General features: G+C 62.7%; 53 protein-coding genes and 2 pseudogenes (1 of these 55 only partly in view). 35 read left to right on the top strand and 20 right to left on the bottom strand.

Annotation, left to right across the window (positions count from 1 at the left end):
• Nucleotides 1-375 precede the first annotated feature (375 nt).
• The 3 genes from N2605_RS20045 (at nucleotide 376) to N2605_RS20035 (ending at nucleotide 3,215) form a co-directional block, all read left to right on the top strand.
• Nucleotides 376-1,464: a glycosyltransferase family 2 protein gene (locus N2605_RS20045; RefSeq protein WP_225147614.1), complete on the top strand. Its 1,089-nt coding sequence runs from the start codon at nucleotides 376-378 to the stop codon at nucleotides 1,462-1,464.
• A gap of 6 nt (nucleotides 1,465-1,470) precedes the next feature.
• Nucleotides 1,471-2,385, top strand: a complete 915-nt coding sequence (locus tag N2605_RS20040; RefSeq protein ID WP_057029391.1) for a polysaccharide deacetylase family protein — start codon at nucleotides 1,471-1,473, stop codon at nucleotides 2,383-2,385.
• Nucleotides 2,386-2,546: 161 nt separating this feature from the next.
• A complete protein-coding gene (locus N2605_RS20035; protein ID WP_158284387.1) occupies nucleotides 2,547-3,215 on the top strand; it encodes a formyl transferase in 669 nt (222 codons plus the stop codon).
• A gap of 92 nt (nucleotides 3,216-3,307) precedes the next feature.
• Here the strand turns inward: N2605_RS20035 and N2605_RS20030 are convergent, their stop codons facing one another.
• From N2605_RS20030 to N2605_RS20020, 3 genes are all read right to left on the bottom strand, one after another.
• A complete protein-coding gene (locus tag N2605_RS20030; protein WP_260342296.1) occupies nucleotides 3,308-8,530 on the bottom strand; it encodes a DUF4082 domain-containing protein in 5,223 nt (1,740 codons plus the stop codon).
• Between the two features lie 282 nt (nucleotides 8,531-8,812).
• Complete coding sequence (locus tag N2605_RS20025; RefSeq protein ID WP_260342294.1) at nucleotides 8,813-9,055, bottom strand: acyl carrier protein; 243 nt, start codon at nucleotides 9,053-9,055, stop codon at nucleotides 8,813-8,815.
• On the bottom strand, nucleotides 9,042-10,871 hold the full coding sequence (locus N2605_RS20020; protein WP_260342293.1) for an HAD-IIIC family phosphatase: 1,830 nt from the start codon (nucleotides 10,869-10,871) through the stop codon (nucleotides 9,042-9,044). Before N2605_RS20020 ends, N2605_RS20025 begins: the two co-directional genes overlap by 14 nt.
• A gap of 175 nt (nucleotides 10,872-11,046) precedes the next feature.
• Here N2605_RS20020 and N2605_RS20015 point away from each other — a divergent pair, with 175 nt between their 5' ends.
• Both N2605_RS20015 and N2605_RS20010 read left to right on the top strand, forming a co-directional pair.
• The gene (locus N2605_RS20015) at nucleotides 11,047-11,670 is read left to right on the top strand and encodes a GNAT family N-acetyltransferase (protein ID WP_245315537.1); all 624 of its coding nucleotides are present in this window, start codon (nucleotides 11,047-11,049) and stop codon (nucleotides 11,668-11,670) included.
• A gap of 76 nt (nucleotides 11,671-11,746) precedes the next feature.
• On the top strand, nucleotides 11,747-12,145 hold the full coding sequence (locus N2605_RS20010) for a VOC family protein (RefSeq protein WP_157784094.1): 399 nt from the start codon (nucleotides 11,747-11,749) through the stop codon (nucleotides 12,143-12,145).
• Here the strand turns inward: N2605_RS20010 and N2605_RS20005 are convergent.
• Entirely contained in the window at nucleotides 12,126-13,223 is a 1,098-nt protein-coding gene (locus tag N2605_RS20005; protein WP_260342280.1) for a hypothetical protein, read from the bottom strand. The two genes, N2605_RS20010 and N2605_RS20005, sit on opposite strands and share 20 nt — an antisense overlap.
• 348 nt (nucleotides 13,224-13,571) lie before the next feature.
• Here N2605_RS20005 and N2605_RS20000 point away from each other — a divergent pair, with 348 nt between their 5' ends.
• Nucleotides 13,572-13,793, top strand: coding sequence for a hypothetical protein (locus N2605_RS20000; RefSeq protein WP_081493985.1), 222 nt, complete (start codon nucleotides 13,572-13,574; stop codon nucleotides 13,791-13,793).
• 53 nt (nucleotides 13,794-13,846) lie between these two features.
• On the opposite strand, the gene N2605_RS19995 is transcribed toward N2605_RS20000, so the two are convergent.
• A complete protein-coding gene (locus N2605_RS19995; protein WP_036013661.1) occupies nucleotides 13,847-14,188 on the bottom strand; it encodes an H-NS histone family protein in 342 nt (113 codons plus the stop codon).
• 917 nt (nucleotides 14,189-15,105) lie between these two features.
• Between N2605_RS19995 and N2605_RS19990 the strand changes: the two genes are divergently transcribed.
• The 3 genes and pseudogenes from N2605_RS19990 (at nucleotide 15,106) to N2605_RS19980 (ending at nucleotide 17,315) form a co-directional block, all read left to right on the top strand.
• Entirely contained in the window at nucleotides 15,106-15,795 is a 690-nt protein-coding gene (locus N2605_RS19990; protein ID WP_051057152.1) for a response regulator transcription factor, read from the top strand.
• A gap of 537 nt (nucleotides 15,796-16,332) precedes the next feature.
• A pseudogene (locus N2605_RS36460) lies at nucleotides 16,333-16,628 on the top strand (hypothetical protein); the annotation flags it as partial.
• Nucleotides 16,629-17,042: 414 nt separating this feature from the next.
• Nucleotides 17,043-17,315 carry a hypothetical protein gene (locus N2605_RS19980; RefSeq protein ID WP_036013665.1) on the top strand — a complete coding sequence of 91 codons (273 nt, stop codon included), beginning with the start codon at nucleotides 17,043-17,045 and terminating at the stop codon, nucleotides 17,313-17,315.
• 153 nt (nucleotides 17,316-17,468) lie between these two features.
• Here N2605_RS19980 and N2605_RS19975 read toward each other — a convergent pair whose 3' ends face one another.
• Nucleotides 17,469-18,260, bottom strand: a complete 792-nt coding sequence (locus tag N2605_RS19975; protein ID WP_036013668.1) for a Crp/Fnr family transcriptional regulator — start codon at nucleotides 18,258-18,260, stop codon at nucleotides 17,469-17,471.
• 612 nt (nucleotides 18,261-18,872) lie between these two features.
• On the opposite strand from N2605_RS19975, the gene N2605_RS19970 reads away from it, so the two are divergent.
• Nucleotides 18,873-22,997 (top strand): LuxR C-terminal-related transcriptional regulator, encoded by a 4,125-nt coding sequence (locus N2605_RS19970; protein WP_425248860.1) that lies wholly within the window; start codon nucleotides 18,873-18,875, stop codon nucleotides 22,995-22,997.
• Between the two features lie 392 nt (nucleotides 22,998-23,389).
• Nucleotides 23,390-23,998 carry a cysteine hydrolase family protein gene (locus tag N2605_RS19965; protein ID WP_036013669.1) on the top strand — a complete coding sequence of 203 codons (609 nt, stop codon included), beginning with the start codon at nucleotides 23,390-23,392 and terminating at the stop codon, nucleotides 23,996-23,998.
• A gap of 48 nt (nucleotides 23,999-24,046) precedes the next feature.
• Here the strand turns inward: N2605_RS19965 and N2605_RS19960 are convergent, their stop codons facing one another.
• The 6 genes from N2605_RS19960 to N2605_RS19935 form a co-directional block, all read right to left on the bottom strand.
• Nucleotides 24,047-24,829 carry a Crp/Fnr family transcriptional regulator gene (locus N2605_RS19960; RefSeq protein ID WP_036013671.1) on the bottom strand — a complete coding sequence of 261 codons (783 nt, stop codon included), beginning with the start codon at nucleotides 24,827-24,829 and terminating at the stop codon, nucleotides 24,047-24,049.
• A gap of 128 nt (nucleotides 24,830-24,957) precedes the next feature.
• The gene (locus N2605_RS19955; RefSeq protein ID WP_225157001.1) at nucleotides 24,958-26,112 is read right to left on the bottom strand and encodes a DUF305 domain-containing protein; all 1,155 of its coding nucleotides are present in this window, start codon (nucleotides 26,110-26,112) and stop codon (nucleotides 24,958-24,960) included.
• Nucleotides 26,109-26,288, bottom strand: a complete 180-nt coding sequence (locus N2605_RS19950; protein WP_027575113.1) for a hypothetical protein — start codon at nucleotides 26,286-26,288, stop codon at nucleotides 26,109-26,111. The genes N2605_RS19955 and N2605_RS19950 overlap by 4 nt, the downstream gene beginning before the upstream one ends.
• A 162-nt stretch (nucleotides 26,289-26,450) precedes the next feature.
• Nucleotides 26,451-28,055, bottom strand: coding sequence for an alpha-amylase family glycosyl hydrolase (locus N2605_RS19945; RefSeq protein ID WP_260342277.1), 1,605 nt, complete (start codon nucleotides 28,053-28,055; stop codon nucleotides 26,451-26,453).
• On the bottom strand, nucleotides 28,036-28,620 hold the full coding sequence (locus N2605_RS19940; RefSeq protein WP_225140147.1) for a hypothetical protein: 585 nt from the start codon (nucleotides 28,618-28,620) through the stop codon (nucleotides 28,036-28,038). The genes N2605_RS19945 and N2605_RS19940 overlap by 20 nt, the downstream gene beginning before the upstream one ends.
• Nucleotides 28,621-28,631: 11 nt before the next feature.
• Entirely contained in the window at nucleotides 28,632-29,807 is a 1,176-nt protein-coding gene (locus tag N2605_RS19935) for a zinc-dependent alcohol dehydrogenase (protein WP_036045784.1), read from the bottom strand.
• 166 nt (nucleotides 29,808-29,973) lie between these two features.
• Here N2605_RS19935 and N2605_RS19930 point away from each other — a divergent pair, with 166 nt between their 5' ends.
• Nucleotides 29,974-30,756, top strand: a complete 783-nt coding sequence (locus N2605_RS19930) for an SDR family NAD(P)-dependent oxidoreductase (protein ID WP_109143431.1) — start codon at nucleotides 29,974-29,976, stop codon at nucleotides 30,754-30,756.
• Between the two features lie 365 nt (nucleotides 30,757-31,121).
• Here N2605_RS19930 and N2605_RS19925 read toward each other — a convergent pair whose 3' ends face one another.
• On the bottom strand, nucleotides 31,122-31,517 hold the full coding sequence (locus N2605_RS19925; RefSeq protein ID WP_225140145.1) for a response regulator: 396 nt from the start codon (nucleotides 31,515-31,517) through the stop codon (nucleotides 31,122-31,124).
• 87 nt (nucleotides 31,518-31,604) lie between these two features.
• Here N2605_RS19925 and N2605_RS19920 point away from each other — a divergent pair, with 87 nt between their 5' ends.
• The 4 genes from N2605_RS19920 to N2605_RS19905 all read left to right on the top strand — a co-directional run bounded on the left by N2605_RS19920 (nucleotide 31,605) and on the right by N2605_RS19905 (nucleotide 37,027).
• A complete protein-coding gene (locus N2605_RS19920) occupies nucleotides 31,605-32,612 on the top strand; it encodes a chemotaxis protein CheB (RefSeq protein ID WP_225114951.1) in 1,008 nt (335 codons plus the stop codon).
• A gap of 10 nt (nucleotides 32,613-32,622) precedes the next feature.
• Nucleotides 32,623-32,892: a hypothetical protein gene (locus N2605_RS19915; RefSeq protein WP_225114950.1), complete on the top strand. Its 270-nt coding sequence runs from the start codon at nucleotides 32,623-32,625 to the stop codon at nucleotides 32,890-32,892.
• A 209-nt stretch (nucleotides 32,893-33,101) separates the two neighbouring features.
• Entirely contained in the window at nucleotides 33,102-36,269 is a 3,168-nt protein-coding gene (locus tag N2605_RS19910) for a CheR family methyltransferase (protein WP_260342272.1), read from the top strand.
• Nucleotides 36,269-37,027 carry a Crp/Fnr family transcriptional regulator gene (locus tag N2605_RS19905; protein ID WP_260342270.1) on the top strand — a complete coding sequence of 253 codons (759 nt, stop codon included), beginning with the start codon at nucleotides 36,269-36,271 and terminating at the stop codon, nucleotides 37,025-37,027. Before N2605_RS19910 ends, N2605_RS19905 begins: the two co-directional genes overlap by 1 nt.
• A gap of 71 nt (nucleotides 37,028-37,098) precedes the next feature.
• Here the strand turns inward: N2605_RS19905 and N2605_RS19900 are convergent, their stop codons facing one another.
• Complete coding sequence (locus N2605_RS19900; RefSeq protein WP_260342268.1) at nucleotides 37,099-37,293, bottom strand: hypothetical protein; 195 nt, start codon at nucleotides 37,291-37,293, stop codon at nucleotides 37,099-37,101.
• A 297-nt stretch (nucleotides 37,294-37,590) separates the two neighbouring features.
• Between N2605_RS19900 and N2605_RS19895 the strand changes: the two genes are divergently transcribed.
• Complete coding sequence (locus N2605_RS19895; protein WP_260342266.1) at nucleotides 37,591-37,773, top strand: hypothetical protein; 183 nt, start codon at nucleotides 37,591-37,593, stop codon at nucleotides 37,771-37,773.
• A gap of 134 nt (nucleotides 37,774-37,907) precedes the next feature.
• Nucleotides 37,908-38,108 (top strand): hypothetical protein, encoded by a 201-nt coding sequence (locus tag N2605_RS19890; RefSeq protein ID WP_036025636.1) that lies wholly within the window; start codon nucleotides 37,908-37,910, stop codon nucleotides 38,106-38,108.
• Nucleotides 38,109-38,127: 19 nt separating this feature from the next.
• On the opposite strand, the gene N2605_RS19885 is transcribed toward N2605_RS19890, so the two are convergent.
• On the bottom strand, nucleotides 38,128-38,412 hold the full coding sequence (locus N2605_RS19885; RefSeq protein WP_260342264.1) for a hypothetical protein: 285 nt from the start codon (nucleotides 38,410-38,412) through the stop codon (nucleotides 38,128-38,130).
• A gap of 286 nt (nucleotides 38,413-38,698) precedes the next feature.
• On the opposite strand from N2605_RS19885, the gene N2605_RS19880 reads away from it, so the two are divergent.
• From N2605_RS19880 to N2605_RS19855, 6 genes are all read left to right on the top strand, one after another.
• Nucleotides 38,699-38,908: a hypothetical protein gene (locus tag N2605_RS19880; protein WP_036025634.1), complete on the top strand. Its 210-nt coding sequence runs from the start codon at nucleotides 38,699-38,701 to the stop codon at nucleotides 38,906-38,908.
• On the top strand, nucleotides 38,908-39,108 hold the full coding sequence (locus tag N2605_RS19875) for a hypothetical protein (protein WP_036013732.1): 201 nt from the start codon (nucleotides 38,908-38,910) through the stop codon (nucleotides 39,106-39,108). The genes N2605_RS19880 and N2605_RS19875 overlap by 1 nt, the downstream gene beginning before the upstream one ends.
• Nucleotides 39,109-39,173: 65 nt before the next feature.
• Nucleotides 39,174-40,250 carry a flavodoxin family protein gene (locus N2605_RS19870; protein WP_225156995.1) on the top strand — a complete coding sequence of 359 codons (1,077 nt, stop codon included), beginning with the start codon at nucleotides 39,174-39,176 and terminating at the stop codon, nucleotides 40,248-40,250.
• Nucleotides 40,247-41,149 (top strand): NAD(P)/FAD-dependent oxidoreductase, encoded by a 903-nt coding sequence (locus tag N2605_RS19865; protein WP_260342258.1) that lies wholly within the window; start codon nucleotides 40,247-40,249, stop codon nucleotides 41,147-41,149. Before N2605_RS19870 ends, N2605_RS19865 begins: the two co-directional genes overlap by 4 nt.
• A gap of 98 nt (nucleotides 41,150-41,247) precedes the next feature.
• A complete protein-coding gene (locus N2605_RS19860; RefSeq protein WP_197947764.1) occupies nucleotides 41,248-41,577 on the top strand; it encodes a four-helix bundle copper-binding protein in 330 nt (109 codons plus the stop codon).
• 10 nt (nucleotides 41,578-41,587) lie between these two features.
• Complete coding sequence (locus tag N2605_RS19855; protein ID WP_225114944.1) at nucleotides 41,588-41,776, top strand: hypothetical protein; 189 nt, start codon at nucleotides 41,588-41,590, stop codon at nucleotides 41,774-41,776.
• 22 nt (nucleotides 41,777-41,798) lie between these two features.
• On the opposite strand, the gene N2605_RS19850 is transcribed toward N2605_RS19855, so the two are convergent.
• Nucleotides 41,799-42,056 carry a hypothetical protein gene (locus N2605_RS19850; protein WP_036013744.1) on the bottom strand — a complete coding sequence of 86 codons (258 nt, stop codon included), beginning with the start codon at nucleotides 42,054-42,056 and terminating at the stop codon, nucleotides 41,799-41,801.
• Between the two features lie 284 nt (nucleotides 42,057-42,340).
• Here N2605_RS19850 and N2605_RS19845 point away from each other — a divergent pair, with 284 nt between their 5' ends.
• Nucleotides 42,341-42,715: a hypothetical protein gene (locus N2605_RS19845; RefSeq protein WP_036013747.1), complete on the top strand. Its 375-nt coding sequence runs from the start codon at nucleotides 42,341-42,343 to the stop codon at nucleotides 42,713-42,715.
• A gap of 104 nt (nucleotides 42,716-42,819) precedes the next feature.
• Here N2605_RS19845 and N2605_RS19840 read toward each other — a convergent pair whose 3' ends face one another.
• The gene (locus tag N2605_RS19840; RefSeq protein ID WP_225148391.1) at nucleotides 42,820-44,160 is read right to left on the bottom strand and encodes a polysaccharide deacetylase family protein; all 1,341 of its coding nucleotides are present in this window, start codon (nucleotides 44,158-44,160) and stop codon (nucleotides 42,820-42,822) included.
• Between the two features lie 157 nt (nucleotides 44,161-44,317).
• Nucleotides 44,318-45,109, bottom strand: coding sequence for a polysaccharide deacetylase family protein (locus tag N2605_RS19835; RefSeq protein WP_036013750.1), 792 nt, complete (start codon nucleotides 45,107-45,109; stop codon nucleotides 44,318-44,320).
• Nucleotides 45,110-45,228: 119 nt separating this feature from the next.
• On the opposite strand from N2605_RS19835, the gene mgtE reads away from it, so the two are divergent.
• The 4 genes from mgtE (at nucleotide 45,229) to N2605_RS19815 (ending at nucleotide 49,021) form a co-directional block, all read left to right on the top strand.
• Complete coding sequence (mgtE, locus tag N2605_RS19830) at nucleotides 45,229-46,650, top strand: magnesium transporter (RefSeq protein WP_036025625.1); 1,422 nt, start codon at nucleotides 45,229-45,231, stop codon at nucleotides 46,648-46,650.
• Nucleotides 46,651-46,826: 176 nt separating this feature from the next.
• Entirely contained in the window at nucleotides 46,827-47,144 is a 318-nt protein-coding gene (locus N2605_RS19825; RefSeq protein ID WP_225148393.1) for a helix-turn-helix domain-containing protein, read from the top strand.
• A 175-nt stretch (nucleotides 47,145-47,319) separates the two neighbouring features.
• On the top strand, nucleotides 47,320-48,138 hold the full coding sequence (locus tag N2605_RS19820; RefSeq protein WP_036013757.1) for an aldo/keto reductase: 819 nt from the start codon (nucleotides 47,320-47,322) through the stop codon (nucleotides 48,136-48,138).
• A gap of 49 nt (nucleotides 48,139-48,187) precedes the next feature.
• Nucleotides 48,188-49,021, top strand: coding sequence for a hypothetical protein (locus N2605_RS19815; protein ID WP_225148394.1), 834 nt, complete (start codon nucleotides 48,188-48,190; stop codon nucleotides 49,019-49,021).
• Between the two features lie 945 nt (nucleotides 49,022-49,966).
• Here the strand turns inward: N2605_RS19815 and N2605_RS19810 are convergent.
• Nucleotides 49,967-50,364: pseudogene (locus N2605_RS19810) on the bottom strand (DUF599 domain-containing protein); the annotation flags it as partial.
• 72 nt (nucleotides 50,365-50,436) lie between these two features.
• Between N2605_RS19810 and N2605_RS19805 the strand changes: the two are divergent.
• The 4 genes from N2605_RS19805 (at nucleotide 50,437) to N2605_RS19790 (ending at nucleotide 53,219) form a co-directional block, all read left to right on the top strand.
• Nucleotides 50,437-51,099, top strand: a complete 663-nt coding sequence (locus N2605_RS19805; protein ID WP_036025622.1) for a glutathione S-transferase family protein — start codon at nucleotides 50,437-50,439, stop codon at nucleotides 51,097-51,099.
• Nucleotides 51,100-51,374: 275 nt separating this feature from the next.
• Nucleotides 51,375-51,578 (top strand): hypothetical protein, encoded by a 204-nt coding sequence (locus N2605_RS19800; RefSeq protein WP_085969273.1) that lies wholly within the window; start codon nucleotides 51,375-51,377, stop codon nucleotides 51,576-51,578.
• A gap of 156 nt (nucleotides 51,579-51,734) precedes the next feature.
• Nucleotides 51,735-52,736 carry a hypothetical protein gene (locus N2605_RS19795; protein ID WP_036025621.1) on the top strand — a complete coding sequence of 334 codons (1,002 nt, stop codon included), beginning with the start codon at nucleotides 51,735-51,737 and terminating at the stop codon, nucleotides 52,734-52,736.
• Nucleotides 52,737-52,778: 42 nt separating this feature from the next.
• A complete protein-coding gene (locus N2605_RS19790) occupies nucleotides 52,779-53,219 on the top strand; it encodes a DUF1489 family protein (RefSeq protein ID WP_260342227.1) in 441 nt (146 codons plus the stop codon).
• On the opposite strand, the gene panC is transcribed toward N2605_RS19790, so the two are convergent.
• Nucleotides 53,216-54,067, bottom strand: a complete 852-nt coding sequence (panC, locus tag N2605_RS19785) for a pantoate--beta-alanine ligase (protein ID WP_260342226.1) — start codon at nucleotides 54,065-54,067, stop codon at nucleotides 53,216-53,218. The two genes, N2605_RS19790 and panC, sit on opposite strands and share 4 nt — an antisense overlap.
• Nucleotides 54,068-54,349: 282 nt before the next feature.
• On the opposite strand from panC, the gene N2605_RS19780 reads away from it, so the two are divergent.
• Nucleotides 54,350-55,273, top strand: a complete 924-nt coding sequence (locus N2605_RS19780; RefSeq protein ID WP_036015216.1) for a division plane positioning ATPase MipZ — start codon at nucleotides 54,350-54,352, stop codon at nucleotides 55,271-55,273.
• A 343-nt stretch (nucleotides 55,274-55,616) separates the two neighbouring features.
• Nucleotides 55,617-55,845, top strand: partial view of an alpha/beta fold hydrolase gene (locus N2605_RS19775; protein WP_036015213.1) — the start only. It continues 632 nt past the right edge of the window; only the first 229 of its 861 coding nucleotides appear in the window; it begins with the start codon at nucleotides 55,617-55,619; its stop codon lies off the right edge, out of view.

Raw genomic sequence — 55,845 nt, 5'->3', positions numbered from 1 at the left:
AATTAAACCAATTTAATAATATAAATGTTTAATAGTGGGTTCCAGCCGGTTATGCCATACAGAAGACGAGGAAGGCTGTCGTTTCCATTTGGGCTTGGGATTCGCAGTGGATGTGGGTGGTAAAATGGTGGCCGGCCCGGGCCGCACGCAGCGACCGGGCGGTGCAGTTGCGAAGGAACCGGGAAAAGCTCGTGTTTACAGGAGCGCGCACTTAGCATGGCCGACCTGGGTCGCCAGGCACTCACCACATTGATGAGCCAATTCCGGATGGTTTGGCGACCATCAGGAAGGACGGGCCTGACAAATCGCGTTCGAGCGAGATGGTTGTCGAAGATGGGTTCGGTCGAACATTGAAGGGGGGGCCGGACGTATCGCATGAGGCTGAATCCCATGTCGGATGCAATTTATGGGGCCGCTGAGCCCGACATTTCGATCATCATCGTGAGCTACAACACGCGCACCATGACGCTCGAATGTATTCGATCTGTCTTGGCACAAACAACGACAGTACTCTACGAAGTCATCGTTTTCGATAACGCTTCAACAGACGGATCTCCGGAAGCCATTCGCGCAAACTTCCCTCAACTCGAGCTCATCGCGTCGCAAGAAAATCTTGGGTTTGCCGGCGCCAACAACATCGCCGCGATGCGGGCGCGGGGGCGCCGGTTTCTGTTGCTCAACCCGGACACCCTGATCTTGAATCACGCAATCGATCATCTGCACGAGTTCGCCGATGCGAATCCGCGCTTTGGGATCTGGGGCGGGCGCACCGTGCTGTCTGACGGCCGCTTGAATCCTGGCTCCTGTTGGGGAGATGCCACCTTATGGAGCATCTTCTGTTTTGCTACTGGTCTGACCAGCTTGAAGCGCAGCAGCTCGGTTTTCAATCCCGAAGGATACGGCGGTTGGAAGCGTGACAGCATTCGTGCAGTCGACATTGTCACGGGCTGCTTTCTTCTCATAGACCGCGAACTTTGGAAGCGACTTGACGGCTTTGATCCCGAGTTTTTCATGTACGGTGAAGAAGCGGACTTGTGCCGCCGGGCGCGCAAGCTTGGTGCATCCCCAACCATCACGCCTGCAGCTACCATCATTCATTACGGCCAGTCTTCCGAGCCCGATCAAGCAGAGCAACGCATCAAGGTCCTTGCCGGCCGGATCACGCTGTTGCGGCGTCACAATTCTGCTGCGACGATTCTCGCAGGCAAGACACTTTACATGCTTCTCCCCCTCCTTCGCTTGCTTGCGTACGGAACGGCCGGCCTGATCTCCGGCAGAAGTGATTTGCGTGAAAAGGCGCGAAACTGGCGCTATGTCTGGCAGCATCGTCAACGTTGGGTGAATGGCTGGAGCAATGTCGGCGTGAGGAGAGCGCGCGGTAATCCGCGCAACAACCTGCCAGAGGAGGTAGCTGCTGTGGAACGTCCGTTAGGGGACGCGTTATCCCGCTCGCGCCAGGGATAGCCACTGATGCGGCGCGACGTTACCATTGTGGTCTATCATCATATCGCGGACCATGAAGACCCGTTAACCGGCAAGCTTGGAGTTGTTACAAGGCCAGAGGTTTTTGAGAAGCACGTCAAGTATTTCGCGCGTCATTTTGACGTGGTGAGCGGATCGGACCTTGTAAGTGGCACTCTGCCGCGTAAACCTTTGCTGATCACCTTCGATGACGCATATCGCTCAGTTCTCGATACCGCAAGTACTGTCCTTAAAGCGGCAAATGCACCTTCGCTGTTCTTCGTCAATCCGACAACGCTGCTCGGAAGCAGATTGCCAGTGGATAATATCCTATCGTTGGCAGCGGTGGTGCTCGGTAAACAGCAACTGATAGCTCTCCTGAACATCAACGAAACCGGACCAACATCAGTCCCTAGGCTCATCGCCAACGTGATTTCAAAATGGACTCAGGCGCAAATTGCGGAGGCGAAGCAGCAGCTGTGTACCGCAATGGGCACCAATGAATTGGAGCTCCGGCGTACATCGAAGCTTTTTCTTAATATCACCGATATCAAGCGGTTTGCGAGCTTAGGGATTGAAGTAGGAAACCACTCGATGAGCCACACGTTCTTTCGTTCGCTTTCATCGAGCGAGTTGGAGACCGAGATCGTGCAAAGCCGAGAGCTTCTGGAGAAGTTATCGGGACAAACGGTTCAATGCCTGAGTATTCCTTATGGGAATGCATTGGACGCGACCGAAGGTGCGCTGCGCGCCGCACGGCGTAATCACAAGGCGATCTTTCTAGTGCATGCGAAAAGCAACCGCTTTAAACCAGCGGCTGACATTTTCTATCGGATTAGCCTGGGGAACGCCGCGCCAGAAGAGATTCCGTTCAAGCTCCGGATTATGCCTGTACTACGGTGTGCGAGAGATTGGCTATGGTAGCTGGGCAGCCCGAACCAAAGAGAATAGTGATTCTGACGCGGGATGGCCCAGAACATCGTTATGTCGCAAACATGCTTTGCGCTGGACTCTCCATTGACCGCATCATTGTGGACCGGTCAGCACGGAGAACAAGACTGCGGCGCGCCGTACGGAAGGGGTTGGTGCATTTCTTAGGAAAGGCAACCCGTGCTGTCTTTCTCAAGATGACTCGAGACGATGAGGCCCGGACTCGGTCACTTGAAAGTCTGTTGGGGCAAAAGGCTCAAACATTCTATGCATCTGATCGAATCGACTATGTCGAGGGCATAAACGGCACCGCAAGCTTGGAAGTCCTGCGGCAGAGACGCCCCGATGCGATTCTTATTTACGGCACGTCGGTCGTGAAGAATGCGGTCCTCGACTCTGCAACCGATATCTGCATCAATCTGCATACAGGTATTAGCCCGCAGTATCGCGGAACCGCGTGCAGCTTTTGGCCTGTAGTCAACGACGAGTTGGACATGCTCGGTGCGACCATTCACGAATGCACGTCCGGCGTCGACAGCGGGCCGATCTTTGAGACAGTGCATTCGAGATACGAACCAGGGGACGATTTGCATAGGATTTTTGGCCGAGCCGTGATGGTCGGTGCCGAAGCGTATGTACGAGTGGTTCAACGCTATGTGGCGGGCACCTTGAGCGGAGTTTCGCAAGATCTCAGCCTTGGGCGCGAGTACCGTGGAGCCGATTTGACCATTGGTCCGGAATTGGTGGCGCGACGCCGGCTCGCCCGTCTGAGGTCCATCGCCGAAATCTCGATCATTGGTCAAAACGACAGGGTAGTTCGCTGACGCGCAATCGTGCAAAAGCTCGCCTTATCGGCCGAAATCGTAAGCCGCCCCAGCAGATCGTCATCGATGGGGAAAGCCGTGACCGGCGCCTGCTAGGACGACGCTGCGAGCCCCAGCGCCGTAACCGCTGAGGGGTCGACCCAACGTCGGATAGTGCCGTCAATCAGATTGGCCCCATACATCCAGCCATCAGGGCCCTTCTGCATGTCGACGATGCCTTGTACGTTGTCCACCAACTGGACGCTGGTGACCTGCCGGCTTGCGTTCAGGGTCGCAGCGAAGATCGTTCCGTTTTGGACATCGTCGAAAAAAATGGTGTTCTGATTGTAGAAATCTCCCGCGGTAATCACGTGGGCATTGTCGGGGGCCCCGTGGCTTAGAGACAGGATCGGAAATACGGCGGGCGGGTCTGACGTATTGTTCCGATTGCCATTGTTATAGAAGGTGATTGCCTGCGCGAGATTTTGGTAGCTGCCGGTCCTGTCGGGGCCTTCGAGATAGGGCCATCCAAAGTTCGAGCCGGCTGGCCCCGTATTCAGCTCTTCCCAGCTGTTCCAGCCCACATCTCCGAGCACAGGAAGATTAGTAACTGGATCGAAGCTGAAGCGGTACGCGTTGCGAACACCGTAGTAGAACACCTTCGACGCATTACTGTTTGGATCGCTTGCCTGATAGAACGGATTGCCGGGCACTCCCTCACCTGTAACGGGATCGATCCGCAACAACTTGCCCGATAGATTGTGGATGTCTTGGACGCGCACTCCCCGGGGGTCGACGAAGTTGTACGACACGCCATCGCCGACGGTGAGGTAGAGATAGCCGTCCGGGCCGAAATGAACAGCGCCTACGCCGTGCGAATCGCTATCAGTCGCCAGATAGTCACGAATGTTTTGGTTCTGGATGCCGGTCCGATCCGGATCGTTGTCCTGCGATCCACTCTCGATCTGGCTCGCCGGAGCTGTGATCGTGGTGCCGTTGACGATGCCGGAAGGAGCGATGCTCGGATCGCCTGTGCTGTTTACGTCGGGACGGCTCGTATAGGCCCAGATGCTGTTCTTTCCGACCAGCACTACCTCGCTCGCCGGATCGGCAATCATTGTGGTTGGGTCAACGGTGACCCTCACCAGGCGAGCAGGTCGGTTGCCGGCCTGATCGGGGCCGGCAAGGCCGGGCTGGCCCGCCGTTTCGGGTGGATCGTAGGTATAGAGCAGGTAGACATAGGGGTTCGTTGCGAAATTCGGGTTCACCGCGATACCCAGCAGTCCGCGATCATTGACGTCATTTACCTCGCTCGAAATGTCGATCAGCGGAGTTGATCGAAGTTCTCCGTTGTCCACCACACGCACCACGCCGTCCTTTTGGGCAATCAGCATGTAGCGGCCGTCTGGAGTCCAATCGATCGCCGTTGGCCCGCCGGCATACCCCTGGCCCAGTCCCGTCACGTACGTCTCACCCGCCAGATTGCCGAGATTGGGGTTGTCATTATCCAGGATTTTCACAGTCGTCGTTGTCTCGGCGCCGAGAGTGGCACCGGTCGGGTTGCTCAACGTGACCGTGAAGGTCTCATCATTCTCCGGTGTCGCATCGTTGATGATCGGTACCGTGATCGTCTGGGTCACCTGGCCAGCAGCGAAAGTCACCGTGCCTGACGAGGCGGTGTAGTCGGAACCCGCGAGGGCGCTGCCGTTGCTTGTCGTGAAGCCGACAGTAGCTGTTTGACTGGTGTTGCCGCTGCGCAGCAGCGTAATCGTTGCCGTCTGTGTATTCTCGGTAACGCTTATCGCCGCGTCCGCCATTGAGATCGCGACGGGCGAGTCGTTGTCGATGATGGTCACGAGCACTGTGCGCGGGGTCCCGAGGGAGCCGGAACCGGGATTCTGAAGCCCGACCGCGAACGTCTCGTTACCCTCGGTGAGCTGATCGTTCACAATTGAGATGGTGAAGCTCTTGGTGCTCTCTCCCGGGTTGAAGACGACCTGACCGGTGTTCGACCGGCCATTAAACGTGGGCTGGATGAAGTCCTGGCCTGCCGTAGCTGTGCCGCCGGTGCCGATTTCGTTCGTCGTGTACTCCACGGTTGCTTGAGATTGGAGGTCGCCGGAGCGTACGACGGTGATGGTAGCCATCCCTCCCGTCTCACTGACATAGACTGTGGAACTGCTAAGTAGTGAGATGACGTTGCCCGCAGCGAACACGACGTCGCGGAAATAGTTTGCATTCTGATAGACATTGGTGGGGAAGGCGCCCTTGGACAGGTCGAAGACGCCGGCACCCACTGGAGCGTTCAGGCCACCATTGCTGATGGCTGAGGCGAAGCCCTGCGTGGTGGAGACGTAGTTGCTGTTGATGTTGACGGAGACGATGTAGGTCGTGCCGGCCTGGATGGTCAGCGGCGTGGCGAGCGCCTGCTGCTGCCAGCCCGATGCGCCTTCGTTGGTAAACGTGACCGTCGCCAGCTCCTGGCCGGTAGCCGACCAGATGTGGCCGATATGCGTGCCCGTCTCGCCCGGAGCCTTGTAGTACCGGATTGCCTGGATCGAGCCGGAGGTGTCGCTGGTGAAGCGCATCCCCAACTCATAACCTACTCCGTCGTTGGCATTGGTGATGACAGGCGTCTGGGTGGTGAACAGCGTAGTGGTGGCACTCGCAGCGGCAACCGTCGCCGTGGCCGCGCTGGTCACATCCTCGCTGGCGCCGAACAGGTCGGTGTAGGTGGCATTCACGCGGATCCGCTTGCCGACCAGGCTGCTATCGAGGGTGAGGCTCGAGGTCGTGGCGGTCAGGTTCGTCCAAGTGGTGCCGTCGGGGCTGCTCTGCCAGTGATAGGTGATGCTGGCGGGCGCGCCGTCGGGGTCCGTGACGCTGGTCGTCAGGGTCTGGTTCTGGGTCGCGGTGCCGTTGATCGTGACAGCGCCGGGGTCGTTGACGTTGGCCACTGTCGTGGCGGTCGCGGTGCTCACCGGGGCCTCGGTGCTGCCCGAGAGGTCCGTGTAGCTGGCGGTGACCCGTATGAAGCTGCCGACCTGAGCCTGCCCGAGCACCAGCGTGCTCGCGGTCGCGCCACTGATGTTGCTCCACGAATTGCCGTTCGCACTCTGCTGCCACTGATAGGAGACGGTGCCCGGCACTCCGTCCGCATCGCTCACGGTCGCGGTCAAGGTCTGGTTCTGCGTCGGCGTCCCGCTGACGCTTACCTCACCGGGGCGGTTATTGGGCTGTGACGAGCCCGCAGCGAACACGACGTCGCGGAAATAGTTTGCATTCTGATAGACATTGGTGGGGAAGGCGCCCTTGGACAGGTCGAAGACGCCGGCACCCACTGGAGCGTTCAGGCCACCATTGCTGATGGCTGAGGCGAAGCCCTGCGTGGTGGAGACGTAGTTGCTGTTGATGTTGACGGAGACGATGTAGGTCGTGCCGGCCTGGATGGTCAGCGGCGTGGCGAGCGCCTGCTGCTGCCAGCCCGATGCGCCTTCGTTGGTAAACGTGACCGTCGCCAGCTCCTGGCCGGTAGCCGACCAGATGTGGCCGATATGCGTGCCCGTCTCGCCCGGAGCCTTGTAGTACCGGATTGCCTGGATCGAGCCGGAGGTGTCGCTGGTGAAGCGCATCCCCAACTCATAACCTACTCCGTCGCTGGCATTGGTGATGACAGGCGTCTGGGTGGTGAACAGCGTAGTGGTGGCACTCGCAGCGGCAACCGTCGCCGTGGCCGCGCTGGTCACATCCTCGCTGGCGCCGAACAGGTCGGTGTAGGTGGCATTCACGCGGATCCGCTTGCCGACCAGGCTGCTATCGAGGGTGAGGCTCGAGGTCGTGGCGGTCAGGTTCGTCCAAGTGGTGCCGTCGGGGCTGCTCTGCCAGTGATAGGTGATGCTGGCGGGCGCGCCGTCGGGGTCCGTGACGCTGGTCGTCAGGGTCTGGTTCTGGGTCGCGGTGCCGTTGATCGTGACAGCGCCGGGGTCGTTGACGTTGGCCACTGTCGTGGCGGTCGCGGTGCTCACCGGGGCCTCGGTGCTGCCCGAGAGGTCCGTGTAGCTGGCGGTGACCCGTATGAAGCTGCCGACCTGAGCCTGCCCGAGGACCAGCGTGCTCGCGGTCGCGCCACTGATGTTGCTCCACGAATTGCCGTTCGCACTCTGCTGCCACTGATAGGAGACGGTGCCCGGCACTCCGTCCGCATCGCTCACGGTCGCGGTCAAGGTCTGGTTCTGCGTCGGCGTCCCGCTGACGCTTACCTCACCGGGGCGGTTATTGGGCTGTGACGAGCCCGCAGCGAACACGACGTCGCGGAAATAGTTTGCATTCTGATAGACATTGGTGGGGAAGGCGCCCTTGGACAGGTCGAAGACGCCGGCACCCACTGGAGCGTTCAGGCCACCATTGCTGATGGCTGAGGCGAAGCCCTGCGTGGTGGAGACGTAGTTGCTGTTGATGTTGACGGAGACGATGTAGGTCGTGCCGGCCTGGATGGTCAGCGGCGTGGCGAGCGCCTGCTGCTGCCAGCCCGATGCGCCTTCGTTGGTAAACGTGACCGTCGCCAGCTCCTGGCCGGTAGCCGACCAGATGTGGCCGATATGCGTGCCCGTCTCGCCCGGAGCCTTGTAGTACCGGATTGCCTGGATCGAGCCGGAGGTGTCGCTGGTGAAGCGCATCCCCAACTCATAACCTACTCCGTCGTTGGCATTGGTGATGACAGGCGTCTGGGTGGTGAACAGCGTAGTGGTGGCACTCGCAGCGGCAACCGTCGCCGTGGCCGCGCTGGTCACATCCTCGCTGGCGCCGAACAGGTCGGTGTAGGTGGCATTCACGCGGATCCGCTTGCCGACCAGGCTGCTATCGAGGGTGAGGCTCGAGGTCGTGGCGGTCAGGTTCGTCCAAGTGGTGCCGTCGGGGCTGCTCTGCCAGTGATAGGTGATGCTGGCGGGCGCGCCGTCGGGGTCCGTGACGCTGGTCGTCAGGGTCTGGTTCTGGGTCGCGGTGCCGTTGATCGTGACAGCGCCGGGGTCGTTGACGTTGGCCACTGTCGTGGCGGTCGCGGTGCTCACCGGGGCCTCGGTGCTGCCCGAGAGGTCCGTGTAGCTGGCGGTGACCCGTATGAAGCTGCCGACCTGAGCCTGCCCGAGCACCAGCGTGCTCGCGGTCGCGCCACTGATGTTGCTCCACGAATTGCCGTTCGCACTCTGCTGCCACTGATAGGAGACGGTGCCCGGCACTCCGTCCGCATCGCTCACGGTCGCGGTCAAGGTCTGGTTCTGCGTCGGCGTCCCGCTGACGCTTACCATACCGGGGCGGTTATTGGACTTCACCGGCACGTCAGTTGTACTCCCCCAGCTAGTCAGCGTGACTACATGCTATCTAAAATAGCAACACCAGCTGTACGGGTTGTAGTTTCGGTCGCGGCAGTCACGTTGGGTCGTATTTAACAATATAAATAACATTAAACATATTAAATCGGAAGCGGTTTTTGACTTTGGAGTAGCGCCGTTCGTCAACTTCCTCTTGAGCTTGAAGAAGCGGGCGTGCGTCACGGATCTCGTGCACTCAGCGGGATGTGCCGTTTGCCCAGCTTCGAACGCACTCGCGATGTGCAACTCTTATGGTTCCATCCGCTTCGCGATTAGGTCGGCGAACTCACCCAGATTCCGCGCCGCCTCGACTTCGCCAATGCGGAATCGAACGCGAAACTTCTGCTCGATGGCGATAACCAGCGAGATCTGCATGAGCGAGTCCCATTCCTCGACGTCGGCTGCAGACAGGTCGGGCTTGGCCGCGACCTTCTCGAGGAAGATTCCGTCGAATACTTCCTGCAACTTCGCTAATACTTCAGCCTGCTTCATAAGCTCTCCGGGCAACATCTATCTTTGTCGAACGCACCTGATACTTCCTCACCTCCAGCTCGAACTCTTTTCGGGTGACGCAGTCTTCCGTACGCACGAAACCAAACTCCTCGTAGATTCCGGCGACGATCCCGTTTTTGGCCGTTGGGAGATAGATGCCGCGCACTTTCGTGCAGCCGGCAGCCGCTGCGAGCCGGAAAATCTCATTCATGATCTCGTCCTCGACCTGGCGCTTCAGCACGCGGCAACTCATGAGCCAGGTATCGAGAACGAAGACGCCGCCATCGATCTTTGCAATGACTACGGAGATGAGCCCGGAATCACCGAATCTATCCTCGAGCCGCATCGTGAAGCACCGGTAGTCCGGCCTTCCTAGGAGCGCCTTAATCTCAGTCTCGGACCGACGGGCCGTCGTCAGGTTGAACTGGTTGCTGCGCGCGATCAGCTGGGCGATGCGAGGAACGTCGAGCGAGTCGAATTCTTTGATCGTGCCTCGCATCTCAAGTGAGGCGAGGTAGGCAGGCATGTCGGTGACGCTCGCTGCGAGCTCCGTACGTCGCCGTTCTTGCCTGTACTGCGCCGTCCGTTCGAGATCCTCCTCGGTGATGGTCCGTGGCTCGAAATGACGTCCGGCCTGGATGCGAAGGATGAATTCGGCGGGGTCCGGCCCGAGGAGTACACCTGTAACCAACGGCTGAAACTGGCGCACGATCTCGATTTCCGCCGGGTTGTCGTCGGCAAACACGAAGCTGTCCAGGCCAAGGCGGAGTTCCTCCGCGATCCTCTGCAGGTTGTCCGACTTCGGGTCCCAATTGGCTTTGAAGGCCGCGAAGTGCTCCAGCCGGACAACCATCTCGGGATGTTTCTCGAATACCTCGATTGCGCGTGCATGGTCGTTCTTGCTGCATACCGCAAGCAGGACGCCGCGTTGGGAAAGTCCAAGCAGGTATCTCTGGAAAGCCTTGAACGCTTCACCACGGGGGGACGAGTCGCCAAGTTCGATTCCCTCGATACCGTCCTCCGCGATCACGCCGCCCCATAGCGTTTGATCGAGGTCGATCGCCAGGACCTTCTTGGGGCTCTGCTTCCGGGAGGCGATCAGATGGCTTAGCTCTTGCGCGATGTCGGCGAGAAAGTCAGGTGAGCCGAGCTGCTTCGATTCATACCACGCTCGCGCATCCGCCGCGGCTGAGATCCCTCGCTGCGCCGAGAGGAACTCGACGTCGCAGATTTGCACCTCAGCTGGGGCCCGAAGCCCGAGCTCGAGATTGACCGCCTTTCGGAAACTCCAGTCGGTGCCAAGCGTACGTGAACGAAACGAGCCGAGATCGAGGCCGTCGGGCAGCGCAAGATTGGCGAGGATCGCCGCCGCACCGGAGCGCACGGTGAAAGTCTGCGCGAGGTTGAGGAGGTGCTCAGCGGCGCGGACTGCGGCTTCGCGCTGATGTTCGACGTCATCGAGGAGCGAGCCTGAAAACCGGCAGTGGCTCGCGTTCGGCAGTATGAAGGCGAGATCCGGCTTGAAGGCGTACAGTGAGCTCGAGCCGTCAAGGATCTCCGAGACGAAATTATCGTACTCGCCGAGGAAACGTTCGCACTCGATCCCACGAATGGCCAGCAGATGTTCAACCAGTTCGTGCAACGGATAAAGGTTGTAGCCGCCTATGAGGGCGAGGCGGAGTCTTGGCTGGACGCTTCCGGGTGCATAAAGCTTCGCCTTTTTTCGAAGCGTCGACAGAAAGAACAGCTCGGAGAAGCTCGTCGCTTGCCGCGAGCGGGCGACAAGATGCCCCCAGGACGTGGCATCGCCTGACAACGCCAGGGACTTGAGTTCGGCATCATTGATGCGCCGGTCCGGCTGGGGTGCTGCAGCGAGAATGGCGAGCCTCCGTCAGGACAGCGACTTGATGTGATTGTCCCCTACGCTAAATGATGATATGGCTCGGGTCAATTAAATGTATTTAAATCACGGATTAAGGTATAATAAATAGATGATGGTGCATATCAGGCCGGAGCCGGTGAGCCCAAGCACGCTTTCCACGAAAGCCGAGAATCTCAAACTGCTTCCCGGAGGAAATAACCTGCTTCTCCGAGAGCTCCGGCTGGAGGACTCCGCGCAAGTCATCGCTTGGCGGAATGATCCCGTTCTCGGTAAGTTCCTGACCCGCGAGAAGCTGACCTTGGCTCAGCAGGAAGAGTTTTTCCGGAACTATCAAGCGAGGGTCGACGATTACTATTTCATTGCCGAATTCAAGCGCTCGAAGAAGCCGGCTGGCAGCATCGCGCTGGCGAACCTGGATTTCGCGGCGGGACAGGGCGAAGTTGCGCGGTTGATCGTCGATCCTGCCGCGCGCCTTTTCCTGGCAGAGATGTTCGACCTTTTACTCGAATTCGCATTCGAGCAGCTGAGGCTTTCGGCCGTCGTTGCCAACGTTCAAAGCCGGAACAAAGCCGCGAAGAACTTTCATATTCGCCTCGGCTTCCAAATTGAAAAGGTTGCGCCGAAAGCTTGGTGGAACGGCGACGACGTGATTACGTTTCGGATGTCGCGCGCAGACTATCCACGGCTAAAACAGGCCTGGTCGGCGCTGCTCCTCGATGCACGAGAGGGTTAAACTGTTTGAGCAACCAGCCAGATTCCGCTCGACGCCGCCCGTCTCCTTAGGCTGCCAGGGAAGGGAGGAGCAGCGCATGGATTTGCACTTTCATCACGTGGGAATGGCGTGTCGAAAGATCGCGGCGGAGCTGTCCGAGCTCGCGGTCGTTGGCTACAGTCCTGAAGGCCCCATGTTCGAGGACCCCATCCAGCAGGTTCGGATTCAGTTTGTATCAGGCGGCGGTCCGCGCCTGGAGCTCATTGAGCCGATCGGCGCACAATCGCCTGTGGCAGGTATCTTGAAGCGCGGCAGCAAGTTCTATCATCTTGCTTACGAAGCAGCTCGCTTCGACGACGCGATCGCTTGCTTTAGGTCGGAGCAATATCTTCCTGTATCGTCACCCGCGCCGGCGGTCGCGTTCGACATGCGCCGCATAGTGTTTCTTGCCTCCGCGACGCTCACGCTCGTTGAGCTCATCGAGGCGAGGGCCTAGCGCGAGTTGGCGATTGATCCGGATGCCAGGTAACGATTTGCGCGAGCCCGTCAGACGACACAGCTCCGCTGCGCCGAACCCATTCAGCAGCGCGCAGGCCGCCGGCCTGCAGTCTCACGACCGGCTCGGGGCCAAGCTCGGACAGCAGAATGCCCATGTGCCCTGATCCCGGAGGCGTTGTTGGCCAAACGCCCAACCCATTTTCTAACAATACGGTTCGATCGATGTCGCCCCAAAACTGCACGACAATGGCGCTAGGGGGCGCGCACGCAACGAGGTGAGCTGCTTCCGGCGCGCCGATGCGAGGCTTAGCCGCCGGTCGCAGCGCAACGATGATTGCGTCCCATTGGTCATGATACAAGGTCTGGACGTCCTCGAAGACGTCCACGCTCGCTCCGGAGCTCACGAGACCGGAGCGAAGCGAGCCAATGAAGTCGTTGTCGCACAGCAGGGCAATGCGATTCTTGTAAGCGGATAAGCCGCTATCGTGCAGTTGCTTCACGCACAGTGGACCGAGAAATGAGAAGACATCGACTGAGGGGTGACGTTCGTTCACGCCGACGATTGGAATTCCGCGCCGCAAGCATGCGTCCATGTCGAGGTCCTCGGAGCGAAGTTCCCAGGCCTCGTACATCAAGGCGATGACGGCTTCCTTTGGTAGCTCATCAATAAGCGCAGCGGTCAGAGGCCGAAGATGGCCGCTGTTGGTTACGATATCCGTCTGATGGATGATATCGGGGGTGATCTGCTCCAGGATGTCTATGCGATCGGCCACGCCGACCGAATCTGCGAGCTTGAGGGTCTGGTCCATGGCTTCAGCCGAGGTGCCGTGCCGCGTAGTTTTCGTAAAGGCATAGACGTGCCTGGCTCCGGCCATCGCTGCGAGAACGGCCGTCACGGCATAGGCCCCGGTCGCAGCCTCGGTGAGAACCGTTAGTTCCGAAAGGTCTAAGAGAGTTTCGGTGAGGGCGCGGCTCATCAGGGTGCCCAGACGTGGCAATGAGAAGCCTGGTCGTAAGGTGGTGTCGAAGCGAGACCGCAATTGCCCGAACGCTACACCGGACTCGGTCCCGATCATGAAATCGCCTCTCGGTTTCGTCAGGTGGGAAAGCGGTCGCTTGGGCGCATGTGCGGCGACTGCTCTAGCCCCGTTTTGCGCCGAAGCGGCGCTGAAGAGCGATGTGCCGCCTCATTTAATACATTAAAATATAAAAGTAACGCGCTTTGTGCATATAAGTCGTTTGGTATAATCTGCCTCTGGACCTCGCTTTGCGCAGGAGTTCACCGATGCGCCGCGGGAGCGTCGGCATGCGATAGTACTCAAGGTGTTATTTGCGTAGACAATTTAAAAGGCGAGATTAACATATTTAACTTGCGACGCATCCAAAACCGCTTATTTTCTATGACCATCGCAGGGAGAGCGCCGATGAACCCGACTGACTCCAATAGTGAAGACCGCCGTGAGTTCTTGAGAAGCTGCGGAAAATTTGCCGCCGTCACTCCTCCCGTGATGACACTGCTGCTTTCGACCTCTCTGACCTCATCCGCCATCGCTAGTTCTGGTGGAAACGTTGTGCAGGGCAATAATGGCAAGGGCAACGGTGGTGGGGACGGCAGTCCTAACGGGAAAGAAGATAGCACTCGCTAAAGTGGCCTGGCGGCCCAGCCCTGACACCACCGTCCCGGGGACCGATCGGAGGTTCAGCCGGCCCGGCGGCGCCGTTGTGCGGACGAACGGTCGATCAGGAGATCGTTTAGCTTCTTGCCGGCGCGAAGCTGCGCCTTCAGCCATCGAGGCTGCTTACCACGGCCGGACCAGGTTTCGGACGGGTTCTTAGGGTTCTGATACTTCGGCAGCACGGGAGGGTAGGGGCGGCGTGCACGTCCCTCGGTCTGCCCCCCGGTCTTACCTTCGATCTTGCGAAGCCGCTCTTCGAGCTTGGCTTTTTCCGCGGTCATCCTGCGACTAAGAACAGCAGTGACCTCATCGTAGAGTCGCCACAGCTCAGCTGTGGTCATAGATGCCCAATCATCGTTCTCCATGGAAGCCGTCCCCACTACCTCCGAACCGAAACAGGAGGGGGGCTTATCAGGTCAAACCGGGGTCCGGCAAGCACGATCACCCGTGCCGCTGCGCCAGTGTGCGTGGTGGTCGGAGTTACCGGCTGGGCCCGTGCCTCCGAACCAGCGGTCGCTTCGCCCTCCGCCCCCGGGCTCGTCGCCTCGGCGCAAGCAATCGCTGCTCGGCCTTCGACACGCGGCTACGCAAGTTCTGCAATTCAGTGAATTGAATGATGAGAGCCTGATGAGTTTGACGCAAAACTGCTGAAGAATACATGTGACCACCTACTCATTGCCAACGACGCCCTCCCTGACCGCTCATTGAAGTTGCTGAATTGACGAATATGCAGCTCCAATATGGGTGACCGGATTTCGTCGTTGCTACACTGGCTGCGCGACGCAGCCGTTTTCGTGCTTTACTAACCAGCTTCGCCTTGATGAATAGTATTACTTTTCCTCCCTTCAATAACGTGGCTTTTTGAACGATCTTGTGTTCGTCGAAACTTCGTCGAATGTTAGATTTGAATCGTGAATGACCCAATATATCGTTGGTAATAACGGTGCCAACGAAGTTAATTAGATGTTGACCATCATGACACAGCAGCCGATCCGTGCGCCTAGACATTCTATGGGAGAATTTCCTGATCGAATCTATCATGCGTTGTCGAAATTTGGCTTTCGTCTACAAGCTTGCGGCCTCGAATGTTGAGCACCGCATTCTTACGGTGCTGCGCATACTTGCCGGTCAAGTTACCGTGGCGCAGTCGTCGAACGTTCGGCTGTCTAGGATTTGAGACTGTGTGACATTGTCGCCGAGCGGACCCGTCATCCTCGCGTTTCGAAGAAATTGTTGGATTAAACGGCTGCACGGGGGGTTGTTAGCGATAGGCAGGGGAAGCATGCACCGCACCAGAATTGTCATCGCGGATCGACATCCGATCGTTTTGCAAGGGATCAGGAGCGTTCTTGCAGCGCAGCGTGATTTTACGATCGTTGCGTCCTGCAGCGATGGCGCAAGCTGCAATGAGGCAATCCGATTTCTTGTGCCGGATGTCGCGCTCGTCGATGCTGCACTGCCTGATGTCAGCCGGCAGCAGATCCTCGCTCCCGCAAACGCTTCAGGCCCAAGTCCCGCGGTAGTCTTTTTCGCCGGTGTCGCGGCGGATCGTGAGTTGCAAAGGCTGGCCTTGGAGGGCGCCTGCATCGTCCTCTCGAAGGATTCGGATGCCGAGATGCTGGTCTCAACCCTGCGGAAAGCCGCCCAGGGCCAAGCAGCGGCCTCGCCGAGCGCATGGCTAGCCAATGATGAGGCCCGCCCCGATGAGAAGCCCCTGGCACAACTGACGGACCGGGAGCGGCAAATCATGCGGCTTGTGTCGGAGGGTCTATCGAACAAGGAGATTGGACGTCGGTTGAACCTTGCCGACGGTACGATCAAGGTCCACCTTCATCATATCTTCCAAAAGCTGGACATCAGCAATCGCACGATTCTCGCGGCATTGGCGATTTCGCGAAACGAGCTGCATGCCGCGTCACGTAAGATGGATCCCCCTGATCTGTTGCATCAGGATCCGGCGAGCGTGAAATAATGGGAGTGTCTGGCTCTTCCGAACGTGCGCGGGGGTTATCGTGGCGCCAGAAGCCCAGCCATGTCGCTGCAGGCCCCTTCGGCCTCGGCTAACGTTCGAAAGGGCGAACCGCCAATCTTGATTGCGGCCTGGTTTTTGTGGAGCGGACGCCAACTCGCCAAATAGCCGGCGCGGCCATGAAAGCCGGGGCCTCTCGGGCTTCCGAAGCTGATCACGAACGAGAAGCCCTCGCTGGTTGCGCTCCAGATCTCCATGTCGCGGACAGACCGGTGGAATTGCAGTGGCATCGTCATCATCCGTTGCAATCGAGCCCTGCGCTCGACGTCCGTTAAAACGCAAATTAATCGTATTAAATGGCGAGCGCAACTCCGAAGCTGCGCCCGAAGGCCAGGAAGTACAGGAACGAGTACGGAAATTGCCCACGATCAATTGACGGCGCACGTCAAGAAACACCACTCACATAAAGAAAATTATCGGTTGAAAATACATTTAATGTATAATACCGTAATTAATATTTTAAATCGAGGAGAGCGTGTTGTGACCCGGGACGGCAACGAAGATGACGACCGGCGGGCGTTCTTGAAAACCTGCGGAAGATTTGCGGCCGTCACACCCCCAGTGATGACTCTGCTTCTATCCACTTCCCTGACCTCAGGAGCCATTGCAAGCTCGGGGGGCCTGCGTGGAGTGACGCAGAAGGATGGGAGGCAATCGTCGTTCTTCGATAACGACCGGTCGTCCGTATCGGGACCGGGGAGCTCCAGCGGCGGGTCAACAGGGGGCGGGGAGCCCCTGGCGGGGGCTCTGCTAAATCATCTCGCGCCGGAGGAGGGGCAGCCGGTGGCGGATCCGGCGGTAGCGGCGGGTCTGGCGGTGGCGGAGGCAGTGCGAAAGGGCCTTTCGCAACCGGCGGCAGCTCTGGAATTCCAAACGCAAGTGGTGGGCTCGATTGCGCAGAAGAAGACGAGGAAAAGCGCAAGGCCGAGTGTCCGGGAGCTAACACCAGGATTTCGAGTGCAGCCGAATCCAGCCGATAGCAGTCTTCTCAGCCCATGCGTGAGCCTGCGGCGCCGTACGGTTTGGCAGGGCTGGACCTTTCTTAAACTCCGGCCGAGTCGTCCCTTGTTGCACCGCCGCAGCGCGATTTGCGGTGTAAACACTGCCAAATGTTCATGCGATTGTGGTGAATTACATACTTTTCCTGAGCTTATGCGACTTCTTCTCAAGACCTCGATCAGGAGCGTGTCATGAATATCCGCGTTCGAGCGGAGAGTCCTGCGGCGCTGCTTCGAGAACGTCTCGAGGCGCTGGTGGCAGAGCTTGCGGAACTTGAAAAGCTCAGAGAGCGGGTAGGTCGAGAGGAGAATCTTCAGCGCAAGCTGCGCAAGGCAGGCAGCGCCAACAACCCCGCTCGGACCGCGGGTGGGCCTTCCGGCTTCGCACAGGCAAAGCTCATGGCCATACCGCTCATTCGCAAGAAGTCGGGCTGTTGTGACGAGCGTCCCAAGGCGAGTGGATGACAGGAATTTTCGTCCATTGCTCGCTTCGGCCGGGAGCCGGCCGCAAAGTCGAAAAAATGCCGCGCAGGATCGGACGTTTGCAGCGACCGAGCCTCGCGCGGTTTGCCGAATGGCGCGGGCACATGCGGGGTGGTTCGCGAAAACGAACTGGTTCTAAGAGCCTGTCCCGGCTATTCGGCCGCCAGGCGAGCGGGAGGCGCTCCGCGCTGGAGGCCTATGAACGAGCCCGACCGTGCTCTGCGAGACGATCCGATCGATTCTGCGGCTCATGACCTTGTAGCATTCGCATGCCATGGCTTCGAGCCGCGGCCGATCGATTTCAAGCTGGCCACGTCGATTGGATCTTAGTGCTCTTGATGTTCGCATTGTGCTCACGACATGTGTGACGGTGGTGCGGCGGACGCCCAGCAATTCCGACAACGTTTCTTGGGTCAGCGGGAGGAGATCGCTGCCATTTGCCCGATCGTGAATGTGAAGCAGCCAGCGCGCCAAGCGGGCTTCGACAGAATGTAATGCGTTGCAGGCAGCCACGTGCTGGAGTTGCGTCAGCAACGATCTCGTGAACACTTGCACCATCGCTGCGACGGCGGGGCTGCAATGTTGCGCTGTCAGGAATTGCGCAGGCGAGATCTGCAGCGCGGTCCCGGCGATGCGAGCAACGGCCGTCACGGGCGAGTGGGATGCGCCAAGCGCTGACGTCAGACCCACAGCCCCTTCATGCCCCACTATCGTCGTGGCGACCGTCTGCCCGTTCGGCAGCTCCATGATAGTGGCTATCGCGCCGCTCAGGGGGAAGAGAAGATGTTCGATCCGATCGCCTGATCGGACGAGCACCGTATCGCGCTCGATGACGATCTTCCGCAGATGAGGTGCAAGCAAAGCAAAATCCGCCGGCGGCAACGCTGCTAACAACCGATTACCAACCCTGGTCGCGTGGTCCATCATGGGATCAACCCCCGACGGATGTTCGGCGCGAGAACTCATGCCGGCTCGTCGAGCTGCTGTCCGGCGTGCAGCTCAACAGCAGTCAACTGGCAACCACAGATATGGTTCCTGCGATGAAGGCTAGCATGCGCTGGTCTGCCAATCGCAGGAACGGCTTGCGCCCGCGACTCCAGCTTGCGCTTATACAGACCTGTCGCTGACCTGCAATTGATGTCGTCGACTCGCCGACGGCAGCCTGCGCTGCGGCTGAACAGCATCCCAGCCAACGATCAGTCTCCGAACAGCTGATCGGCCTTGAGTTGTGAAGCGCGCCAGGCGCGGATCGCGAGCGCGCTCTGAAAGTCTCGTCTCAGGGGCGGACAATTTCCAAGATGGCGTTCTGGCCGCCGGGACCAATAGCGTTGGAATGACGGCCGTGAGCCGTTCGTGTGCCCCACTCGAAGCCCACCCAACGGCCTGGCGTCGCCGTACTGTTCGGCAAAAGGCTAGGACTTACGGCAAATGGGCACATTTGCACGTCAAATTCGCGATTTTAGATATGGTTAAACCGGATTAAATCTCTTTCTTTATTCTATTCGTTGTATTTTAATGACTTCACTCGGTCTCGGCTATATGCCGAAGGACATAGACGGCCGGGTCGAGGCAGAGTCCATGTTAGACACGTCTGCGAAAGAGCGGATACTCAAGCCCGTCCGGCTTGTGATCGTAGATCGACAGCCGATCGTTCTACGGGGGCTAGAGTCGATACTCGGGGCACAGCCGGACTTCGACGTCATCGCGTCGTGCAGCGACGGGACAAGCTGCATCCAAGCGATGCGGAATTTGACACCCGACGTTGCACTTCTTGCTGACACCCTGCCAGATCTAACGGCATCCGAGATCCTCGTCATTGCGAAAGCTGATCGGCTGCCCACGCGCCTGGTGTTCTTTACAGATTCCGACACGGACCACGATCTAACCTTGGCCATCGCTGCTGGCGCGTGTGATGCAATCGCGAAGCATGTTGCACCGGACGCTGTGCTGCGATCGCTGCGACTGATGACGAAGCGTAGCTTTTTGGAGCAGTCCGATCTCTCGCCAACCGTCGAGAAAACCGACAGCAGCAAAATCGACAACCTACTGGAGCTATTGACGCCGCGCGAACGTCAAATTGTACGACTGGTGTCAGAAGGAATGTCGAACAAGGAGATCGCGCACCAGCTAAACGTTTCAGATGGAACCGTTAAAGTACACCTGCACAACATATTTCAGAAGCTTGAAATAACCAACAGGACGGTGCTCGCCACCCTCGCATTGCTACAACGCCCGTCCGGGTTCGGAATGCTCTCGCTGGCTCTCCTGGCGGTCGCCATTGCGGACGAACTCAAGGCGTCGGAGGCAAACGACATTCTTCCGCATGACGACAGCACCGGCCCCGCGGTGGAGTATGCCGAATATGAGCTCTGGAAGCGAGCTATCCTCCGTCACGCCATCGTCGCGGATTCCGACGAAAAGCCGTCGCTCACTCAGAGAGGCGTTTTTGTCGGGGCGAGCCAAATCTCGACCGCGGCCTCGGCAATGGAAGCGCCTCGCACCGCTGAGCAATCCGCAGGCTCGAAATCGTGGAAGGACTACGGTTCTGTTGGATCAAGCACGCCCGGTTTGGCCACACCTTCCCTGCGAGGAATGAACGACGCGAAGATTGGAGGTGACTCCACCGAGGAACATCTATTCTCGCGGCTGACATCCAATCCGACTTTGATTCACGGAGGGTATGGTACTTTCGCCACCCTCACCGGTGCGTTGATCTACACACTCAGCGATCCCCATTTGGCATTGCCGTCGCATGACCCGGCCAAAGCGCCGCTCGACAGCTTCGTGGACGTTACCGGATACAATGCGGCCACCAAACTGGCTGCGATCACCAATGCCGACGATCATCATGTAGATGATTCAGTCCCGGGTTTCCTTGCGCAGGCTTCTCGCCTGCCTTCCGCGTTTGTGGCCGCTGAAAATGAAAGCGCCGCCGGAGAAGGCACTCGGGGCCACTCGAGTGATGGTACCGTAGGGGAGACTCTCCAAAAACTTGCCGGCCTCGTGCACTTCAGTCACGATGCCGGTAGTAGCGGATATAGCCACGATCAGCTGATGGGCGGCAACGTCACTGAAAACGTTGTTCATCGCGACCCGACCGATTCCAGTTCTACCTCTTCCGACTCTGTCTTCAACTTCGCGTCTGGGCCGAGCAGGATCAATCTTGCGGCTTTCGGAGCCCTTGCCAGGCTTCATATGACAGCAGCAAGCAAGTCCATACCGCCACACACCGTCGCTTGGATCTTCAACTCCACAACCAATGAAACGATCGTCTATGTGAATGCGACCGATCATGTTCTGGAGATCGGAGACCGCGACCTGTTGGAAATCCATCTGCCGGGAATTGTATCCATCGCAGAATCGGATTTTGTCGGCCAGCCGACAGCCGCGGCGGCCGCTCTCACGTTGGAGCAGCTCGAAGAAGCGCTGACATCCGTGATTGCAATCGAAGCTATTCTGAGTACCGACAGTGCCCATGCAAGTATCGGGACGAGAGAGAGCACATTCGGGACCAATGGAGTTTGGGACAGTCTGGCGGATGCCGGCTTGAGGACTGAATTCGCGCCGGTCCGCACAACGGAAGAGAGCGTGGATGGGACCGAGGGGTCGGCTCGCATATCACCGATCGTGCTTGCTCATGCTGCAGCGGTAACGGAAGTTGAAAGTCTTACATTGAAGAGTCAGGGGAACGATGCAGGCACCGGCCCCAGCATCGCAGCGGCCGGTAGCGCGGGCGGCAGTAACTCACAGCATGTTCTGGAGCCATGGCCTGCAAAGGAAACAGGTGCGGAGCAGACGGACGGTGGCTTCATACCTGGGAGTGATGTCGGTGATGAGAACGAGCATCAATCCCCGGCTTCGGACCCTTCGGGAAGGTCAGGGAAGACGGCAGAAACAGGCAGCGCGGAACATGGCGAGCCGGTGCATTCAACCTCTAAAAACGCACCGGAAGCAGCCGATTTTGGTGAATCGAGCCTCGCGACAGCGCACAGGGACGACCGCGAAGGGGCGCAGCACGCTCCCGAGCAAATGTCTGCAATGGCCGGCGCCAGAGATACGGCCGACGTGAAGTCCATGCCGGGCAATCGCGCTGGCAAGGACAACGCGCATGATTCATTGGCTTCGGACGATTGGTCAGGGCCAGCAAAAGCGGCCGAACCAGGCGGCCGGGACCACAGCAACTCGCACGCGTCGGAGCGAGGGTCGGCAAAGGCAGCCACGGAGACGGCCGAAGCGAAGTCCATGCCGGACAATCGCGCCGGCAAGGACAACGCGCATGATCCACCGGCTTCGGACCGTTCGTCAGGGTCAGCGAAAACGGCCGAACCAGGCGGCCTGGACCACAGCAACTCGCACGCGTCGGAGCAAGGGTCGGCAAAGGCACCCACGGAGACGGCCGAAGCGAAGTCCATGCCGGACCATCGCGCCGGCAAGGACAACGCGCATGATTCACTCGCTTCGGACGATTCGTCCGGGCCAGCGAAAACGGTCGAACCAGGCGGCCTGGGCGCCAGCAACTCGCACGCGTCGGAGCGAGGGTCGGCAAAGGCGGCCACGGAGACGGCCGACGCGAAGTCCGTATCGGGCAATCGCGCCGGCAAGGACAACGCGCATGATTCACTGGCTTCGGACGATCCGTCGGGGTTAGTGAAAACGGCCGAACCAGGCGGTCTGGACGACAGCAACTCGCACGCGTCGAAGCGAGGGTCGGCAAAGGTGGCCACAGAGACGGCCGAAGTGAAGTCCATGCCGGGCAATCGCGCCGGCAAGGACAACGCGCATGATCCACTGGCTTCGGACGATTCGTCAGGGCCATCAAAAGCGGCCGAACCAGGCGGTCTGGACCACAGCAACTCGCGCGCGTCGGAGCGAGGGTCGGCAACGGCGGCCACCGAGACGGCCGAAGCAAAGGCGACACCGGGCAATGGCCTCGGCAATGACAACGAGCATCATTCCTGGACTCCAGCCTATACGCGCGAGTCAGCGAAGATGGCAGAGCCCAGCGGCGTGGAGCAGAGTAACAAATGGGAGCATTCGACCTCTGCTCACGGCCCGAAGGCTGACGAAAGTGTTGCAACGGCGGAGCCGGAGCCTGTAAAGGCGACAACCACGGAGTTGGCTGAAACTGTCTTCATGTCCGAGATGAGTGTCGGCGATGGCGACAATCATCGTGCATCGAACGCAAGCGCGTCGGCAGCAGTGGCCACGGCAAAATTGGCTGACCTGCAGCACAGTAATTCAGGATACAATTCACACTCGTCACACTCGACCTCCGCAAAGGCATCAGCAGCAGCTGAAATTGCCGAATCGAGCGCCACAAAAGGCGATAGTGCAGGGAACGGAAACTCGCAGCACGCTACGCAACCTGCCGCAATCGCATCGGAGGCCGCACAGCCGGCTAAAGCTGCGTTCGAGACCGGCGCCGCCGATCAAGAGCGGGTGTTCCGCTTCGACAGCGACGCAACTCCTTTCACTCCCATCGTCACGATTGAACCTAGAGAGGTCCACATTCCGCTCGATCCACGCGTCAAGCCCGGTCAGACGGCCACCCTCGATATCCTCGTCAAAATCCTGCCCAACGGACTGGATGATCCCGCGGCCAACCATGGCAATAACGGTCCCCATCACGCCCCTGTAGCTGCGCACCATGACCTACTGATTTGAAATGTTGCATTGTCTCGCGAGCAGGACGCAGGGCCGATGTTGAACAGCCTGCTCCGCATACTGGTCGGTTGATATGCAGCCTAGATCCTTGAGTGGCCGGCGTGGGACCAATCGTGCCGTGGGACAGCGCGATCTCTCGAAAAACGCCACCCGACAAGACGCGCCTTGGGTGGCCTTCCTGAAAGATATTCTTAGACTTGAAATGCCCCTGATGCATTGATAGTCCTCGATAACTCATTGAAATCGCAGAAAATGCGACCGCCCTCCGAGCGCACCACCTTCATTTTTATAGCTTTTCTGGGCGGGGTTCGCGCTGCACGCCGCGATTCGGAACCAAAGCCCTCGCCCCGCATTCGCAACTGGTCGCCGAATGCGCTTGAAGGTGGAGGACGATGAGGGACGCTATGTCCGATGTTGCCGAGATCCGCGGCGCCGTTCACCTGTGCATCGACATGCAGAACATTTTCGCCCCCGATGGCCTTTGGGCGACGCCCTGGATGGAGCGGGTGCTGCCGACGGTCGTCTCGGTCGTTGCGCGCCACGCGGAGAGAACGATCTTCACACGCTTCATCACCCCGCAGGATCCGGAGGATCGCCCGGGGCAGTGGCAGAGTTATTTCCGCCGCTGGCGCCAGGCCACGCGCAGGCATCTGCCGTCATCGGCTCTGGAGCTCGTGCCGGCCTTGGCACGTTTCGTTCCGCCGGCGGCGATGATCGACAAGCCGGCCTATTCCGCGTTCAGCAATCCCGGTCTTGCGAGCCTGCTGGTCGAGAAGAACGTCGGCACCGTCGTGATATCGGGCGCGGAGACGGACGTCTGCGTGCTCTCGACGGTGCTGAGCGCCGTCGATCTCGGCTTCAGGATCGTCCTTGTCGAGGACGCGCTGTGCAGCTCGTCCGACGTCGGCCACGACGCGCTCATGACGATGTACCGCACCCGCTTCCACGGCCAGGTCGACCTGGTGACAGCGGAAGAGCTGGCCGAGGTCTGGCGGGAGTAGGGTCCGACGTCATTGAGCCGCGCAAGGTCCTCGCGCCCACGAGGCGGATCAAGCGACCGCGACGTCGGCCGCCACCGGTCTCGCATGCGGCGGCCGAGCATCGTCCGCGCCGGACCGCATGCTCAGGTAGGTTGGGTCGAAGCCGGCGAGCCGGACCAGGCCCGGCCAGTCCGTGATGGTCAAGGTCTTGCCCTGCCATTGCAGCAGATGGCAGCGGCGCAGCTCCTGGATGGTGCGGTTGGCATGGACCGGGGAGATGCTGCAGGCTGCGGCGAGGTCGGACTGGGTGAAGGGCGAGGACAACCTGAAATCCCGGGCGAGCCCGACGGTTTGCAGCCGCACTGTGATCTCGCAGAGCAGGTGCGCCACACGTGTCAACGCGTCCCGGCTGCCGAGGTTCACCGTCCAGTTGCGCTGGATGGCGTGATCGGCAAGCAGCATCAACAGCAAGGCGTGCGACATTGCCGGAGATCGCACCGCGAGCTCGCGAAAGAAGCGGTGCGGCACGAGCGCGACGATTGCGGAACCGAGCGCGGTCAGGTTGCCCTCGATGCGCGGGCGATACAGGCTTTGCAGGTTGGCGATGTCGCCGGGCACGCAAATCGCGGTGATCTGGCCATCTGCGCTTTCGTCATTCTGCCAGGACAGATATCCCTGGAGCACCAGGCAGCATTGCGTTGCCTCATCACCGTGCCGCAGGATGGTCTGATGCGCGCCGAAATGCGCGATGCTGCTCGGCATGTCCGCAAGCAGATCGAGATGTTCCGGGGTCAGTTCGACGAGGCTCGTCAGGCGGTCGGCCAGCCTCGAGAAAGCAAATCCTGCCTGCATTTGATCTCCGACGGCCCCCGTCGGCCCAAGTGTGGCCGATAATGACGGCGGAAAGCATTAACGTTTGATAGGTTCGTCTGGAGTATCGGCGAGGCAGCAGGCCGCTTGCCGATACAAGATCCTCACGTTCAATTGACGTTGTCGCCGAGCATGTTGCGGACGCCTGTGGTCACGGCGGCGAGGCCGCGCGTGCCGTGCATCAGCGCGATCTCGCCCTGCTGCTCGTGGCGGATGGCATGCGCCATGATGCGCAGACGAGGGTCGCCGCGGCTGTGCCACATCTGGTCGGCCATCCTGACCGCACCGCGGTGATGCCGGCTCATCGCCTCGATGAACAGCATGTCGAACTGGTCCGGCGGCGCGGTCTTGACCTGGCGCATCTCGGCCGGCGTCAGGAAGCCCGGCATCGCCGCCCGCTCCTCGGTGCTGCAATCGGGCATCTCCGTGTCGAACCAGCTCAGCCACCAATTCTCGAATATGCGGTTCTCTCCGGTCTGGCTCGCGACCATCAGCATTGCGAGCTTGCGCAGATGCGGATCCTGCGCGCGCTCGGCAGCCGTCCGCGCCAGCTCGATGCCCTGGGCATGATGCGTTGTCATGTGACGGATGTAGGCTTGGTCTTGATCCCTGTCGCGGCCCATCCACGGCGGCTCGTAACCATGACCGCCGAACAATGCGACCGCCCCAAGTAGCGCAATCACGGCCAGCGCGCCGGTGATCCACATATTCGTGAACCGCACGTCGCTGTCAGGCGCAGTCCCGCGCCTCCAGCGCAGGCGCGCGAACAGGGGATACATCACAGCGGAGGAGCCATGCACCAGCAGCCCGATCCAGTAGGGTTGTTGCAGCGTGAACAGCGGCTGCCAGAATGGAAACAGCGGCACCAGCACGAACCATTCCATGCCTGAAGAGAACGCGGCCCAGGGCAGCGCCAGCAGCAGGATCGTCATCGGCCGCAAGTCGGCCGTCCAGCGTCCGAGCACGCCGAAGAAAACCAACGCCCAGGAAAAATCGGCCCATTGGTGAAAGGCGATCCCGGCCAGGATCGCGCTCCAGGATGGCTCGGAGCTGATCGCCCAGTCGCGCGCAGGAATCGCGGCAACCGTCATCCAATCGACCGCCGCATCGCGGCCGATTCGGGCAGCGAAGAGCTGGCTGACGATTGTCGAAAACGTGCTGCTGATCAGGCCGAGTGCGGCCGCGGCAATCCAGCGCGAACGCCGCCGCTCGCCGGTGGTGCGCCGCGCCCCACTCGTGAGTGCTGGTCGCGGCTCGGCGTTCACGTCAGCTGCTTGAGCTTCTTCAGCGGATTGAGTTCGCTCGGCTTGTCCTGTTCGTCGCGCCCGCGCTCGGCCTGCGCCTTGCCGTCATCGTGCAGATCCTGGTCGCCGATGATCTCGCCGACGGCCTGCTTGGTCTTGCCGGCGATCCGCTGCTGCAGACCTTTGGTCTTGCCCATGAGCTGCCTCCGAGATGTCCTGCCGTGGCTCACGCCGCTACCCCGGCGCCTAAAGGGGGCGTGGGCGCCGGGGCTGCGGTCTTGCAAATTGCCTCCGGCGGCGGGGGGAGACGCCGGAAGCGTTGATCAGACTCTTCGCGACGCGGATGGTTCCTCCTGACGTCACCGAGGTTCGAGCGCGATGATCACGCCTTCGTTGCCCCGGAGCAGGATGGACGCATCCGGCACGGGCTCGGGCGGCCGATCCAGATGCGTCGACATCAAAAGACGGCCGCGACCTTGCCAGTGGAATTTCCGCGGTTCGGCCGCGAGATTGAGCGCGACCAGGATTTCGTTGCGGCCATCCCTCCGCTTGTACGCCAGGACATCATTCTGCGAGCGCAGCGGCTCGTAGCCGCCCCGTGGCAGGCCGGCATGCTCGCGCCGCAGCGCCATCAGCGCGCGAAACAGAGCGAGGATCGAGCGCTCGTCGCGCTGCTGTGCAGAGACATTGGCCGCACCATCGGGCGGCTCGAGCGGCAGCCATGGGCGGCCCGTCGTGAAGCCGCCATCGGGGCTGTCATCCCACCGCATCGGTGCGCGTTCGGGATCGCGGCACAGGCCGTAGCCGGGCACTAGCTTCTCGAAGGGATCGCGGACGCGGCCCTGCGGAATCGGCACGCGCTTGCGGCCGATCTCGTCGCCCATGAAGAAGAACGGCGTTCCCCGCAGCGTCATCAGCAGCATCGCAAGCACGCGCATCTGCGCCTCGCCGATCTTGCTCGCGATCCGCTGCTTGTCGTGGCCGCCGATGACCCAGACCGGCCAGCCATCGTCAGGGATGGCGTTGAGATAGGCGTCGACCGTGGCCTGCAGCGAGAGGGCGTCCCATTTGGAATCGAGCAGGGCGAAATTGAGCGGCAGATGCAGGCGCGGCCGGTCGTTGCCGTAGAAGTGGCCGATGCGGTCGGTCTTGCCCTGGACCTCGCCGCACAACATCCGTCCGGGATAGGCGTCGATCACCTCGCGGATGAACTCGATGCAATCCATCGTCTCGGGCCGATCGTCGGTGAACACCGTCGTGTGCCGCTGCGGTGGCGGCTTGCCCTCGGCGTTGGGGTTCGGCGGGTTGTCGCGCAAGAGCTGGTCCTTGATCAGGACCGCGCTGGCGTCGACGCGAAAGCCGTCGACGCCGCGGTCGAGCCAGAACCGCATGGCATCGGCGATCGCGGCGCGCACTTGCGGGTTGCGCCAGTTGAGGTCGGGCTGCTCCACCAGGAAGGAATGATAGTAATATTGCCGGCGCGCCTCGCACCATTCCCAGCCGCTGCCGCCGAACCGGCTCAGCCAGTTGTTGGGCGGCCCGCCGTTCTCGGCCGGATCGGCCCAGACGTACCAATCGGCTTTTGCGCTGTTGCGCGAGCTTGCGCTCTCGACGAACCAAGCGTGATCGTTCGCGGTGTGATTGGGGACGAGGTCGAGGATAAGCCGGATGCCCGCAGCGTGCAGCGCTTCGAGCAGGCGATTGAACTCCTCGAGGCTGCCGAAGGCGGGATCGATCGAACAATAGTCGGAGATATCATAGCCGAGGTCGCGGAAGGGGCTCTTGTAGATCGGCGTCAGCCAGACCGCGCCGACGCCGAGCCACTTCAGATAGTCGATGCGCGACAACAGCCCGGCGAGGTCGCCCTTGCCGTCGCCGTTCGAGTCCTGAAAGGAGATCGGCGCGATCTCGTAGATGACGGCGGATTCCCACCACGCGGCTTCATCACGGGACGCGTCGCTCATCACGTTGCTTCACCTCGTTTGTATTGACATGGTTTGTTTTGGCATGCGCCGCGATCTGCCTTGCCGCAGTTCGGGCGCTCTCGATGCCCTTGGGAAAGCCGCTGCGGTTCGGATAGAGCTTGCGCCGTGCATCGCGCGGCGGACGGCGCGGCTTGGTGTCCTGCGCGGCACGGTAGTCGAGCACGGCGATGCCGCCGACCATCAAGAGCGCCAGCGCGATATTGCCCTTCTTGGGATTGTCCGACGTCAGTCCGGACAGCAGCGCGGCGGCATCGAGGCCGTCGCCGCCGACGCGGGCCCACAGGCCGGCGTTCTTGTCGACCGAGAGCGACATGATTCCGGCGAGGATCTCGCGCACGCCGAAGGCGCGGACCAGCGTCTCATGGCCTTCCATGCCCAGCGTGTGCGTAACGCGCCGCGGCGCGAACAATTCGACCACGCCGAGGCCGATGCTGAACCAGCCGAGTGCGCGCGCGAGCTGGTCCGCCGGCTGCTTCAGGCTCGGTCCGCCCTCGACGATCTTGGGGTCGCCCTTGGTGCGCACGATGTTGGAGAAATGAAACATGGCTGGCTCCTTCAGGGCTTCAGCACGACCTTGACGCAGGAATCGCGCTTGTCGCGAAACACCTGGTACATCTCCGGTCCCTGGGCGAGCGGGACGGTGTGGGTGATGACGAAGGACGGATCGATCTCGCCCTCTTCGATGCGGCGGAGCAGGTCGTCGGTCCAGCGGTTGACGTGGGTCTGGCCGGTCCGCATCGTCAGGCCCTTGTTCATGAAGGCGCCCATCGGAAGCATGTCGGACAGGCCGCTGTACACGCCTGCGACCGAGATGATGCCGCCGGGACGGCAGACATAGATCATCTCGCGCAGCACGTGGGGCCGGTCGCTCTCGGCCATCACCATCTGCTTGGCGCGGTCGAGCAGGGTGTCGGGCAGCGATGGCATCACATGCGCCTCCATGCCGACGCAATCGATGCACTTTTCCGGGCCCTTGCCGTCGGTCAGCTCCTGGAGCCGCTCCACCACGCTCTCGGTCTCGAAGTTGATCGTGGTGGCGCCGCCGGCCTCGGCCATGCTGAGCCGCTCCGGCAGGCAGTCGATCGCGATCACCTGGTTGGCGCCGAGCAGGATGGCGCTGCGGATCGCCATCTGCCCGACCGGGCCACAGCCCCAGATCGCGACCGTGTCGGTCGGCTCGATGTCGCATTGCACGGCGGCCTGCCAGCCGGTCGGGAAGATGTCGCTGAGGAACAGCAATTGCTCGTCGGGAATGCCCGGGGGCACCTTGATGTGGGTGGCGTCGGCAAAGGGCACGCGAAGGTACTCAGCCTGGCCGCCGGGATAGCCGCCGGTCAGATGCGTGTAGCCGAACAGGCCTGCCGTCGTGTGCCCGAACACCTTATCGGCCAGGTGACGCTTGCGGTTGGTGGTCTCGCACACCGAGAAATTGCCGCGCTTGCACTGGTCGCATTCGCCGCAAATGATCGTGAACGGCACGACGATGCGGTCGCCCTTCTTCAGCTTGCCGTCGACGCCCGAGCCGACCTCGACCACTTCGCCCATGGTCTCGTGACCCATGATGTCGCCGGGCAGCATGCCCGGGATGAAATTGTGAAAGAGGTGCAGGTCGGAGCCGCAGATGGCGCAGCTCGTCACCTTGATGATGGCATCACGCGGATCCTGGATCTCCGGGTCGGTGACGGTGTCGCACCGGATGTCTTCCTTGCCGTGCCAGACCAGCGCCTTCATCGTCCGTCCTCCCGGTTGCACCACGTGCCATCTAAGTCCAGGCACGAACGATGGTTGCTATCGCCGCGCGCAAATTCTTCGCACTGCGTAAATAGGAACGAGAGAGCAGGGCAGCGATTGAGCGTGATCACCTCATTCCAAAGGCTCAATCACAAGGATTTGCCGCATGTCCGCCAATCAGCTCGCCGTCGTCACAGGCGCCTCAACCGGTATCGGTCTGGAACTCGCAAGGTGCTGCGCGCAGGCCGGATTCAACCTCGTCGTCGCGGCCGACGAGTCCCAGATCGAGCAGGTGGCCGTCGATCTCCGGCGGCTCGGCGGCAGCGTGGAGCCGGTCGAGACCGATCTTGCGACCACCGAGGGCGTCGACAAGCTGTGCGCGGCGGTCGGCGACCGGCCGATTGACGCGTTGCTCGCCAACGCCGGCATCGGCCTCGGCAAGGCGTTCCTCGACCAGGACTTTGCCAGGGTGAAACACCTCATCGACACCAACATCACCGGCACGCTGTATCTGATCCACCGCGTCGGCAATGAGATGCTCCGCCGCAATGCCGGCCGCATCCTGATCACCGGCTCGATCGCCGGCTTCATGCCGGGCAGCTTCCAGGCCGCCTACAACGCCAGCAAGGCGTTCCTGGATTCATTCTCGTTCGCGCTGCGTGAGGAGCTGCGCGACAGCGGTGTCACCGTGACCTGCCTGATGCCGGGTGCGACCGAGACCGAGTTCTTCCGCCGCGCCGACATGATGGACACCAAGGTCGGCACCGAGAAGAAGGACGGCGCTTACGATGTCGCCAAGGCCGGCTTCGATGCGATGATGCGCGGGGACGCCGATATCGTCACCGGGCTTAAGAACAAGATCCAGACCACGGTCGCGAACGTCACGCCCAACGAGATGCTGGCCAAGCAGCACCGCAAGATGGCCGAGCCGGGCACGGCAAGGTCGTAGAGCGACGCGCGCGCAATGTTGCGGAGCGCGCGAACCCTTTTGCGAAGAGAAAGCAGACCCCCGATTCACATAGCCTAATGCGCTGCGGCCCTCAAACCGTCAAATTGTACGGGCTGAAACAAGAGGGGGGCCGCTGTGGCGATGGATCGCATCGAACAGGCCTTTATCGCGACTGCCGTTACGGGTTTTCTCGTGATGATGGTCGCAATCGTCTGGATGATGATGAGCTGAAGGTGGGGAGCTTGCCGTCTTGCGCATCGCGCTACCTTACGCCGCAGTTATCCTCTGCCTGGCGGTGACCGCGTGGCTTGCGTTCGCGCATCTATTTTGATCGTCGCCCGGCTGCGAGCTTTCAACCGCTTTGACTAGACCGGCTGCTCGGCGATGAGTCCGGTGAGCTTCCGTGCCATCGCCGCAAGATCGATCGGCTTTTCCAGGAGCGGCACGTCCTGAAATTCCGGACTGAGCGTGATCTTGTCGTACCCGGTGGTGAAAAGGAAGGGCACGTTGCGCGCTCTCAGCTCGCGGGCGATCGGAAAGATCATTTCGCTGCGGATGTTCACGTCGAGCACGGCAGCGTCCAGGACGCTGCCGTCGTGCAGGATCTTGAGCGCGTCTTCGAGATCGCCGACGGGACCGGCGATCTCGGCGCCCAGCGCGCGGAATGTCTTGCCGATGTCATCGGCGAGAAAATACTCGTCCTCGACCACGAAGATGCGGCGCCCCTTGAGCTCTGCGCGCTGATGCGACGATGTCGCCATGCTGTCTCGGCCTCCAAACGCACAGGAACATAAGCCGACGATCCGCCTTGGTGCAAAGTGCAAACGATGCAATTGGAGGCGGGTTCCATGGGCAACCGCGACATCATTGTCATCGGGGGCTCGGCCGGAGCGACCGCTCCATTGAAGCAGATTCTGGGCCGTCTGCCGGCGGATCTGCCGGCCGCCGTCTTCATCGTGCTGCACATTCCGGCGCAGGGCATCGGCATTCTCTCTACCGTGGCCGGCAGTGCCGGTCCGCTCCCGGTGCGGCAGGCCGAGAACGGCATGAAGATCGAGCCCGGCCAGATCTACCTGGGTGCGCCGGACCATCATCTTCTCGTCACGGAGGACCGCATCTTCCTCGGCCGCGGCCCGCGCGAGAACATGGTGCGGCCGGCGATCGATGCATTGTTCCGCTCGGCCGCGCTCTATCACGGGCCGCGCGTCATCGGCGTGCTCCTGAGCGGCCTGTTGTCGGACGGCGCTTCCGGCCTCAACGCCATCAAACGCTGCGGCGGGATGGCCGTGGTGCAAGACCCCGCGGACGCGATCTCGGACGAGATGCCGCGGCGCGCCATGGAGGCGACCACGGTCGATCTCTGCGTTCCCGGCGCCACCATGGGCGACGTGCTCTCCGAGCTCGTCAGGGAGCAGGCCGGCGCCGCGCTGCCAATTCCGCCCGAGATCAGGCTCGAGGTCGAGATCGCGGCCGGTGAGCGGATCGGCAGTGACAATCTCGTCGCCATGGCTCACCCTGTCGCCCTGACCTGTCCATCCTGCGGCGGGGTGCTCTCGGAGGTCAAGAATGCCCGCCCGATGCGTTTCCGCTGCCAGGTCGGTCACGGCTTCACTGCCGATGCGCTCGCCAAGGAGCAGGAGGGGCGCGTCGATGAAGCCTTGCGGGTGGCGCTGCGGATCATCGAGGAGCGGGCGGAGCTGGTGCAACGCATGGCCGCCGATGGCCGGCGCTCCGGCCGGGCTGCCGTCGCCGAGATGTACGAGGCTCGGGCGCTCGAATACCGCGAATATGCCGACATGATCCGGCGCGTCGTGCTAAAGTCGCTCCAGCCTTCCGTAGGCAAACGGGAGGCGTGAAGGCGCGGCCATGGCCATCTCCCTTGCCGAACGCACCGCCCAGCTCGATGCCGAGCAACGCCTGCTGGTGAAGGCGGAACAGGATATCGAGAGCGGCTGGCAGCGGGTTCGCAATCAGGAGGACCGGGTGCGCGAGCTCATGGCCGGCGGTCATGACACCTGCCAGGCGGAGCGGCTGGTCGACCTGCTCAAGCAGACGCTGGTCGAATGGGAACGCCACCGCACCTTGATCGAGCAGCGCGTGGCCTTTCTCCAGCGCGAGGTCAATCCGGAAGCGTAGGGCGCCCGACGTCGATCTCCCGAACTGCACCGCTCGACGCTGCACAGCAGCAGGCGGCTCTCTCGCGCTTGTCCCCTCAATCGGGCTAGCTGGGGCAAAGAGATGCCCGGGACATTTTTGCCTTTGATGTGTTGGGATAATATTGAATTCTGCTATGTGCAGGGCGGGGCGCCCATCGGGTTCCCGCCAGCCAGTGAGCCACCAGAGCCATGAGCGAAAACGGCGACCAGCCGGTCGATGCAAACCGCCAGAGCAAGACCCCGCTGATCATAGGGGTCGGCGCCTCGCCGGGCGCGCTGGATAGCATCGAGCGCTTCTTCGCCAAGATGTCGGTCGGGGCCGATCAGGCCATCGTGCTGGCGCTCCAGCACCACGAGGCGTTCGACGAGCCGCGGCTGCGCAACCTCGTGCAGAATTCCAACGGCAACAAGATCGCCGAGATCGCCGACGGCCACCCCATCGAAGGCGGCACGATCTATCTGTGTCCACCCGCCATGATCACCACTATCCAGGGTGATCGCTTCGCAATCCGCAAGGCCGAGCAGGCGCCCGGCGAACGCGCCACGATCGACAGCTTCCTGGTCTCGCTGGCCGAGGAGCGCGCCGAGCAGTCGATCGGTGTCATCCTCGCGGGCACCGGGGGCGACGGCACGCTGGGCACCGCGACGCTGAAGGATCACGGCGGCCTCGCCATCGCAGAGAAGACCGGACATGCGGAGGAGGCCGGGCATCTCGACGGCAACACGCCCGCTGCGATTGCCGATTATGTGCTGCCGCCCGAGGATATCCCCGAGCACATCCAGGTCTATGCCCGTCACCTCAGGCGTCTGGAGGAGAAGCAGGGCTTCGACGAGGTTCTGGCGGCGGCCGCGACTTCGCTGGCGCGCATCGCCGACATCCTGCGAAACAAGACCGGCAACGATTTTCACGGCTACAAGCAGAACACCTTCCTGCGCCGGGTGCAGCGGCGCATGCAGGTGGTCCGGATCGACGACATTGCCGCTTATGTGGATCTCCTTCGCAACGACAAGGACGAGGCCCAAAATCTCTTCAACGATCTCTTGATCGGCGTCACCGAATTCTTCCGCGACAAGCGCGAATTCGAGGTGCTGGAGACGCAGATCATTCCCAAGATCTTCGAGGGCAAGGGGATTGGCCAGCAGGTCCGCGTCTGGGTGCTCGGCTGCGCCACCGGCGAGGAGGCCTATTCGGTCGGCATTCTCCTGCGCGAGCACATGGCGCGGATGGACTCCCTGCCGCAGGTCCAGATCTTCGCCACCGACATCGATGGACGGGCGCTCGCGACTGCCCGCGTCGGCCGCTATCGCACCAATATCGAGGCGGACATGACCAGCGAGCGGCTGGCGCGCTGGTTCGTGCGTGAAGGCGACACCTATTGCGTGGTGAAGGAGCTGCGCGAGATGTGCATCTTCTCGCAGCACAACGTCATCAAGGATGCGCCGTTCTCCAAGCTCGATCTCGTCTCCTGCCGCAATCTGCTGATCTATCTCAATGCCGAGCTGCAGAACCGCGTGATTCCGCTGTTCCATTTCGCGCTGCTGCCGGAGCGCTATCTGTTCCTCGGCAATTCCGAGAACGTGACCCGGCATCCGAAGCTGTTCGCCCCCGTCGACCGCCGCGCCCGGATATTCAAGAAGCTCGAGACCGGAACGCGGCTGCCGCCGGAATTTCCGATCACGACCGCGGCGGGCAGGACGCCGGTCGAGGTGCCGCCGGTTCGCTCGTTCGGGCCCGACGTCGGCCTGGAGCGGCGGGCGCAGCGCATCGCGGAGCGCTATGCCCCGGCCTATGTCATCACCGACGACAATTTCCAGGTCCTGCATTTCTCCGGGCGCACCGGCCGCTACATCGAGCCGAACGCAGGCGCCGCCACGCTCGATCTGCTGCAGCTCGTGCACCGCGATCTCCGGCTGGAATTGCGTACCGCACTCAGCCGCGCGGCCGAGACCAACGAGTCCGTCCATGCCGAGCAGGTGCAACTCGGGGTGAACGGTCACCGCGTCCTGGTGGACATTACAGTCGAGCCGATCCAGGAGGGCGCCGGCGGCCACCGCAATTTCGTCGTCCTGTTCAAGGACGGCCCGGCGCGGACCATCGAGGCCGACCCCACCAATCCCAGCGCCCTGGTGCGCACCGAGCATGTCGAGCGTCTCGAGAACGATCTGCGTGCGACCCGCGAGCGCCTTCAGGCGACCATCGAGGAGCTCGAGAGCACCAACGAGGAGCTGAAATCGTCGAACGAGGAATACCAATCGCTGAACGAGGAGTTGCAGTCGGCCAACGAGGAGCTGGAGACCTCGCGCGAGGAGCTGCAATCGGTCAACGAGGAGCTGACCACCGTCAACGGCGAGCTGGCGCACCGCGTTCAGGAGCTGACGCGCGCCACCAGCGACCTCAAGAATTTCCTCGAGAGCACGCAGATCGCCACGGTGTTCCTCGACAACGATTTGCGCGTGATGAACTTCACGCCCGCCATCACCCAGCTCCTGCATCTGGTCGAGACCGACACGGGCCGCCCGATCAGCCATATCAAGGCGCGCATCCCGATCGAGGAGCTTTACGACGACGTCCGCCGGGTGCTGCGCACGCTCGCCAGCGTCGAGCGCGAGCTGAGCGCGCCGGACAGCGGCACGCGTTATATCGTGCGCATCCTGCCATATCGCAGCATCGACAATTTCATCGCGGGTGTCGTCATGACCTTCATCGACGTCACCGCAATCACCCGCGCCGAGGAGCGGCAGCGCCTGCTGCTGGCCGAGCTCCAGCACCGGGTCCGCAACACGCTCGGCGTGGTGCGCTCGATTGCCCGCCGCTCGGCGGAAACGAGCTCGACCGTGGAGGAATACGCTTCCCATCTCGACGGGCGTCTCAACGCCTTCGCCCGCACCCAGGCGCTGGTGACGCGCGATCCCGAAGGCGGCGTCGATCTGGAATATCTCGTCGTCGAGGAGCTGCTCGCCTACAATGCCAGGGAAGGCGAGCAGATGCGGGTTTCGGGCCCCAAAATCCGTTTCCAGCCCAAGGCCGCCGAAACCTTCGCGCTCTCGATCCACGAACTCGCCACCAATGCGCTCAAGTACGGGGCACTCAGTCAGCCAAGCGGGCGCATCGAGGTCACCTGGCGCGTCGATGAGAGCATCGAGCCGGCGGAGCTGGTGTTCGAGTGGCGGGAGCGCGGCGGGCCTGCTGTCACGACAAGGCCGCGAAAAGGATTCGGGACCGAGCTTCTGGAGCGCACACTGGCGTTCGAGCTGAAGGGGCAGACCACGATGGCATTCAATTCTGCCGGGCTGCAATGCACCATCACCATCCCCTTGACAAAGCGCGCTTTCCACACGCCGGTGGTGGCTGCCTGATGCCGCTGTCGACAGCCGATCGCAGCGTTTTGGAGCCGGCCATTCGTCGGCTGAGCGCGCTACGGCCGTTGTCGGCCGAGGCTCGCTCATCGCTGGAATACGCCATGCTCGAGGGCCTCCAGCGCGCCGGATCCGGCGAGGATCTGATCAGCGAGGGTGATTCCGTCGATGCCGTCCGCGTCCTGTTGTCGGGCTGGCTCGGCCGCTACAAGACGCTCGATGACGGCCGGCGCCAGATCGTCAATTTCATCTTCCCGGGCGAAAGCTGCGATGCGCATGCTTACCTGCTGTCGGAGATGGATCATTCCATCGTGGCGCTGACGCCCGTGGTCTATGCCGAGATCAAGCGCACTCGCTTCGAGAGCCTCCTGGCCAACAATCCCGCGCTGTCGGAAGCGTTCTGGTGCGAGACGCTGCTCAACAATGCGATCCAGCGGGAATGGGCGATCAATCTCGGCCGTCGCGTCGCGCTGGAGCGCGTGGCGCATCTGTTCTGCGAAATCTTCGAGCGGCTTCGACCGGTGGGGCTGGTCGACGGCAATTCCTGCCTCATGCCCGTCACGCAAACGGATCTCGCCGATGCGACGGGGCTTTCCGTCGTTCACCTCAATCGGACGCTCCAGGAGCTGCGCGCGGCGAAGCTGATCGTGCTGCGCGAGCGGACCCTGACCATCCCGGACCTCGATGCGCTCAAGAACGCGGCGCTATATTCGCCTAGCTATCTCGGGATCTACCGGGCGACTGAAGCGGTCCGTTGATGCCGTTCCGTTCCGGCCAGACGAGTCGTTTCGCTGAGATGGGCCGGAACAGGATGTCGTCCTGCTCGCAATCACGCCGGTTTGGGGCGCTGTCCGTCCTGCACATCATCATCGTCTTCACTTGGAAAGGGCTCGTGAGTTTTCCGGCCCAGAAACGTATCCGGTCGAGGAAGCGTCAATACCGCCAGCGCTTCACGGATCGCCTTGCGAACCTGCTCCACGTGCTTCTCATCGGACTGCAACGGATAACGAGTCGGCTTCGCCATCAGGCGCTCCCCCGGGTCATGCAGGCGGGAGCACCATCGGTCTCTCAGCCACCGGCGCCTACGGGCAGAGCCACAGCCAGTGATGAGATCACCGTACACCCGCTGTGGCGTTTCAGCTAAGGAAATCGAGGATCTGTCGGCCGATTCCTGTTCCGGGCTACCGGTACGTGGTTGAGGGCGGTCCGGCGGGGTTGTGGCGACTTGATCCAGGTTAAGCGACGACGCTTTTTGAGCCGTTGGCTCCATTTGAGTAACCTATGCAAGTGCGCGCTCGCGAGCTCTGTCGCATGATCCCTGATGCCAGACACGCTGTTTGCCCGCGCCACGCGCGCTATCGAAGAGAGCCGAGCCCTCCGGGAGCAGCACAGACAAGTCGCGGGACGCTACGGCGACGCGGTGAACGATCTGCGCCTCGCCATCATGGACAGCGCCATGCTTCGCTCCGAGATCAGAGCGCGCCGCGACAACGAGGAATCGTAACTCCGGTCTTTTCGCCGAAACAGGCAACCGTTCCCTTTCTGGAACGTTAGATCGTTGGCCAGGCTGTGCAGCCGGCTCCAATACCCGTCGGAACGCAACGGCGCGCTCGACCTCATGCACCAGGAGGACGCCTGATGAGGACGCGACATCGATTCAAGCAAGTCGACACTCTGGAAGCGCGGCTCGCCGCCGAGGCGGAGCGGCTACGCGAACAGGCCAGCTTGCTTCCGCCCGGCGCGGCGCGCGACGAAGTCCTGCGCAAGGCGCGTCAGGCGGAAACGGGGTCTCAGATGAGCGAGTGGCTGAGGTCGCCGGGCCTGCAACCGCCAAGCTAGCCCGGCGCGATGCGCGTCGTCAGCGCCGCTTCGCGGCCTTGCTTCGCCGATTGTACGGGGAGCGGTTGACCGGCCGCAGCGATATTCCCTCGCGTTGCGCCTTGCTGCGAATGGCCGTGACGGGGCGCTGCAGCTTGATGCTCATCACGCCGGTCGGCGTGTTGCCTTTCGCAAGCTGCTTCAGCTTGCTTACATCCGCCGCTGTCCACGGCTCGCGCGCGCGGCGCTTGTAGGCGGGATTTGCCTTGCGCGGTTCTTTGCGGCCGATCGGTGAGCCCGGTCGTTTCCATGCTGCTCTTGCCATGATGATCCTCCTTCAAGTCGTCCTTGAACATACGAATCAGCATTTCGGTTCCGGCGCAGTCCAAACCGATCGGTCCTGCGGTTGTGCTTTGCGCAAAATCGCGCAGCGTTAACTTATTGAAATGCTGGAACCGGCTGTTGCGACGGAAGCTACAATCGTTGCCGGGCCGAGCCGCCTCGACCGGCAAGCGACTTGAGTGACAAGAGAACCTGGGCCCCGGCGCCCGATCCCCCGCCGGGGCCGATTTCCTTCCAACCGAATTGTCCACGAAAGTTCAAAAGTACAAATGACCGCCAAACGTAACCGCAGGAAACAGACCCAAACGCTTCAGGAGCGGCTGGCCGCTTTCGCCGAAAGCGCCCGCGAGCGCGCCCGCAACCTGCCGCCCGGCAGGGAACGCGAGATGCTGCTGCGTCGCGCCAAGCAGAACGAAGTGACCTCGAACCTCACGGATTGGCTCAGCGCACCCGTCGCTCCAAGGCGAGGACACCTATAGTGGCAAGTATCAAGCACTACCGCGCGTTCCAGATCGATCCGGACGGGCACGTGTTCGGATGCATCAACCTCGTCTGCGACGACGACGAGCAGGCCAAGCGCGAAGCCGCCTCGCTCGTCCTGGTGCATCGCATCGAGCTGTGGCGGCTCGATCAACGGATCGCCAAATTCGATGCGCCGCAGGAGCTTGTTCGCCAGTAAGGCTTGGGAACCGCGCGCTGGGCGCCGGGTTGGGTCGGAGGGATTCGACTTCGCCAGGAGCCAGCATGACGGACGCCGACATTCGCAAGGGGATGCCGCCCGTCAAGCTGTCGCGTGAGGAGTTCGAGCGGCGCTACAAGCGTCAGTTCGTCGATCCCGCCTTTGCTCCGCTTGGGCGCGAGCTCGATGCCATCATCGCTGCGGCCTGGGACGCCTACAGCCATTCGCGCAAGGCACCGTTGACGCGGAAGGCCGGCGCAGGCTTTTCCGACCCGAACTACGATCTTGCCGTCGACTGGCTCGATGCGCGCTCAAAAATCCTGGAGGCGCAGCGTCGCCACGACGATGCCGACGAGACGCCGCGCATCCTGATCATCAACGGCTCGGCCCGCAGCGAGCACACCTGTCCCGGCGAGATGTCCAAGACCTGGCGGCTGGTCAAGCTGGCCGAGCCCGTCTTCATCGAGATGGGATTTGCCGTTGACATCCTCGATCTGTCGCGCCTCGCTTCGGAATTCGGCAAAACCATTCACCCCTGCAAGTCCTGCGTCGGCACCGCCATGCCGCTGTGCCACTGGCCGTGCAGCTGCTATCCGAACTACTCGCTGGGCCAGACCCACGACTGGATGAACGAGATCTATCCGCTCTGGGTTGCCGCCCACGGCATTCTGATCGTGGCGCCCGTGAACTGGTATCACGTGCCCGCCGGTCTCAAGGCGATGATGGACCGCATGGTCTGCGCCGACGGCGGCAATCCCGATCCGACCTCGACCCACGGCAAGAACGCCGCGGAAGCCAAGGCGATCGAGCTGAAGGGCTGGCCCTATCCGCGTCATCTCGCCGGCCGCCATTTCGGCCTCGTCGTTCACGGCGATGCGGTCGGCGCCGAGGGCGTGCGACGGGCCTTGTCCGACTGGCTGACCGACATGCAGCTGATCTCGGCAGGGCGCTACGCCGAGCTCGACGGTTATGTCGGCTACGACGAGCCATACGCCACATCCCATCGCGAGCTCGACGAGGACCGCGAATTCCAGCAGGAAGTGCAGAATGCGGCGCGCGCGCTCGGCAACGCCGTCCGGCTCGCGCGAAGCGGGCGCCTCGATGAGCCCGGCGCCGGTCTTGCGGATCCGAACCCCAAATGACCGGCGCGCCCCCCCTTGAATGCCTGATCGTCGGAGGCGGGCCGGCGGGACTGATGGCCGCGATCTATCTGGCGCGCTTCCGCCGCCGCGTCTGCGTCGTGGACGCCGGCGCGAGCCGGGCGGCCCTGATCCCGCGCAGCCACAATGTCCCCGGCTTCGTCCACGGCCTGTCCGGCGCGGAGCTGATCGAGCGGATGTCGGCCCAGCTGAACGAGCTCGCCGTCACACGCGTGGAGGCCGAGGTCACGGCGTTGCAGCGTCACGAACACGGTTTTGAAGCGAGCTGGAATGGCCGCGGGCATGCGGCCGCCACAGTCATTCTCGCCTGCGGGATCGTCGATACCCATCCGCCGTTCGCGGAGTGGCGCGCGGCGGTCGCGGACGGACTCCTGCGCTACTGCCCGATCTGCGACGCCTTCGAGGCCACCGGCCGCCGCATTGGCGTCGTCGGGCCGCTGGATCGTGCCGCCGCAAAGGCGCTCTTTCTGCGTGGCTATGCGCGCGACGTGACGCTGCTTGCGACCGGCGCGGACGACGCGAAGGCCGCAACGTCGGAGCTGTCCGACGCGGGCGTCGGAATCGTGTTCGCGCCCGAGCTGCGCCTGGCGCGGCGAGGCGGCGGCGTTGAAGCGGATTTCGCCGACGGACGTACCGCGCAATTCGACATCGTCTATCCTGCGATGGGCGCGGAGGTTCGCTCCCAGCTCGCGATGGCGCTGGGCGCCGACCACACTGCGGACGGTCATTTGAAGGTCGACGATCACCAGCGCACGTCGATCGCCAGGCTCTACGGAATCGGCGACGTCGTCACCGACCTGCACCAGATCTCGGTCGCGTTCGGCCACGCGGCCATCGCGGCCTGCACGATCCACAACAGCCTGCCGCCGCGATTTGCGTGATGGGACGGCGGTGAGCCTCACAATCGACTGGAACCGGGAACGAAGCGCGTTGCCCCGCTTTGGTCGAGCGGAGCGGGGCGCGCAACTGGAGACAACCGATGGCTCAATCCGAAGACATGACCCGCTGCATCGCGCTTTGCATGAGCTGCTACCAGACATGTCTCGGCACGGCGATGAACCATTGCCTCGAGACCGGCGGCAAGCATGTTGAGCCGAAGCATTTCCGCCTGATGATGGCCTGCGCCGAAATGTGCCGGACCGCCGCGCACTTCATGCTGATCAACACGCCGCATCATAAGCACACCTGCGGTGAGTGCGCCGAAATCTGCACCGAATGTGCCGAGGATTGCGCCCGGATCGGCGGCATGGACGAATGCGTCGCGACGTGCCGCTCCTGCGCCCAATCCTGCCGCGCGATGGCGGCTTGAGGAGGTGCCCATGCTGGAAGAGAAACTCAAGGAAGCGATCGTCGGCGAATTGCAGCGTCAGGCCGCCGACCGGCCGCAATCGCTGAAGGTGCAGGGCGCGGGAGACGGAGCGGCCTCGGAGGAGCTGACGGTCAACGGCAAGATCGACCTCGGCGCGCTTGTCATGGTGATCGCAGGATCGGTCGCCGGCGGGCCTTGAGCTCGATCGTCGACCGGCGGCCTCAGCCATACTCCTCGCCGATGCCGTATTCCCGGTAGATCTGCAGCGGGTCGAGCTCGGGAAACAGACGGCATTTGGCCTGCGCAAGATGCAGGCTCACCGCTGCCGGCTCCTTGCCGTTCGCGAGCAGCTTGCGGATGTCCTCCATATGCGCGTTCGGCTGGTGCTTCGGTTCGAGCTGCTCCAGCGCGACCAGGGCGGTCGCGAGTGCCTCGGTCAGAACCCAGTCGTCGTGGCCCGTGATTCCCTTCTTCGACATCGGAAGAACCCCACATCTGGTGGCGGTCACAGTTTACCGCGCCTTCGGCCAAATCGCCATTGAGCCGTTGCGGGCCGTTCGCGCGCGCGAGGCCATGGGCCATGCTCCGGCTTGCCTTATGGCCGCCTCAGGCTAAAAGGCGGCTAGTTGCGGGGGCGGCAGTATCTTTGTTGAAACAAACTTGGCGTAGACGGGCCGTATCCAGGCTCGCCGTTCCGGTCTGGGTCCCGATCCCGCACGTCGCAACACCATAGGGTTGCGACCCCCTCAAGGTTCGAGCCAGCATGGTTTTTCTCAGTTTCGTCTACCGCTTCCTCACCAATTTCGCCTTCATGGCGGTGGTCTATTTCAGCTTGAACTTCATGGAAAAGTATCCGAACCGGGCGATCCTGGCGATCCTGGTGCTGGTCTATGCCGCCATGCGCGCGGCCTCGACGCTGCGGGCGTTCTACTTCTTCCAGAAGATCGAGAAGCTGGAGGCCGAGACCAAGCGCCTTCAGGCTCCGATCAACGACGGTTCGGGCAGCACCACCGCGCGCAAGCAGGTGATCACCGACGTCGCGCGGCTGCGGCGGGACGGCGAGCTCAAGTCCTACATGGACCTGTTCTTCCTGGCGCTGATCGTGCTGCTCTGCGTCGCCGCCATCATGCGGCAATAGCAGCTAAAGCATGATCCGGAAAAGTGCGAAGCGGTTTTCCGAAAAGATCATGCATAAACAACAACCTAAAGCGCGATGATGATTCATCCTAATCTCATCGCGCTTTAGGCGCGCTTTTTCAGGCTGGCGACGCGGGTCGGACGGGGCGGCACGCCCTTGGAGGCCGCGCCATTGGCCGCGGCGCTCTTCGCTGCGGTACTCTTGGGTACGATGTCGACGGGCTGCGCGGCGTGATCCGCTGCAGCCGGCGCCGCCTGGGCGGTACGCCGCCCATGCAGCTTGGCCGTCTTGCCCTTCGCGCCTCTGCCCTGTGCTGCCTTGTCCTTGGCCGGATGCGGCCTCTCGGCCGCCATGGCGAGCCGGGTCGCGGCGCGCCGCGATGAGGTCGTCGACATCAGCACCTCGACCGAGCCTTCCGGAATCGCGAACAGATCGCGACCCGGGACGGGCAGGGTGGATGCGAGGTCGATCTGGCCCTTGCTCCGGCGCGGCAGCAGCGACTGATGTTCGCCCTGCACATTGAGGTCCGCGAGCGCGGGCGCCGGCAGCGTCCTGGTCTGCGTGAACACGAAATGCGGCACGCGTGGCCAGCGCGCGATCGGCGTCGTCTCGGTTGGCGGATGCATCAGCCATTCGACCGGCGTGGTCGGCGTCGCCGGCCGCTCGGCCGTGGCAGGCACCACATGCACGATGCGATAGCCGCGCGCCTTGAGGTCGCGGATGATCTTGGGCAGCGCCGCCACCGTGCGGGCCTGAATGTCGTGCAGCAGCAGGATGCCCTTGCCCTTGGCCTCCAGCCGCTGGATCGCGAGCTGGTAGACGCGGTCGGACGAGACGTGCCGCCAATCGTCGGCCGGGAAGTCGGCGCTCCAGACCTGGAGGCCGCGCGAGATCAGATGGTTCTCGATGCCCTCGGCGCGCATCAGCCCGGGAATGCGGAAGAACGGGGCGAGCTGCGACGGATCGGTCATCGCGGCTGCGGTCCATTCGATGCCGCCATTGATCTCCGCCTCGGCCTTCTCGATCGGCATCCGGTCGAAGGTCAGCGGATGGTCCATGCTGTGCGTGCCGACGGTATGGCCCGCCGCGACCAGCTTGCGCACGCCTTCCGGATTGGCCTTGGCCTGGTTGCCGACGATGAAGAAGGTCGCCTTGATGCATTCGTCGGCGAGGATCTTGAGCACCTGGTTCGAATATTTCGGGATCGGACCATCGTCGAAGGTCAGGACGACCTCATGGTCCTTCAGCGGCAGCGTCTCGCGGTACTGCATGGTGCCGATCAGCGGATGTTCGCGCGGATCGACAACGAGGGTGCGGGAGGTGCCGAGGGCGTCGGGGTGGCCGGGACACTCGGCTGCGAGCGCGGCCGGCGAACCGGCGGTGAGCATTCCCAGACAGAGGACGATCCACGATCGCGTCCGCAAAACAACGCTACTTCCGATCATGAACCTCGTCTGCCCCCATGCAATTTGGCGCCCTAGATAGGTCGGAGATGGCTCAAAACGGTTCAGCCGCAGCCGCTCTCATCTTCACGGGGTAGCATGAACAGAGTGTTAATTGGCCCCAAATCACCCCATTTTGCCCGGGCGTGACATTCCGGCATCAGCGCGTATCGGCGCTCTTCTGTGATGTGCCCGCCGGGACGATGTGGACCACCCGATAGTCGTTCTCCCTCAGATACCGTAGAAACGCCGGCATCATTGCGGCCGTGCGCGCCTTGTTGTCGTGGAAGAGGATGATGCCCTTTCCGCTCGCGGCGAGACGCTCGGTGACGAGCTTCAATTGCTGCTCCGGCGTCAACTCCTCCCAGTCGCTGGCCCATAAATCGGCCCCGAACACAATGATGCCGCGCGACTGGAGCAGGTCGAGCTGCGCTTGGGTCGACTCGAAATAGGGAAAGCGGAAGAACGGCGTCGAGGGTGTCGTCGTCGAGACTCCGTGTAGCGCCATTTCGTCTGCGGCAATGCCCCGATCGATGTCGGCCATGGCCTTCTCGAACGGAATACGCCCCATGAACGGATGCGAGTAGGAGTGATGCCCGACGGTGTGGCCCTCGCGGGCGATGCGCTTGACCATGTCCGGGTGCTCGGAGGCGTGCTGGCCGATCAGGAAAAAGGTCGCGCGCACGCATTCCTGTGCCAGCGCCGCCAGCACTTTCGACGTCGTCGGCGGGTTCGGCCCGTCGTCGAAGGTCAGCACGACCTCGCGATCGGCCAGCGGCAGCGTCTGCGGAAAGCTCTTCAGGCCCACGCGCGGATAGGTCTTGGGATCGACGCTGAAGACGCGCGAGGTGCCGAGCGCGTCCTTGCGCGGGCACTCGGCGGCCTCCGTCTCGGCGGCGCCGATGACGGTCGCGGCATTGCCGATGACGGTTGCGACAAGCGCGCCCGCCATGGTCGAGGTCCACCTTAGTCGCAGCATCTTTGCCATTGCGCTCGGCTTTGCCTTGTGGGTATTGCCTGAAGCCTCAGCTCACACCACCGGTTCCAACCTGTCAAACGGCGAGGCGCGCCATGGATGAACATCTGGACGTTGCCCCATCGGCTGCGGATTCGGTACTCGACCACGTGCCGATGCGCAATGAAGACGGCGATATCAGGCACGAATTCGTCGAGGAGGTCGCCCGTGCGATCGAGGCCGGGGACAGCGCGGCGCTGCGTGCCTGCGTCGCGGAGCTGCACGAGGCCGATCTCGGCGATCTGATCGGCGCCCTCGAGCCCGACGACCGCGTCCGCCTGGTCGAGCTCACCGGCCGCGATTTCGATTTCTCGGCGCTGAACGAGGTCGATGAGACCGTCCGCGAGGAGATCCTCGAGGAGCTGCCGCCGGAGACGGTCGCCGAGGGCGTCCGCGAGCTCGAATCCGACGATGCGGTCGAGCTCTTGGAAACCCTCGGTGCCGAGGAGCAGGAAGAGATTCTGGAGAAGCTGCCGCTCAAGGAGCGCGTCGCGCTCGAGCGCAGCCTGCTGTACCCGGAGAACTCCGCCGGCCGCCGCATGCAGACCGAGTTCATCGCCGTGCCCCAGGATTTCACGGTCGGCCAGGCGATCGACTACATGCGTGAGACGCCGGATCTGCCCGACCGCTTCTACGAGATCTACGTCGTCGACAAGGAACAGCACTGGCAGGGCGCGGTGCCGCTCGACGTGCTCCTGCGCACGCGCCGGCCGGTGGCGCTGACCGAGCTCACCGACGAGGACCGCCGCCGCGTCTCCGTCCTGGAGGACCAGGAAGAGGTGGCGCGCATGTTCGGCAAATACAATCTCGTCGCTGCGCCCGTGCTCGACACCCAGGATCGCCTCGTCGGCGTCATCACCGTCGACGACGTCGTCGACGTCATCGAGGAGGAGGCGGACGAGGACCTCAAGGCGCTCGGCGGTGTCACCAGCGACGAAGAGCTGTCGGACACGTTCCTCACCATCGCCCGCGGCCGCTTCAACTGGCTGCTGGTGAACCTCGCCACCGCGTTCCTGGCGTCCTCCGTGCTCGGCCTGTTCGAGGGCCAGCTGGAGAAGATGGTCGCGCTCGCGGTGCTGGCGCCGATCGTGGCGAGCCAGGGCGGCAATGCCGCGACCCAGACCATGACGGTGGCGGTGCGGGCGCTGGCGACGCGCGAGCTCGGTTCCTCCAACGCCTGGCGCGTGGTGATGCGCGAGGCCCTGGTGGGCCTCGTCAACGGCCTCGCCTTCGCCGTGATCACCGGCATCGCCGCGGTGGCCTGGTTCAAGATCCCGGGCCTCGGCATCGTTATCGGGCTCGCCATCGTCTGCAACCTCGTGGCCGGCGCGCTCGGCGGCATCCTGATCCCGATGGCGCTGGATCGCGTGCGGGCCGACCCGGCGGTGGCGTCGGGCACGTTCGTGACCACCGTGACCGACGTCGTCGGCTTCTTCTCCTTCCTCGGGATTGCGACGCTCTGGTTCGGGTTGAAGTAGGTCTCACCCCATCGTCATTCCGGGGCGCGCCACTTGGCGCGAACCCGGAATCCATTTGTCCGCGTCGACGCTGCACAATGGATTCCGGGCTCGCGCTTCGCGCGCCCCGGAATGACGACAACCGTCTTTAATCCGACTTTAAGCGACCTGCCGCATCATCGCCTTTGCTTGGGGGAATGGGCATGCGGTTGCGGCTGAAGGCGGACGGACGGATCGTCGAATTGCGGAATGGGCAGGAATTTCCGGTCCAGCCGCTTTCGGTTCAGCCGACGACCAATGCGGCGCCGTCTGACACCGGCCCGCTCGCGGTGCGCGATCTGCGCCGGCGCGCCTGCCTGACCCAGATGGAGTTCGCCGCCAGGCTCGGCGTACCCGTCGAGACCATCCGCAACTGGGAGCAGGGCAAACGCGCCCCGCGCGGCCCGGCCCGCGCACTGCTCACGGTGATCGCGCATGCCCCCGACACGGTGTTCCAGGCGCTCGCCAAGACCTGACGCCAAGGCCTGACGCCAAAGGCCTGACGCCAAGGCCCGACGCCGAGGCCTGACGCACAACCTCCCGTTAGGCCTGCATCGAATATCCCGCCTGGCTGCCGCGGCTTCCGTTGGCAGTATCATCGACCGGGTCCATAATGACTTCTGGGGCTGTCGCAACGGAAGAGGATTCCTCATGCTGTTCGTCGAGGCCAATGGCGCAAGGATTCCGGCGATCGGTCTCGGGACCTGGGAGCTGAGCGGAAGGCCGGCCGCGCGCGTGGTCGAGCAGGCGCTACGGCTCGGCTATCGCCATATCGACACCGCGCAGGTCTACGACAATGAGCGCGAGGTCGGCGACGGTTTGCGCGCCTCCGGCGTGCGCCGCGACGACGTATTCCTCACCACCAAGGTCTGGACCAACCATTTCGCACCCCATGATCTCGAACGCTCAGTGAAGGAGAGCCTCGCTCGCCTGCGGCTTCCCTCGGTCGATCTGTTGTTGCTGCACTGGCCCAATCCTCATGTGCCGCTCGCGGAGACGCTGGGCGCGCTGTCGCATGCGAAGACGATGGGCCTGACCCGCCACATCGGCGTCTCCAATTTCACCGTGGCACTGATCGAGCAGGCGGTCGCGCTGTCGGCGGAGCCGCTGGTCTGCAACCAGGTCGAGTATCACCCCTATCTCGATCAGGCGAAGGTACGGGCGGCCTGCGACCAGCATGGCCTTGCCCTCGTCGCCTACAGCCCGATCGCCAAGGGCCGCATCAAGTCCGACCAGACGCTGGCCGAGATCGGTCGCGTCCACCGCAAGACGGCGGCGCAGGTCTGCCTGCGCTGGCTGGTGCAGCAGAATGTCGCTGCGATCCCGCGCACCTCGCGCATCGAGCGCCTGTCGGAGAACATCGAGATCTTCGATTTCGAGCTGTCGGAAGACGAGATGGACCGGATCGCCGCGCTCGCCAATCCGAAGGGACGCCTGACCGACTTTGGCTTCGCCCCGAAATGGGATTGAGAGGGACCCGGGGTATGCTAGGACCGCGGGGGCAACCCAAGATCGGTCGATGGAACTGGGGAAGATCATACGGACGGACATTGCCGCCTCGGCAATCGCCCATCTGACGTTGGTGGCGCTGATCATCGTGATTAGCGAGGTCCGTCCGTTTCATAGTCAGGCGCCCGAAACCGTCGCGGTCGACATCGTCACGCCGGAGCAGGTGAAGCAGGAGGAAACCAAGGCCGAGGAGAAGAAGGAAGAGGCGAAGCCGCCAGAGCCGCTCCCCGATCTGAAGCTGCCGAAGCCGGATATCACCGACAAGGCGGAGGCATCGAAGCCTGCGGCCAGGCCGCAGGCGGCAGAACCATCGCCGTCACAGCAGGCCTCGCCCGAGCCGCAGCAGAAGCAGCCGCAGGCCTCGAAGCAGCGTGAGGCCAACGCGCCGCCGCAGGCCGCGCCGCCGCCGGCCTATCAGACGCCGCAACCGGACGTCACCATCAAGTACGGGGTCATGCTGGGCTTGCCGCCCGAATTGCCGGTCGAGCCGAAAGGCGCCAAGGATGACGGCGGCGATGCCAACGATTCGATCGCTGCGAAGCTTCCGCCCGAGGTCGTCGCGGAGCTTCGCCGTCACTTGCGCGGCTGCGCCAAGCTGCCGGCCGGCGTCGCACCGACCGACAACGTCCATGTCAAGCTGCGCACCGTGTTCGCCACCGACGGCACGCTGGCGCGCGAGCCCATCCTGATCGAGGCGCCGCCGTCCGCCAAGGGCGTGGCCATCGTCAAGTCCGCAACGAGCGCGCTGCAGAACTGCCAACCCTACAAGATGTTGCCGGCCAATCTGTACGGGGAATGGAAGGTGCTGGATCTGCCGTTCAGCCCGAAGGATTTCGGCGGATAGCGCGTCGTCGTGTAGTCGTGTAGCCCGGATGGAGCAAAGCGTAATCCGGGGCTGCTCGCCCGGCAGCTCGAATTGTCCCGGATTACGCTCGCGCTCCATCCGGGCTACGAGAGCAGGGTGTTTCGCTTCTCTGTCAACCTGCCCGCTCTAAAATATTCCACTTTACCGAAATTCGGAAATGGCGTATGTATCGCCCATCCCGGCTCAATCTCGAGGGGCGATCATGAGGTCGTCATTGTCGCGAGCCGGGCTTGCGGTGGACGCGGCAGCGTCGTGTACGAGAGCTGAGGGCGGGGCGGATTGCTCTCCGTGAGCCCGAGGCTTCGTACGGACGAGCGGCGCTGTCAGGTTCGTCGCGCCGGCATTTCGATGGCAACGTGCACAACGCCGTCGAACCCTGCGGCGCCAACGGACCGCGCGTACGGCAAAACCGTGTGGTCCTGGCCGTCGTTGCTACGGTCAAGCTCTGGCGAATGCGGCATTGGCGTCAACCGGCGCGGTGCCGGTGACTTTCGCGGGAGCGAGGGAGGCCAGAGGGAACTCGGCTCCCAGGAGAGCGCGGCATAAGCCGTCCGACCATCGCGCAGGGAAGGCCGTGTGTTGGGCTTCACCTGTATGCTGCTGTGCGGTTCTTCCTGCGTGTGCTCCAGCGCAGCGGACCGCGGGTGCCGCCGGCACCCGGCCTTCCCTGCGCCCTCTTGCATCTGAGGGCGGCGAGACGAAGCAAAGCTCGGGCGAAGCAGCCGCGAGATCGCGAAGGCATGTCTGTGATCCGATCTCGTGCCCCGGACGCAGCGCAGCGTCCCCCCGGCGATGCGAAGCATCGTCCGGTTCGACGATGCGCTGCAGAGCAGGGGCCCATGCCTCCGAGCAATCCGTGTGGCGCTGGGTCCCGGCTCTGCGCCGCAACGCTTCACGCGTTGCAGCTTGTCCGGGACACGTGGCTCAATGCCCTCGCTTCATCCCCTCACCACCATCCACCGCCCCGGTGCCATCGCGGCCCAGGCGCTGGACGCGAACTGCCGCCGCCAGGTCACGACCACGACCGCTGCCGTGGTCACGAACAGCACCCAGGGGCTGACGAACCAGCCGAGATAGCCGAGCGCGAAGAAGAAGGCACGCTGGCCGCGGTTGGAGTGGCGGCCGGCGGATTCGAACAGGCGCGAGGTGCGGATGACGTGGGCTTCGGCCTCGGGGGTGTCGCGCTGTGAGGCCGGCGGCATACCGCCAAACAGGATTGCGACATAGTTGAACAGGCGATAGGCCCAGGCGAATTTGAAGAAGGCGTAGACGCAAATCAGCACGAGGCCGACGCATTTCAGCTCCCACAAAGCGGGCGAGCAACGATTGATTGGCGGCAGGCGATGGCGCTAAAAAGCGGCTGCAACTGCAGGACTAAACGAAGGACCAGTGACATGGCTGCGCTGAAACTCGCGATCGGCAACAAGAACTACTCGTCATGGTCGATGCGGCCCTGGCTCGCGCTCCGCGCCAACGACATCCCGTTCGTGGAGACGCTGATCCCGCTCTACACCGACGATCCCGCCGACAAGGCGCAGATCCTGTCCTTCAGCCGCGCCGGCAAGGTGCCCGTGCTGGTCGACGGCGACGTCACCGTGTGGGATTCGCTTGCCATCATCGAGTACGTCGCCGAGCGCTATCCGGAAGCGAAGCTCTGGCCTGACGACGTCGCCGCGCGCGCGCATGCCAGGTCGGTATGCGCCGAAATGCATTCCGGCTTTGTGGCGCTGCGCAACGAATGCGGCATGAACCTGCATCGGCCGATCCGCGCCGTGGCGCTGTCGGCGGATGCCAAGGCGAACATCGCGCGCATCGAGGAGATCTGGCGCGAGTGCCGCACCCGCTATGGCGCACAGGGACCGTTCCTGTTCGGCCGCTTCGGTGCGGCGGACGCCATGTATGCCCCCGTCGTGCACCGCTTCCGCACCTATGCGATCGAGGTGGCGCCGGACACCAGGGCCTACATGGAGACCATGATGGCGCTGCCGGCGTTCCAGGAATGGACCCGGGATGGACTGGCCGAAACGCTCGTCATCGCCAAGTTCGAGGACGCCTGAGCGGCAGTCCGACCGGCGCCGGCCGGAGGCGGGGACGCCAGCCGATCGGGAGGAGGGTGCGACAGGCCTGCGACATGTCGGCGGAATAAGCAGCTCCGCCGGTATCATCGCCCCACCGGCTGTCCCGTTATCATCCTGAAATAACTGCAAAAATTGTGCGCGGGCCATGCCGGCATGGCGCTGGCCAAAAGCATCGGACGCGTGCTATACAGCCGCCCGGGTTTCCGGCCGGCCCTCGCAGTGGGACACTGGGCGAGGCGGGCGCTGTTTGAGTAATGGAGAGGGTGTTGAAGCACAAATTCCCCGTGGGAACGCGCGTCCTATTCACGGCCAGCAATGTCGCGCGTCCGGCTGCGAGCGGCGCGTATGAGGTCATCCGTCTGCTCCCGACCGAAGGCGACGACTGCCAGTATCGGATCAAAAGCTCGACCGAAGCCTTCGAGCGCGTCGCCAAGGAAAGCCAGCTCGCGCTCTCCTGAAGGCCGACGCCGTCAGTGCATAGGCGCCTCCCGGGAATTGTACTCTGCCGCCGTCAAAAGGCCCGCTTCACCTTCACAAGGGTGGGCGGGGGCAGTTGCCGACTCGCGGTGCTCGCTTGACCATCCGCTCTTTGCTCGCGTGAGGGGACGTCGCGCATGAACTGGGCATGGGCCACTTCGCTCGACCAAATCTGGCTCTCGCCGGCCTTCCCGATTTGGATGACGCTGGCGGCTGCCGGATTCTTCGGATTGATTCTGCTGATCACGCTGTTGCGCGCCGACAGATCGGTCGCGAACGGCGCGCTGACCGTCATTACCCTGCTATCCATCGCGATCGCCGGCGCAGCCACGGTGCGTCTCTATGGACCGGACGCGCCGTCCGCTCCGGCCGAGGCGCGCGCGCAAGCTGTGGTGAGCGCGAGTCTGCCTGCGCTGTCCTGTCTCGACGATCTCGCCGGCGATGCCGTTGGCGCCGGCTGCGAGAAGGCGCTGTTCGGCGCGCCTGACGCTGCGGCCGCGGCGGTCTCCTACACCGCCGCCAGGATCGACCGCCTGACCGCGCTCGGCGATGTCGCCACGGCGGAGAAGAGCCTGACCCTCGACATGAAGGTGCTGCGCAAGTCGCTCGAGCGGGATCGTTACGGTCTCGTTGCACATGTGCTGGTGGCGCGTGACGGCTGCACGCAGTTCGATTGCGCCGCGTTCCGCTCGCTGACCGACCAGCAGCAGGTTGCCGCCAACATGGACTCCCATCTCTACGAGACCCTGGTCGCGCGCTATGCGCCGACCTGGAACGCGCCCGCAGCAGCCGCAGCGGCGATGCCCGCCAACGCCGCGCTCGCCGGGCTGCCGCCGTCAATGCCGACGGGCAGGCCAACCAATGCCGAGTTCCCGAGCGCGTCCTCGACGCCGCCGGTGAGCATCATGAATCCGGAGCCCACGGCGGCGACGCGCCAGGCCGCGCCGGCCGCAAATGCGGCGGCAGCACCGCGTGCGCCGGCCGCGGCCTCCGCACAGGCCGCAGCGCCTCCGGCATCGAGCCCGCCGGCTGCGAAGAAGCCGCCGCCCCAAAAGGCTGCGCGTGCGCCTGCGGCGCCGGTTCCGCTCGCGCCGCCGCCGGCCTCGACCGCCGCGCCCGCGCCTGCGGATAACGAGTAGATCGGCATTCCAAATGCTGGGTTGCCCGGCTAATGCTTGGGCATGCCACTCCATCTGATCAAGCTCGCCGTCGGCTGCGACTCCGTCAAGGAATTGAAGGAGTGGGTGGCCGAACGGATGCAGACCGCCAAGAACAAGGGTCTGCCGCAACATCACATCCACATCACCCGCATGGTGCCCAAGCGCGACGCCGAGATCCTCGCCGGCGGCTCGCTCTACTGGGTGATCAAGGGCGAGATCGCCGCGCGCGAAAAGATCATCGGCATCGAGCCGTTCCGCGACAAGGACGGCATCGGGCGCTGCCGGATCGTGATGCAGCCGAAAGTGATCTCGGTCTCGCCGCGGCCGATGCGCCCGTTCCAGGGCTGGCGCTATCTGACCGACGATTCCGTGCCGGCCGATCTCGGCAAGTCAGCGGCCGGCTCGATTGCGGCGATGCCGGAGCCGATGCGGCGCGAGCTGCGTGACCTCGGACTGCTCTAAACAGCCATATTGTCGATCAGCCGGGTGGTGCCGAGCTTGGCTGCGACCAGGATCCGCAAGGGGCCGTCCTTGCGCGAGGTGACCGGTGCCAGCGTCTCGGCATGGCGGACCTCGTAATAGTCGAGCACCAAGCCGGCCGCCTTGACCATGTCTGCACCGCCGGCCATCGCCGGCGCGATCGAATCGCCGGCACGGATGCGCCCGACGCTCTCTCTCATGGCGCGGTAGAGGACAATGGCGGTCTGGCGCTCCTCGGGCGAGAGGTAGACGTTGCGCGAGGACATCGCGAGTCCGTCGCGCTCGCGCACGGTGCGGGAGCCGATCACCTTGACACCGAGGTCGAGGTCGCGCGCCATCTGCGTCACCACGCGCAATTGCTGGAAATCCTTTTCGCCGAAGATCGCGACATCCGGCCGGACTTGCGTGAACAGCTTGCCGACGACCGTGGCGACACCGCCGAAGAAGTGCGGGCGGAAGCGGTCCTCGAGGCCGGCGAGCGCCGGCCCCTCCGGCGCGATGCGGGTGGCAAACCCCTCCGGATACATGGCCGCGACGCCCGGGTGCCAGACGATATCGACGTCCTCGGCCGCGAGCTTGGCGATGTCGGCCTTCCAGGTGCGCGGATAGGCGCCGAAATCCTCGGTCGGAGCGAACTGGGTCGGGTTGACGAAGATCGACACCACGACGCGGCTGGCGCGCCGCTTGGCGAGGCGAACCAGCGACACATGCCCGTCATGGAGTGCCCCCATGGTCGGGACCAGTGCGATCGTGGCCTTTCGCTTGCGGAGATTGTCGACGGCGCGTCGCAGGGCGGGGACCGTGCGGGCGATCAATGGGCTTGCTGACATTGGGACTCGACGATTGGGAAGCGGCGCAGGTGCGGGCGTCGCGCCCGGCCGGCTAACCTTAACAAGCGGAGATCGTGGACGCCATGCATCCGGATGCGGCACAGCATCCCGCGCAAGGCGGCGTAGAACGTCGCGACATTTTGGGCTGGATCACAGACGAAAGACGGCGCCGCGACACATCGTGAGAACGGCGCGTTGCAATTTGCATTTCCTGTCACGCATTTCACTTGACCGCTGACGCGGTCAACTCGAAGATATTCGCAAGGGGTGTTGAGGATCGCCATGCTTGTGCAGGCTAGCCAAGGCCAATCCGGCTCGGCGCACGTGGTCGTGCTCGGCAACGAGAAGGGCGGCTCCGGCAAATCGACCACGGCCTTGCACATCGCCGTTGCACTTCTGAAGGCCGGCCAGCGCGTCGCCACCATCGACCTCGATTGTCGCCAGCAGAGCTTCACGCGCTACATCGGCAACCGGTCCGCCTGGGCGCAACGTACCAAGCTCGACCTCGAGCTGCCGGTGCATCGCTGCATCAAGCTCGGCGAGACCATGCAGATTGCCGAGAACGAGAATTCCGAGTTCCAGCAGTTCATGGAAGCCGTCTCCGCGGTCGAGAGCAGCTTCGACTTCATCGTCATCGATACGCCCGGCACCGACAGCTATCTGATGCGGCTCGCGCATTCGATGGCCGACACCCTGGTCACGCCGATCAACGACAGCTTCCTCGATTTCGACGTGCTCGGCACCGTCGACCCCGCGACTTACGCAGTGACGGGCGAGAGCCACTACGCCGAGATGGTGCGTGACGTCAGGCGCAAGCGACGCCAGCTCGACGGCGCGACCACCGACTGGATCGTCGTGCGCAACCGCCTGTCCATGCTCGGCTCGCGCAACAAGCAGCTCGTCGCCGAGGGCCTGAAGGATCTGTCGCTGCGGCTCGGCTTCCGCTACGTCGACGGATTCGCCGAGCGCGTCGTGTACCGCGAATTCTTCCCACGCGGCCTGACCGCCCTGGACGATATCGACGAGGCCACGCTCGGCATGCGGCCCAATCTCGGCCATCTCACTGCGCGGGAGGAGGTGACGAGCCTGCTCCGCCAGCTCAAGCTCCCGCTCGACGAGCGCGGCCGCCGCCGCGCGGCCAACCGGGCCGAGTGGTTCAGCCAGGTCGACAAGCCGCTCGAGGTCCACGATATCCTCGGCGCCTGACCTCGCGGTATAGCGCTACTCCCGGCCGATCCGGGCCTTCGGCTGGCGCGGGAACCGGGACTGCGCCGCGCGCGTTTTCACCCTGCATTTACCGCGAGTCGAACCCGATCAAGACCGGTTGCGTCGAATAGGGACCTGCACCCTCACGTAGCGGTATGAGAATGGGGTGCTCACCGAACGAGTGCAACGCACAATGAAAGGGCTGCCGATTCACAACATTTAGCCTTCCTGTCACGCTGCTGTGACATATATTAGGGAATAGGCGACAAGGGGACGAAGAGCCCCGGAGAACACGATTTTCAACAGGGATTCAGGCCGCTTAGGCCTGAGGCTGAGGACGAAAATGAAGCGTGGAATTGCCGTTCTGGTTTCGGTCAGTGCCCTCTGCGGCATCGCCTATTTCACGGCGAGCAAGTGGGCGATCAAGCACGAGACCATCACATTCTACGATGCCTCGCGCGATAACCGTCCGGTGCCTGTTTCCATCGCGGTGCGCCGCGACAAGGAAATGCAGGCCAATGCCGGCATGATCAAGCTGCCCGTCGCGGTGATCAATCACGGCAACACCGTCA

Source organism: Bradyrhizobium yuanmingense (assembly GCF_025200905.1).
In the GTDB taxonomy this organism is placed as follows: domain Bacteria; phylum Pseudomonadota; class Alphaproteobacteria; order Rhizobiales; family Xanthobacteraceae; genus Bradyrhizobium; species Bradyrhizobium yuanmingense.
Note: the sequence above shows the minus strand (reverse complement) of the source record. Positions and strands in the feature narration are given on the sequence as shown.

Bases quoted from the DNA above. Each gene is read 5' to 3' on its own strand.
- N2605_RS20045 (WP_225147614.1), top strand. From the start codon at position 376: ATGAGGCTGAATCCCATGTCGGATGCAATTTATGGGGCCGCTGAGCCC.
- N2605_RS20040 (WP_057029391.1), top strand. From the start codon at position 1,471: ATGCGGCGCGACGTTACCATTGTGGTCTATCATCATATCGCGGACCAT.
- N2605_RS20025 (WP_260342294.1), bottom strand. From the start codon at position 9,055: ATGAAGCAGGCTGAAGTATTAGCGAAGTTGCAGGAAGTATTCGACGGA.
- N2605_RS20015 (WP_245315537.1), top strand. From the start codon at position 11,047: ATGATGGTGCATATCAGGCCGGAGCCGGTGAGCCCAAGCACGCTTTCC.
- N2605_RS20010 (WP_157784094.1), top strand. From the start codon at position 11,747: ATGGATTTGCACTTTCATCACGTGGGAATGGCGTGTCGAAAGATCGCG.
- N2605_RS20005 (WP_260342280.1), bottom strand. From the start codon at position 13,223: ATGATCGGGACCGAGTCCGGTGTAGCGTTCGGGCAATTGCGGTCTCGC.
- N2605_RS20000 (WP_081493985.1), top strand. From the start codon at position 13,572: ATGAACCCGACTGACTCCAATAGTGAAGACCGCCGTGAGTTCTTGAGA.
- N2605_RS19995 (WP_036013661.1), bottom strand. From the start codon at position 14,188: ATGGAGAACGATGATTGGGCATCTATGACCACAGCTGAGCTGTGGCGA.
- N2605_RS19990 (WP_051057152.1), top strand. From the start codon at position 15,106: ATGCACCGCACCAGAATTGTCATCGCGGATCGACATCCGATCGTTTTG.
- N2605_RS19980 (WP_036013665.1), top strand. From the start codon at position 17,043: ATGAATATCCGCGTTCGAGCGGAGAGTCCTGCGGCGCTGCTTCGAGAA.
- N2605_RS19975 (WP_036013668.1), bottom strand. From the start codon at position 18,260: ATGATGGACCACGCGACCAGGGTTGGTAATCGGTTGTTAGCAGCGTTG.
- N2605_RS19970 (WP_425248860.1), top strand. From the start codon at position 18,873: ATGCCGAAGGACATAGACGGCCGGGTCGAGGCAGAGTCCATGTTAGAC.
- N2605_RS19965 (WP_036013669.1), top strand. From the start codon at position 23,390: ATGAGGGACGCTATGTCCGATGTTGCCGAGATCCGCGGCGCCGTTCAC.
- N2605_RS19960 (WP_036013671.1), bottom strand. From the start codon at position 24,829: ATGCAGGCAGGATTTGCTTTCTCGAGGCTGGCCGACCGCCTGACGAGC.
- N2605_RS19950 (WP_027575113.1), bottom strand. From the start codon at position 26,288: ATGGGCAAGACCAAAGGTCTGCAGCAGCGGATCGCCGGCAAGACCAAG.
- N2605_RS19945 (WP_260342277.1), bottom strand. From the start codon at position 28,055: ATGAGCGACGCGTCCCGTGATGAAGCCGCGTGGTGGGAATCCGCCGTC.
- N2605_RS19940 (WP_225140147.1), bottom strand. From the start codon at position 28,620: ATGTTTCATTTCTCCAACATCGTGCGCACCAAGGGCGACCCCAAGATC.
- N2605_RS19935 (WP_036045784.1), bottom strand. From the start codon at position 29,807: ATGAAGGCGCTGGTCTGGCACGGCAAGGAAGACATCCGGTGCGACACC.
- N2605_RS19930 (WP_109143431.1), top strand. From the start codon at position 29,974: ATGTCCGCCAATCAGCTCGCCGTCGTCACAGGCGCCTCAACCGGTATC.
- N2605_RS19925 (WP_225140145.1), bottom strand. From the start codon at position 31,517: ATGGCGACATCGTCGCATCAGCGCGCAGAGCTCAAGGGGCGCCGCATC.
- N2605_RS19920 (WP_225114951.1), top strand. From the start codon at position 31,605: ATGGGCAACCGCGACATCATTGTCATCGGGGGCTCGGCCGGAGCGACC.
- N2605_RS19915 (WP_225114950.1), top strand. From the start codon at position 32,623: ATGGCCATCTCCCTTGCCGAACGCACCGCCCAGCTCGATGCCGAGCAA.
- N2605_RS19910 (WP_260342272.1), top strand. From the start codon at position 33,102: ATGAGCGAAAACGGCGACCAGCCGGTCGATGCAAACCGCCAGAGCAAG.
- N2605_RS19905 (WP_260342270.1), top strand. From the start codon at position 36,269: ATGCCGCTGTCGACAGCCGATCGCAGCGTTTTGGAGCCGGCCATTCGT.
- N2605_RS19900 (WP_260342268.1), bottom strand. From the start codon at position 37,293: ATGGCGAAGCCGACTCGTTATCCGTTGCAGTCCGATGAGAAGCACGTG.
- N2605_RS19895 (WP_260342266.1), top strand. From the start codon at position 37,591: ATGCCAGACACGCTGTTTGCCCGCGCCACGCGCGCTATCGAAGAGAGC.
- N2605_RS19890 (WP_036025636.1), top strand. From the start codon at position 37,908: ATGAGGACGCGACATCGATTCAAGCAAGTCGACACTCTGGAAGCGCGG.
- N2605_RS19885 (WP_260342264.1), bottom strand. From the start codon at position 38,412: ATGGCAAGAGCAGCATGGAAACGACCGGGCTCACCGATCGGCCGCAAA.
- N2605_RS19880 (WP_036025634.1), top strand. From the start codon at position 38,699: ATGACCGCCAAACGTAACCGCAGGAAACAGACCCAAACGCTTCAGGAG.
- N2605_RS19870 (WP_225156995.1), top strand. From the start codon at position 39,174: ATGACGGACGCCGACATTCGCAAGGGGATGCCGCCCGTCAAGCTGTCG.
- N2605_RS19865 (WP_260342258.1), top strand. From the start codon at position 40,247: ATGACCGGCGCGCCCCCCCTTGAATGCCTGATCGTCGGAGGCGGGCCG.
- N2605_RS19860 (WP_197947764.1), top strand. From the start codon at position 41,248: ATGGCTCAATCCGAAGACATGACCCGCTGCATCGCGCTTTGCATGAGC.
- N2605_RS19855 (WP_225114944.1), top strand. From the start codon at position 41,588: ATGCTGGAAGAGAAACTCAAGGAAGCGATCGTCGGCGAATTGCAGCGT.
- N2605_RS19850 (WP_036013744.1), bottom strand. From the start codon at position 42,056: ATGTCGAAGAAGGGAATCACGGGCCACGACGACTGGGTTCTGACCGAG.
- N2605_RS19845 (WP_036013747.1), top strand. From the start codon at position 42,341: ATGGTTTTTCTCAGTTTCGTCTACCGCTTCCTCACCAATTTCGCCTTC.
- N2605_RS19840 (WP_225148391.1), bottom strand. From the start codon at position 44,160: ATGATCGGAAGTAGCGTTGTTTTGCGGACGCGATCGTGGATCGTCCTC.
- N2605_RS19835 (WP_036013750.1), bottom strand. From the start codon at position 45,109: ATGGCGGGCGCGCTTGTCGCAACCGTCATCGGCAATGCCGCGACCGTC.
- mgtE (WP_036025625.1), top strand. From the start codon at position 45,229: ATGGATGAACATCTGGACGTTGCCCCATCGGCTGCGGATTCGGTACTC.
- N2605_RS19825 (WP_225148393.1), top strand. From the start codon at position 46,827: ATGGGCATGCGGTTGCGGCTGAAGGCGGACGGACGGATCGTCGAATTG.
- N2605_RS19820 (WP_036013757.1), top strand. From the start codon at position 47,320: ATGCTGTTCGTCGAGGCCAATGGCGCAAGGATTCCGGCGATCGGTCTC.
- N2605_RS19815 (WP_225148394.1), top strand. From the start codon at position 48,188: ATGGAACTGGGGAAGATCATACGGACGGACATTGCCGCCTCGGCAATC.
- N2605_RS19805 (WP_036025622.1), top strand. From the start codon at position 50,437: ATGGCTGCGCTGAAACTCGCGATCGGCAACAAGAACTACTCGTCATGG.
- N2605_RS19800 (WP_085969273.1), top strand. From the start codon at position 51,375: ATGGAGAGGGTGTTGAAGCACAAATTCCCCGTGGGAACGCGCGTCCTA.
- N2605_RS19795 (WP_036025621.1), top strand. From the start codon at position 51,735: ATGAACTGGGCATGGGCCACTTCGCTCGACCAAATCTGGCTCTCGCCG.
- N2605_RS19790 (WP_260342227.1), top strand. From the start codon at position 52,779: ATGCCACTCCATCTGATCAAGCTCGCCGTCGGCTGCGACTCCGTCAAG.
- panC (WP_260342226.1), bottom strand. From the start codon at position 54,067: ATGTCAGCAAGCCCATTGATCGCCCGCACGGTCCCCGCCCTGCGACGC.
- N2605_RS19780 (WP_036015216.1), top strand. From the start codon at position 54,350: ATGCTTGTGCAGGCTAGCCAAGGCCAATCCGGCTCGGCGCACGTGGTC.